Raw genomic sequence first — 57,671 nt, 5'->3', positions numbered from 1 at the left:
CCAGTACGTCCGGGAGGCGCCAGTGCTTGAGCGACTCTTCGTAATCGAGCATCAGCCTGGCCTGGCGTCTGTCGGCCAGCGGCAGCAGCCTCGCCATGTAGGATTTGTACGTGTCGTTTTCCAGAAAAGCGTTCGTGAGGTGGAACATGCTGTCGAATGCGCGGAACACCACGTTATCCGGGGCGTTGAGCGTGCAAAGCACAAGAGGCCCCTTGCTGAATTTGCCAGCGGGGGCAATCAACATGACGTCCGGGATCTTGACCCCGCTAATGTGCAGCAATCGCACCTCGATATTGACCTCGTCCACCCCCGGACGCCGCTGCGAATCGGGGCCCTCCAGTACCGCTTTGATCCAGCGCAGCCGGTTCTCGGGAAATCCGTTGAGCTGACTCTCCCTATACGCCATGCCCAGTCGCGCCAGCAGCAACTCGCGGTGCTGGCGCTTCAACTGGCCAGCGTACTCGGAGTGATCAAGGTGTTCGGTTAGGTAGTCGTCCAGCCGCTTTGGAATCTGGATTCGCGCTAGCAGCTCTCTCACGAAAGCGCCAGAAAGCCCCGGTATCTCTGCACCGTGTTCGTCTGCAGCCCGTAACTCGATGGCGTTCTGGATGTTCGTCCGTAGGGCGTCTTCGTGGGCCAATGCGTGCAGCGAGTGGGTCTGGAACCGGGTTGTCGTTTCTGTCGGGGTAAGGGGGTAAAACAGGGACGCGTCGAGATGCTGGAACGTCGCAATGACCTGAATATTTCGAGGCGCCAGCTGGATATTTTTCTCTGCCAGTGCGGCGGTGACCGTTGCATCGACGTAGGCCGTAATGACGTGGGCGCCGTTAGCTTGCGGCGTGTTGAAGTAGTCCAGACTGATGCGCCGGATGGTCCGGATAGACTGAGCGTAAGCCGTCGCATCGCGGGTCCATTCGGCCCGCTGTTCTTCGCTCATTTTGTCCCACCAGTCCGGCATCTGCTCGCGGACCACATCACAATCCAGCTGCCGCTCGATGCGGTGGTTGTCGAACAGTTGATCCGAGGCCATCAGCTCGAGAATGAGTCGCTGCAACGACGGCTGATTGAGGTTCAGGGATTGAGCGATGTTCACCGCGTGGTCGAAGTCTGCCTTCTGCTTGATGATCTGCGATGTCAGCAGCAGGCTCATGAAATTATTGCCCAGCTTCTGCAGGCCCCAACGTACAGGGGGCTGCTCAACGTCAGTGTTGGGCAGCGCCATTGTGATGACATCGTTGAGCCTGAGATGGCCCAGCAACTGGCGGCGTTGCGTCTCGTCGGCAAGGCGACGGGTGAGGGTGCCGGTGAGCTGATTCACTGAATCGAATCGTTCCAGACTGCCGGCAGGGGTGTAGAGAACGACCTCTCCTACTGACTCGTCGTCAGGTGCCGGAACCTGATCGCTGCGTTGCTCGGTGATGACAAACGCCCCTGTCAGGGGAAACAGTGCGGTGGAGCTTGTCCCCAACCACAGGTTAAAGACGTCGTGCTTCTGCAGTGGGTCCGCCGAGGTGTCCATGCCGTAATCCAGTGTGGCGTCGAGCATGCTGTACAGATACGGACGAAACTCACCTTTTTCGACTCGCATCTGGCCCTCCAGCCTGAGCAATTTGACCCGATCCGCGAGGAAGTCGTCTCCCCGCTTTTTACCGGAGGGTTGAAGCTCTGCCCAATGATCCGACAGTGTTTGTTTGTAGCGGGCGGGCAGGGCCTGCGCGACGGCTGCATACAGAGCGATCAGTGCGTCGCGGTCCAGCCCGCCGATGGAGGGCGTGTCTGACAACGGAAACTCGGTGGTGTAGAGCCCGGCAGACTCGACGTTCTGCCACTGAAAAAGCCCGGTGAAGTGGGCTGTCAGGCTGGCAATCAGCGGGTAACTGCTGGTGACTTCGGTTGCGCCGGGTTCGATGCTTCGCTCCTGGCAGACCAGCCGGGCACGGGCGTAATCGAACGCCAGCCCGCGATGGCTCAGGCGAAGGCAGTCAGTGAGCGTCTGTTCAAGGGCCTGGGTGAAATCGGGGAGTGTGTAAATCGTCAAGGCAGAGCTGTCGACGTCGAGCATGGATGGAGCGGTAACGTTCGTGGAATTCATGGCGCCTGTTCGTATGCATGAGGGATGACTCGCAGAACCGACGGGTTCGGCGACTCGTTTCATGGAGTCAGGGCGTGAGGCGCGCGTCTGTAGGCGGAGCCAAGTCTGGAGGTAAAGGAAAAGCGACCAGACGGGTAGGAGTTTTCGCGGAGGAGGTGGGACATTCGACGATCAGAAAAACAGGTGCGAAGCCTGAAACCCGAAATGAGGAGGAATTCATCACTAAACCACCCAAAAGAGGTTCCAGGCTCCGCGAGACGCAATCTAAGCTGTTGTCGCCGTTTTGGCAAAGCGCGAACGCACTATTCGATCGAGCATCCATACCGCCAGCATCGAAACCCCTACCAGCGGAAACGCCACGCCCAGCGCGACCATCACCACCGTTGCGGCTTTCCAGCGCGGCAGGTCATGACGCAACGGCGGAACGCCGAAACCGTTCTGCGGGCGACGCTTCCACCAGATCACGATTCCGCTCACCGAACTCAGCAGCACCATCAGGCAGATGAACAGAATCAGCAGCTGGTTTACCCAGCCGTACATCTTGCCTTCGTGCAGCATCACGCCCAGTTCAGTGGCCTTGGACACGGTGCTGTAATCGCTGTAACGCACGTCCGCCAGCACCTTGCCGCTGTACTGATCGACATGCAGCGTGGCGTCATTGCGCGGGTCGTCGGCGAACACGGAGACGGTGAACACGCCATCGGCGGTTTTCGGTTGGGTGATGCTGTAGCCCGGTTCGATAGTGCGCGCCTTGGCGATGTCCACTACCTGCTGCAGGGAGATGCCTGGCGCTGCGGGAGCGCTGGACATGTGCGCGTGATTCATGTGCTCGGCGTGATCCCCGGACGACACCGGCATCGGCGTGTTTTCCATGGCCCACGGCACGGTCTGCACACTGGCGCTGTTCAAGGCGCCCGCCTGCTTGTCCGACTTGGGCACGTCATTCCACATCGCCGCCGGAAACGTGTTCCAGACATCGGCATACACCTTCCCCCACATGCCGGTCCAGGTCATGCCGCTCAGCAACATGAACAGCAGCGCCACCGCCCCCCAGAATCCGGTCACCGCGTGCAGGTCGCGCCAGAGAATGCGGCCTCGGGCGGAGAGACGAGGCCAGAGCACGCCGGCGGGTGATCGACCGCGTGGCCACCACAGATACACGCCCGAAACCACCAGCACGATGCCCCAGCCGGCGGCCAGTTCCACCAGCCGGTCGCCGACGGTGCCGATCATCAGTTCGCCGTGCAGTTCGCGCGCGATGGCTTGCAGGTTTTGCTTTGCGTCCTGGGTGCCAAGCACCGTGCCGCTGTAGGGATCGATGAACACGTTCATGTCGCGGCCGGCGTTTTTGACCACGAACTGCGCGCCGCCCTCGGCATTCAGCGGCGGCAGGTATTTGCTCACCTGAGCCTGTGGAAAGGCCGTCAGCACACGCTTTTGCAGGTCATCGGCACTGAGTGAGTGGTGCGCGGGTTTAACCGTCAGCAGGTCGCTGTACATCAGCGCGTCGAGCTGGGGTTTGAACAGGTAGATGATGCCGGTGACCGCCAGCAGAATCATGAACGGCGCGACGAACAGGCCGGCATAGAAATGCCATCGCCACGCCAGGTTGTAGAAAGACACATTCGGTTTGGACATGGTGCAACGCTCCCGTCAGGGAAAACACGGCGCAACCCGCTGGCAGCCAGAGAAGCCGTCAGCGGGTGCGAGTCAATTTGTGGCGTTCAAACGACTGACGAGAGGGGCGGCGCGCGACTGCGGGCGTTGGGGAATACGTTGCGTTGAGCGTGGCCGAGTTGCGTGGCTTCGTTGTAGAAGTCGGCGGGTCTGGGCGGGACGGGGGCGAGGACGGCGACGGTTTTGGTGAGCGCCGGGCAACTGAACAGCAGTGTGCAATAGCCGCATTTGGCCCAGATGACGTGATCGACGCCGGCGTCCAGTTCGGCCTTGGCGTGGCCGCTGTGTTCGCCCGCGCCCATCTCCATGGCCATGTCCATCGAGGCCGACATGTCCATTTCGCCATGCATCGACATCGAAGTCGGCGCGGGCATTGCCATACCGCTGTGATGCTCCATGGGCATCGACTGGGAGATCAGCGGGCCGATGAAGATCATCAGCATGGCGAACAGGCTCAGCCACGCACCCTGCGAGTGACGAGGGGCGTGGGCTGATCGGGCGCGGTTCGCGGGCGGACGGTTCAAGGGGGCGGCGTCGGGATTCGGCGGGTCAGTGGGCGTGGGCCGGGGCGGCAGCATCGGGTGGCTGTTTCAATACCATGACGTCAACGGTCAGGTCGCCCGCTTTCTCAAAGTGCAGTGTGAGGGGGAAGCTCTGCCCGTCGATCAGTCGGGCGCGGTCTTTCAGATCCAGCAGCATGACGTGATAGGCCATGGGGGCGAATGTCGCGGTGCCGCCGCCGGGGATATCCACCGTCTCGACGTGCTGCATTTTCATCAGGCCGTCCTGGCTGACGTGCTCATGCAGCTGAGCGGCACCGGCGATGGGGCTGTCGACCGCTTTCAGCTTATCGTTCTCCGCGCCTCCGTTGGTGATCACAAAATAGGCAGCGACGGTGGGCGCGTTGGGCGGCAACGCCATGGACCATGGCTGCGCGACGACCAATTGGCCCTTGGTGTAATCCTGGGCTTCAACGAAAGCCGCTGGCAGCGCAAGGGCGATCAGCAGGAGGATTTTGTTCAGCATCAACGCAGGTCTCCGGTTCATTCAGGTGCGCCAGGGCAAGGTCGACTCATCAGACCCGGGGCGATGCGTGCGGATTGCGTGCAGGCCAGCGCTGAAGGGGCGGCGCACGCAGCACCAGTACCGCAACAGGGAAACGCACCGGTTCGACCAGGGCGAACAATCCAAAACCGATGAGGGTCGGCACTGCAACCAGTGGCGTGGCGTTTGTGCAGCAGGCGCAGTGCTGCACGAACGCGATGTCGGGGTGATAGGACGATTGTTTATCGATGACTTCAACGGGCGTCATGGCCAGGCGTGATGCGGCGTCTGTGCAGCCGCTTCCCCAGACCAGCCGCTCACCCTCGGGGCGCGGCATGGTCGGCGTCATCGGCATCGCCAGCACGCCGAACAACAGTGCGAAACAGGCCACCCAGGCGAACGCCCGGCGCCGCTTCTGCGTGATGATTTGATCTTGTTGTTTTCTCATGCCGGCCATTTAGCCTGATCAGCCGCCAGATGTAAAAAGCCCGCCCGCGACGTTATGTCGCGGGGCGGATTTGGTTCAGGAAGGGTTCAGCAGGGGGCCAGACGGATGCCACACAGCTAGCTGGCATCTTCAGCATTCTGCAACGCAGCCAACACCTCGCCCACACTCCAAAAGGCCCGATCCACCTCCGGCAGCATCGGCCGTTTCAACACCAGCACCGGCACCCCGCGCTCCCGCGCCACCTCCAGCTTCGGCTCGGTGGCCGTGCTGCCGCTGTTCTTGCTGATAAGGACGTCGATGTTGCGAGTCTCGAACAACTCGCGCTCATCCTCCAGCCGGAAAGGGCCGCGCGCGCCGATCACTTCACAGCGTTCATTGCCGGGGTAAATGTCCAGGGCCCGTAGCGTCCAGAACTGATGGGCGGGAATCTCGTGCAGGTGCTGCAAAGGCTCGCGGCCCAAGGTGAACAGGGGGCGTTGAAAGGGGGTGAGGGCGGCGATCAGTTCTGCCCAGTCCGCAACTTCGCGCCAGTCATCGTCCGGCCCCGCCTGCCACGCGGGTCGACGCAATGCCCAGCAGGGAACACCGGTCAGCTTTGCCGCCGTGACAGCGTTCTGGCTCATCTGCGCAGCGTAAGGGTGCGTCGCGTCCAGGATCAGATCGATGCCTGTCTGCTGTATGAAGTTTGCCAGCCCTTCGGCGCCGCCGAACCCGCCCACACGGACTTCGCAGCGCAGGTCGGTGGGCACGCGGCCCACGCCTGCCAGGCTGTAAACGTGCTGAGGCCCCAGCGTACGGGCGATCGCCAGTGCGTCGGTGACGCCGCCGAGCAACAGCACGCGTTTCAGGCTGTGTGAGTTCAATCAAAACCTCCCGCGTGGCCGACGATCCCGCCCTGCCGGTCGATGGCGAAGACCTCGACCTCAACCTGCGCCGGCACCACGCTGCGGGCGAAATCCAGCGCGTGCTGACAGACCGCATCACCCAGCGCGATGCCGACGGCGGAGGCCATGGCCAGCGCTTGCTGACTGGTGTTGGCCTGGCGAATGTTCTGTTGCAGCTCGGCGTCCGCGCCCACATCGGCAGCCCAGCGCGCGAGCTGAACCAGATCGATACTGGAGTGGCGACTGTGCAGGTCCATATGGCCCGCCGCCAGCTTGCTGATCTTGCCGAAACCGCCGCATACACTGAGCCGCTCTACCGGGGTTTTGCGCAGGTGCTTGAGCACAGCGCCGACAAAATCCCCCATCTCGATCAGTGCGATGTCCGGGATCTGATACACCCGACGCATCGTGTCTTCGCTGGCATTGCCGGTGCAGGCGGCGATGTGCTGGTAACCGTTGGTGCGCGCGACATCGATGCCTTGGTGGATCGACGCGATGTACGCCGCGCAGGAGAAGGGACGGACGATCCCGCTGGTGCCCAGAATCGACAGGCCGCCGAGAATCCCCAACCGCGGGTTCATGGTTTTCAAAGCCAGCGTGCCGCCGTTTTCGACGCAGACCGTCACTTCAAACCCGCCGCCATAGCTCACCTCTTGGGCCAGATGCGTGAGGTGTTCGGCCATCATCCTGCGCGGCACCGGATTGATCGCCGGCTCGCCGACACCCAGCACCAGACCCGGGCGGGTGACGGTACCCACGCCTTCGCCCGCGACAAATCGCACGCCGGGCTCAGGGACCAGCCTGACTTGGGCAGACACCAGCGCGCCGTGGGTAACGTCCGGATCGTCACCGGCATCCTTGAGCGTGCCGGCCTCGGCGCCGCCCGCAATCAGACGGCAGAATTCCAGGCGCATCTGCACGCACTTGCCTTTGGGCAGCGTGATTTCGATGGCATCGTTGGTCTCAGCGGCCAGCAACAGGCGCGCGGCGGCGAGGGACGTTGCCGTGGCGCAGCTGCCAGTGGTCAAGCCGCTGCGTAACGGCGCGGGCTGTTCGGCGGTTTCGTCGCGCATCAGGGTTTGATCGCTTCGAGCAAGGTGATCGGCAGCGCCTGACGCCAAGTGTCGAACTCGCCCAGTGGTTTGGCGTGGGCCAGGTGAATGCGGGTCAGTTCGCCGCCGTATTGCTCGCGCCAGTTAACCAGCATCGCTTCGCTTTGCAGCGTGACGGCATTGGCGACCAGTCGACCGCCGGAACGCAGGCTCTGCCAGCATGCAGGCAGCACACCCTCGCGCGTTACGCCGCCGCCGATGAAGATCGCGTCCGGTTGTTCAAGGCCTTCCAGCGCATCGGGCGCACGTCCGCGAATCAGTTGCAGGCCTGGCACACCCAGCGCATCGCGGTTGAGTTCGATCAGTTGTTGCCGTCCCTCATCCGCCTCGATGGCGATGGCGTGGCAGGTCGGGTGCGCGCGCATCCACTCGATGCCGATGGAGCCGCAGCCTGCGCCCACGTCCCACAGCAGTTCACCGGGAACGGGGGCGAGCCTTGCCAGGGTGATGGCCCGCACGTCGCGCTTGGTGAGCTGACCGTCATGCCGAAACGCCTCGTCCGGCAGACCGCCCAGCGGCGAAAGACGCAATGCATCAGGCTGGGCGCGGCATTCGATGGCGACCAGGTTCAGCGCCGCGATGTCAGTGGCGTTCCACTCACCGGCGGTGCCTTCGATCTGTCGCTCGGCGCTGCCGCCTAAGTGTTCGAGCACGATCATGGGGCTCGGGCCAAACCCGCGTTCGCGGAGCTGCGCCGCGATGGCCGCCGGGCTGGAGCCGTCGTTGCTCAGCACCAGCAGGCGCAGGCCGTGTTGCAGGTGAGCATTCAAGGCCGCGACCGGGCGGGCGACGACCGACAGCGTCACCACGTCCTGCAACGCCCAACCCAGACGGGCCGCCGCCAGCGAATAAGAAGATGGCGCTGGAATCACCCGCATCTCAGCGAAGGGGACGTGTTTCGACAGGCTCGCGCCGACGCCGAACAACATGGGGTCGCCGCTGGCCAGCACGCAGACCGGGACGCCGCGTTGCTCCAGCACCGGGCTCAGGGAAAACGGGCTCGGCCACTGGCGCTGCTCGGCCTGAATGCACGGCGGCAGCAAGGCCAACTGCCGCGGGCCGCCGAACACCTGCCGCGCCTGCAGCAGCGCGTGCCGAGCGTTTCGGCCCAGACCTTTATAGCCGTCCTCACCGATTCCCACGACTGTCAGCCACGGTGACATGAATTGCCCTCAACCCGATTGCGTGCAACAGGCCCGCCTGCTCGGCCTGTGAAAGTGGCCGGCATGATACCGCGCCGACGGGGCCGGTTCGTATGGCTTTGTGAATCCGACAGAGCGTCTTTTCATGGCAGCGGCCAAAGCAGGCATAATACGGCCCCTGTAACTTTTCGTTTCTCTTTGCGTCCGCCCATTCGCACCAGGTGATCCATTGACCGAGCCGTTGTCCGCTCGCCCCTCCGCTACGCCCATTCGCCCCTCGGCTTGCCCGGGGTTGCTGCGTATCGTCCCGGCGCTGGATGGCGGCATCTGCCGGATCAAGCTGCCGGGCGGGGTGCTTTCAGCGGATCAGGCGCTGGCCGTGGCGGATGCTGCCGAGGGGTTCGCCGGCGGTGTGATCGAGGCGACCAATCGCGGCAATCTGCAGATTCGCGGTATAGGCGCCAACCATGACGGGCTGATCGCCTGCCTGCTCGATGCCGGTCTGGGGCCAAGCAATCCGGCCAGTGACGACGTACGCAATCTGATGCTCAGCCCGACCGCAGGCATCGATCCGCAGCAACTGCTGGACGTGCGTCCGCTGGCCGGGCAGATCCTGCATACCCTTGAGCACCACCCGCGTTTCCATGAGCTGTCGCCCAAATTTGCCTTGTCGCTGGACGGCGGCGAGGGGTTGGCTATGCTCGAGCATCCCCATGATCTCTGGCTGTCAGCGTTGCAGGTCGATGGCCTGACCCTGCTGGGTTTCGGGCTGGCGGGCTGTCCGGCGACCGACTCACCGGTGGCTGCAGTGGCGCCGGAAGCAGCGCACGCATGGGTGGTCGCGGTGCTGGAAACCTTTCTGGATCTCGCTCGGCCCGATCAGGCACGCATGCGCGATCTGCTGAAAGAAACGCCCGTGCACCGCTTCCTCGAACACGTCGCCGCGCGTTTGCCGCAGCCATTCGTGGTTGATCAAAAAGTAACCAGCTGGCGGCGCGAACCGATCCGGTCTTTTGCGCACATCGGCACGTACGCCCAGGCAACAGCCGGCGTTGTGGCCGTGGGCGCAGGCGTGCCGTTGGGGCGTCTGCGGCCGTCCATGTTGCGTGAAGCCGCCCGATTGGCGACTGCGTTTGGCGACGGCCAGTTGTGCATGACGCCGTGGCAAAGCCTGACGCTGCGCAATGTCCCGGCGGAAAAGTCAGCGCTCGCAGTGGATGGCTTGGGTCGGGCGGGCCTGCTCGTCGATGCCGCTCAAGCACTGTCGAAAATCGTCGCCTGCACCGGCTCCGCTGCCTGCGCTAAAGGGCTGGCTGACACCAAGGCCGACGGGCTGCGTCTGGCCGCATTGCTGCAAGAAAACGCCATCAGCCGCGCGGTGCACCTATCCGGCTGCGCGCGTTCGTGTGCTGCTGCCCATGTGGCACCGGTGACCCTGCTGGCAGCGTCGCCCGGTCGTTACGACCTTTATTTTCGTCATGCAGAAAAGGCCGGGTTCGGCGATCTGCATGCACGTGATCTCACTATTGAAGCAGTCGGCGCGTTGTTGACCGCCGACTCACGGAGCAACACCGATGATTGATTACATCCGCGACGGCCAGGAGATCTACCGTAACTCCTTCGCGATCATTCGTGCCGAAGCCCGGCTCGATTCCATCCCGGCCGACCTGGAAAAACTCGCCGTACGGGTGATTCATGCCTGCGGCATGGTCGATGCGGTCGAAGGCCTGCGCTTCTCGCCGGGCGCGGGCACGGCAGGTCGCCGCGCGCTGGCCGCCGGTGCGCCGATTCTGTGTGACGCACACATGGTCGCCGAAGGCGTCACGCGCACTCGCCTGCCCGCCAACAACCCAGTGATCTGCACCCTGAAGAACGAACGCGTGCCCGAGATGGCGCGGGAGCTGGGCAACACTCGCTCGGCCGCTGCGCTGGAGCTGTGGCGCCCGCATCTGGAAGGCGCGGTTGTGGTGATCGGCAACGCGCCGACCGCGCTGTTCTATCTGCTGGAAATGCTCGACGCCGGCGCGCCGAAACCCGCGTTGATCCTGGGTTTCCCGGTGGGCTTCGTCGGCGCCGCTGAATCCAAGGACATGCTGGCTGCCGACAGTCGCGGCGTGCCTTACGTGATCATGCAGGGCCGTCGCGGCGGCAGTGCCATGGCGGCGGCGGCGGTCAACTCACTCGCCACGGAGATCGAATGATGGCACCCCGCGGTCGTCTGATTGGCTTGGGCGTGGGGCCGGGTGATCCGGAACTCATTACCGTCAAGGCGCTGCGCCTGCTGCGCGAGTCGCCGGTGGTCGCGTACTTTGTCGCCAAGGGCAAGAAAGGCAACGCGTTCGGCATCATCGAAGGCCATCTGCAGCAGGCTCAGACGCTGATGCCGCTGGTGTACCCGGTGACCACCGAGGCTTTGCCCGTTCACCTGTCTTACGAGCAAGTGATCAGCGAGTTCTACGACCGCAGCAGCGCCGATGTGGCGGCGCATCTGGACGCCGGACGCGACGTGGCGGTGATCTGCGAAGGCGACCCGATGTTCTACGGGTCTTACATGTACCTCCACGATCGTCTGTCCGATCGCTACGAAGCCGAAGTGATTCCCGGTGTCTGCTCGATGCTCGGCGGCGCGTCGGTGCTGGGTGCGCCGCTGGTGTACCGCAATCAAAGCCTGTCTGTGCTGTCTGGCGTGTTGTCCGCCGAGGAACTCAAACGCAAGCTTCAGGATGCCGACGCTGCGGTGATCATGAAGCTGGGGCGCAACCTGCCGAAAGTGCGCCAGGTGCTGATGGAAACCGGCTTGGCGGAGCGCGCGCTGTACGTCGAGCGCGCGACCATGGCCAATCAGAAGATCGTGCCGCTGGCCGAGGTTGACCCGATGTCGTCGCCGTATTTCTCGCTGATCATTGTCCCCGGCGAACGGTGGCAAGGCTGATGGTCACGACCAGCATCAAGGCTCCGGCGATTGTCATCCTGGGCAAAGGCGCGCTGGCGACGGCGCGACGTATCCAGCAGCTGTACCCCCAATCGCTGATTTACGGGCTGGCCGGGCGCGTCGAAGAGGCCGACCGCAGCTACTCGGAGTTTGGCGCGACACTGCGTCAGCTGTATCAGCAAGACACGCCGATCATCGCGCTGTGCGCAGCGGGCATCGTCATTCGCACGTTGGCGCCGGTGTTGCTGGAGAAGGGCGTCGAGCCGCCGGTGCTCGCCGTTGCCGAGGATGGCAGCGCAGTAGTGCCGCTGCTGGGCGGACTGGGTGGCGTCAACGTCATGGCCCGGGAAGTGGCCGCCGCGCTGAACACCGCAGCGGCTATCACCACCAGTGGCGAGTTGCGCTTCGGCACATGCCTGCTTAACCCTCCAGCCGGTTACGCGCTCGGCGACCTGGAGCTGGGCAAGCGCTTCGTCAGCGACTTGCTGTCGGGCGAAAGCGTGCGTGTCGAGGGCGCGGCGCCCTGGTTGGCCCAGGCGCAGTTGCCTGAGGATGATCAGGCGCAGCTGGCGATCCACGTGGGTTACGCCGAGCGCGAGCCCAGCGATCACGAGCTGCTGATCTATCCGCGCAATGTGCTGGTGGCGCTGAGCGGTGATCTGGTCGATCCCGCCGAGGCGGTAAAAAACGCGCTCCACGATTCGCGCATTGCCGTGCAGGCGCTGGGTTGTTTACTGGCCAGCAAAGCCGAGATGGCCAGTCCGGCGCTGCACGCGGCTGCCGAATCACTGGGCGTACCGTTGCGTTTCACCGCCGCCGGTACCCCTGCGGAAATGACCCAGCAGGCATTGCCACAACTGTTGCCACCGCTCACCCCGGCGGCGGGCATTGCCATTGCTGTCGCGCCGCAGCCGCTGGAGGTTCAGCAGATTGGCTGTGCACGGGGGCGGCTGGCGGTGATCGGCCTCGGCCCGGGCGCTACCGACTTCATGATTCCCGCCGTTAAAGCCGAGCTGGCGCGCGCCAACGATGTGCTGGGCTACGAGACTTACGTGCGCATGGCCGGGCCGTTCCGCGCCGACCAAGTGCTGCACTGCACCGACAACCGCGAAGAAATGCTGCGCGCCCGGCACGCATTCGAGCTGGCCGCTGAAGGGCGCTCGGTGGTAGTGGTTTCTTCGGGTGATCCCGGCGTCTTCGCCATGGCGGCGGCGGTGCTGGAAGCGCTGCATGATTCGGACAATCCCGACTGGCACCGGGTGGATCTGCACATCCTGCCGGGCGTGTCGGCTTCGCTGGCAACCGCCGCGCTGGCGGGTGCCCCGTTGGGCCACGACTTCTGCGTCATGTCCCTGTCGGACAACCTCAAGCCGTGGGAGATCATCGAGAAGCGGCTGGACCTTGCCTGCCAGGCCGATCTGGCGCTGGCGTTCTACAACCCGATCTCGCGCTCCCGGCCCTGGCAGTTGGGGCGCGCCCTGGAAATCGTCCGCCAGCATCGGGGCCCTGACACCCCGGTGACCCTGGGACGCGACATCGGCCGGCCCGCCCAGACGTTACGGGTCATCACCCTCGGTGAGCTGACGCCGGAGCAAGTCGACATGCGCACAATGGTGCTGGTGGGGTCGTCGCTGACCTGCGTATTCCCTCGCGCCAATGGCCAGCCGTGGGTCTACACGCCGCGCTGGTATGGTGCCAAGCCGGCGTGAGTGACCGTTCGGTTCGTGCTGTGGGATTTGTCTCATAGCTGACGCAGGCCTATCAGCCGGTCGATGGGGAAACCGATCCAGCCGCGTGTAGAAACGCCAGCCGGTGGACGACTGGGCGCGTCGTCCACTGCCGTTGCCGTGCGCTAAGCGCCCGCCAACCGCTTGCTTTGCTTGATGTTTAGCTCTCCCCATGGCCAGCAGCGGTGCCGTCGCTTTGTAGGAATAGTTGCCTGAATGTGCCGAACCCGGCTACCAACCCTTGGGTGGCGCGGCGGGCAATGTTCGTTAATCTCGGAGGTGTCCACGACGGACTTACCTGCCAGTTAAAGGATTAACGAATGAAACATGAAACAAGCATGACCGACGCCGAACGCAGTGCTTTCATCGACCAGTGCCAGATGGCCAACTGCACCCACTCGTTGATCGAGCACTTCTCCGCAATGGATAACGCTGTTCCGGATCTCCCGGACGACCCAAGCCAAGGTGCCGTTGCGGCGGGCAACCTGCTGGCCTTCGCCGAAGGCGTTTCGCGGCAGAACAAAGACGACGTCATTGACTCCCTTCTGTTCGCCACGCTGGTCGCCAACAAAGCGTTCAACCCGGAGAAGCAGAGCGAGCAGTGGTACCAGCAATACAACAAGGTGTTGACGACGCTGGGCTGGTTTTCCACCAACTGGAGGTACAGCCGCTATTACTCGACGCACCGTCGATTCAGCATGGAGCAAGCAGGGCTGGAGATCATCTCTTCCGCTATCGCCGCCGCCGCACTGCCCGGGCCTGCGTCCGTCGCCATGCTGAAGGTCGCCGGTGATGCCGTCGCCGCGCTGAAAGCCCAGGAAAAACCGCTGCGAATTTTCGAGCGTCAGACCAAGACCCACCGTGGCGCGAATTTCCGTATCGGCGCTTGTACTGAATCCAGCGACGGCACTGTCAACCTGGCGATGGGTGCGGTGAATTTCTCCACCGATTCGGCTGTCACCAACGTCCTCTTTTGGGAATGGAACAGTGCTGAAGTGCAAGCTTTCCGGGGTGAGAACCATCTGGTGTTGAACACACGCGTCTATGCGGCACTGCGTACACAGATCCAGCAGCGTTTGAACAAGAGCGCCTCAGCCGCCATCGAGGAATTCCAGATCTAATCAGATAGGGGGAGGCGCCCGTCGCCTCCTTCTCAAGGAGATGTGCCCATGCATCAGGGAATGATCGAAACGCAGGTCAGCGCAGGGTGCCTGCTGTTCACGCACAGTGCCTGTACTGACTTACAGAAAAGTGACGCCGCCGATTGCGTGCTGTACACGCAGCTTGCGGCGACCAAGAAACACGCTCGCTTTACCTCCACCTCTGCCTGGAACGACACATGGCTCGCTGCTTTCATCCGTTTCGGCTGGGCGCTGAACACCCATGAGACGTTGAGTTGCCCGGCGCTGGAACTCGGGCCCGGCTCGGTGTGGGGATGGTTGAAGAGCAAGTGGCCGATTTTCATGCCCAACGACATGCTGTCTGACAGTGAGTCGGCCCTCTGGCGTTCTGTTTCCAGCCGACCCAATCAGCCAGCAGTCGACCTGCTGGCCCGCCAGGCGCTCGGGCCCTTAGTGCCGAGGGATACAAGCGACGTGCAAAAAGGCCAGAAGGTGGTGCTGCAGTTCGGCTTTCTGAACCTGAACGCAGGGCTGTCCGTTGCGCTCGTGAGCTTCACGCACCGAACTGCGCTGAAAGACGACTTTGTGTTCGAGACGCTGCAGCCCCACGATATCGTCGGCAATATCGATCTGCGCTTCTATTCCCTGCGACTCATGGACCTGGTCTACACGCCCCTGCGCAAAAACGTCAGCCAGGCGCTGGAGGGTCGTCGCCCCAGCCTGGTGTGCGCGTTGGCGGGAGCTGACGCATGAGCGCGACAGGCGCGGTAGTCGGCAATGGTCTGGTGTCACTGTCCGCCGGTATCAAGAGGCAGGACCGCGAGGACCTGTTCGACTGCCTGCTGCGAGCCGAGCGAGTGGCGGGTAAGGTCAGTCGGGATGAACATTTCACCTACTGGGCATACCGGTATGGCACGGCACTGGAGCAACGAAGTTTCAGGAAACTGAGCCCGATCATTCATGAACCAATGGTGATCGGGAGCGCGTCGGAACTGGAGGAAATCAGCTTCAGTGTTATCGAATCACGCGGCTCCGCTCGGTTGGCGCGACAGGCGAAGGCGTCGCTTCAGTCCATGCGCATCCATCGTTATGCGACGCATTTTTTTGAGAGCATCAACGCCAGCAGCGTCATCGCCGGCTTTCAGGTCATTCCGTGCGCGACGGACTCTGCGGGTAATGTGATGGTGCTGCTGTGCGGCATCCAGATGACCGGCAACGTCGAGACTAGAGATTTCGACTTCTGGTCTGAATCACGCAGTGAGCTGACATTGCGCATCACCGGAGGGGTCTACCGTTTTGACCGCACCGACTACGCCAGACACCGAGATGCCGTTGCCAGGGAGCTGGACGGCCATGGCGCACGGGCGATTCAGACCTTTGCGATCTGAGCGCCCATCAGGTCAGCAGGTAGCCCTTGATGCCCGTGAAAATGATCTGGGCGGCGAGCGCGCAGACAAACAACCCCATAAGGCGGCTGACAATCTGCAGGCCTTGATCGCCGAGAATCCGCTCGATGCTGTTGGACAGATAGAGGATGACGCCGACGGTCAGGCTGGCCAGCGCGATGCTGACGATGGCCGTGAGTTTGTCATCCCAGTGCGGCTGGCTGATGCCCATTACAAGCAGTGCGCCGATGGTGCCGGGGCCGACGGTGATGGGGATGGTCAGCGGCACAATCGCAACGTCCTGCTGGACGTTGTCGGTCTGCACGCCGGATTTGCCCTGCGCCATGGCCAGCGCGGAGATGAACAGCACGCTGCCGGCACCAATACGGAAGGCGTCGGCGGTAATGCCGAACACACCGAAAATCACCCGCCCGAACAAGTACAGCAAGACGCTGGACACCAGCGTCGCGAAGGCGATCTTCCACGCCAGGCGTCGGCGTTCCTTGCGCGAATAACCGCGGCTCAGGGAAATGAAACAGGACAGGACGAAGAACGGGCTATAGAGCACCAGCATCTTCAGGTAAACGCTGAACAGCACGTGAAGCATGGTTTGAGCTCATGGCAGCAGACTGGGACGGCGCCAAGTCTATCAGCCTGTAACGGCCACCTGGCGGTCAGTTTTGCTCGTAACGGTCTTCGCCGCGGGTGGCGCGGGTCGCGTCATCCCGGGCACGTTGCTCCACCCAGTATTCGACCAGATCGCGTAACTGCGACATCTCTACCGGCTTGGACATGTGCCCGTCCATGCCGGACTGTCGCGCGCGATCCTTGTGCTCCGCCAGAATGTGCGCGGTCAATGCCACCACAGGGGTGCGAATGCGCTGGTTTCCGGTTTCCCAGGCGCGGAACTGCTGCGTCGCCGAGAACCCGTCGAGGATCGGCATTTCGCAGTCCATCAGCACCAGGTCATAGCGCCGGGTCTTCATCGCCAGCAGCGCCTCTTCGCCATTGCTGGCAGTGTCCGGCTGCAGGTTGAGCTTGCCGAGCATGCCACGAATGACCTTGGTGGAAATGCTGTTGTCTTCGGCAACCAGAATGCGGAAGTCGCTGGGCACGTCGATATCGCCGATCGCCCCGGGAACTGCAGAAAAGGGCGCATTGCCTATGTTGCGCTGATTGAGCTCGTCCGCCAGCGTGGTCTTCAGCGTGTACCCGGCGACCGGTTTGGCGAGGATGCGTTTAACCCCGGCATTGCGCGCGATGATCTTGCTCGGCGCGTTGCTGATGCCGGTGAGCATGATCAACAGAATGTCGTGGTTCAGGCTCGGGTCTTCCTTGATCTTGGCGGCCAGTTGCATGCCGGTCATGCCGGGCATGTTCTGGTCGAGCAGGACGATATCGAAATAGTCGCGCAGGTGAGCCTTGGTGCGCAGCAGCGCCAGCGCCTCTTTGCCCGATGGCACGGCGCTGACGTTGAGCCCCCACGCGCTGCACTGCTGGACCAGCACCTTGCGGCAGGTGTCGTTGTCGTCGACCACCAGAACCCGCGCGCCTTTGAGCGGGCTGTCCAGATCGGCGGGGGGCTGCTCCAGTCGTTGTGCATCAAGGGGCAGACTCAGCCACAGCGTGCTGCCCTGATTGGTGCCGCTCTGAATGCCGAACTCGCCGCTCATCAACAGAATGAGCTGCCGGGCGATGACCAGCCCCAGGTGACCGCCCACCTTGCTGGCCGCCAGGAAATTCTTGCAATGCAGTTCAGCGTGCAGCAGCGCGTCGCGCTCGTTGGGCGTCAGCGGCGTGCCGCTGTCCTGAACGGCGATGCGCAGTCGTGGCTTGCCGCCGCGGGAGTCGAGGGCGACGACCAACAGGATCTCGCCCTCGTCGGTCTTCTTTAAGGCGTTCTCCAGCAAGCTGAGCAGCGTCTGCCGCAGGCGTGTCGGGTCACCGCTGATGACGCGCGGCACCTGGGGCTGAATGAAGCTGATCAGCTCGACACTTTGCTGTTCGGCCTTGGCGCGGAAGATGCTCAGGCAGTCCTCGATCATCGCATTGAGATCGAACTGCACGTCGTCCAGCTCGATCTGACCGGACTCCAGCTTGGTGATATCGAGGATCTCGTTGATCAGGGTCAGCAGTTCGTTGCCGGCACTGTGGATGGTCTGCACGTAATCGCGCTGCTTGACCGACAGCGGCGTGCCCAGCAGCAGCTCGGTCATCCCCAGAACGCCGTTCATGGGGGTGCGGATCTCGTGGCTGATCTTCGCCAGAAACTCGGCCTTGGCGTTGATCTCCGCTGTGCTGGCGGCGAGTTCGCGGCTGATGCTGAAGTTGTCTTCAGTGATGCTGCGATGACGCTCGCTGAGGGCGATGCTCATCAGCAGGCCGCACAGGCAAAACACCGCCAACACCCCGATGATCAGCGTCTGCGCGGGAATACTCGTCAGCCAGAGCATGGCCGGCAGTACCACGAGGTTGCCGAGATTGAACGCGATCATGGCGATCACGAACGGCCGGGCAGGGGAGTAGCCCTTCTGCAGGTGGTAGATCGACACGAGGGTGATGCTGACCGTGGTCAATGCCACCAGCAGGAACGTCATGATGTTCAGCGGCAGGGTGTCAACGAACAGCACCAGGAGCGCACCAAAGCCCACCACCAGCAGCACGCCCATCAGCAGCCGATTGAGCATCTCGACGCCGCGCTGAACGAAGAAACAGTAGGTGTACATCAGCCCGGTCGCGGCGGCGAGGAGCAGGGCGAGGTGAGCGCTCGGCGTCTGCGCCAGATGCCAGCGCGGCAGCCACGGCGCCTGAAGGTTGAGCAGCAACAGCGCACTCAGCCCCAGAAACGCCTCGCACGCTGCCAGCCACAAGCTGCTGATCGAGCGAGACTGGGCGAAGCGCGTGAGGTTCTGCACGATCAGCATGGCCAGCGAGCCGAAGAACAGGCCGAGCAGCAGGGGGCGGCGCTCGTCGGCGGCGCTGGTGACGGCGGACTGCAGCGTGATGTTAGGGCGCAGCTCCTGCTCGGACTTGAGGCGCAAATACAGGTCGAGCGGCTTGTCGCTGTGGGGCACCGGCAGCAGGAAGTCCAGTGACGGCAGGGGTTGGGCTTCGCGCGGCACCCGGTTACCGGAGCGCGAATGATCGATCAGGCTGTCGCCGTCGAGCACGTACATGTCGACCGTCGCCAGGTCAGGCGCGAAGATCCGCACCAGTTGTTCATGGGTGGCCGGGGGCAGGCGGTAGTGCAGCCACAGCGCGGCGTCGCGATTGGTCGCGCGCACCTTGTCGAGTTCGACCGGGCTGAATTGGGATTCGTAATGGGGGGAGCGAATGTCGCTGAGGTTAAGGTTTGACTGATCGTCGACAAGGGTTGACCAGCCTGCACCGACCTCGGCGGCCGCCGAAGTTATACAGAGCAGGGTCAGCAATGTGACGGTCAAACGAGTGGCAATCCTGAGCCAGCGCACGGCGAAATCCCTTCGTGAATGAAGCCTGTTTAACTCTGGGGCACCGGATGCCCGATCAGCGACTCAACGAGGAATCGCCGATCGGGCCGAGGCTCACGCCAGATCTTCGCCGCGTTCCCGGGCAATGGCGCGATAGCCGATGTCCGTGCGGTAGAAACAACCTTTCCAGTCAATCTTTGCAGCCAGCTCGTACGCTTGTTTCTGCGCATCGCCAACGCTGTCGCCCAGCGCTGTCGCGCACAGCACGCGACCGCCGGAGGTCACGATACGGCCATCCTGCAGCGCAGTGCCAGCGTGGAACACTTTGCCCGGCAACGCGGCCGCAGCGTCCAGCCCGTGAATCTCGTCGCCCTTGGCGTAGTCGGCCGGATAGCCGCCGGCTGCCAGCACGATTCCCAGACTCGGACGCGGGTCCCACTGAGCATCCACCGTATCCAGCGTTTGCGCCAGAGCGGCTTCAACCAGGGTCACCAGGCTCGACTGCAGGCGCAGCATGACAGGCTGGGTTTCCGGATCGCCAAAACGGCAGTTGAATTCGATGACTTTCGGATTGCCAGCCTTGTCGATCATCAGACCAGCATAGAGGAAACCGGTGTAAATGTTCCCCTCGGCGGCCATGCCCCGGACGGTCGGCCATATGACTTGATCCATCACGCGCTGGTGAACCTCGGCGGTGACCACCGGGGCCGGGGAATACGCACCCATGCCGCCGGTGTTCGGGCCGCTGTCGCCATCGCCGACGCGCTTGTGGTCCTGACTGGTGGCCATGGGCAGTACGTTCTTGCCGTCGACCATGACGATGAAGCTGGCTTCTTCGCCGTCGAGGAATTCCTCGATCACCACGCGCGAACCGGCGTCGCCGAAAGCATTGCCGGCCAGCATGTCACGCACGGCGTCTTCGGCTTCCGCGAGGGTCATCGCGACGATCACGCCTTTGCCCGCCGCCAGGCCGTCGGCCTTGATGACGATCGGTGCACCTTTCTCTTGCAGGTACGCCAGCGCCGGTTCGATTTCAGTGAAGTTCTGGTAGTCGGCAGAGGGAATGTTGTGGCGCGCCAGGAAGTCCTTGGTGAATGCCTTGGAGCCTTCCAGCTGTGCGGCGTCCTTGGTCGGGCCGAAGCACTTCAGGCCACGGGCGCGGAACAGGTCGACGACACCGGCGACCAACGGCACTTCCGGGCCGACGATGGTCAGCGCGACGTTCTTCTCGGCGAAGTCAGCCAGTTGCTCCAGCGCCAGCACGTCGATGGCGACGTTTTCACACTTGGCTTCAGTGGCAGTGCCGGCATTGCCGGGAGCGACGAAGACTTTCTCGACACGAGCGTCCTGCGCGACTTTCCAGGCCAGAGCGTGTTCACGGCCACCGCTGCCAATGATTAAAATATTCAAAGAAAGACTCCTTCGGAGAAGCTGCAAGCTACAAGCGGCAAGTAAAAGCGAATAGCACAACTCTTAATCACGGCTCATTGCTCTGAATTAATAAGACTGCAAGGGCGAGTAAAGCGACGCGACTCTGCTTTTACTTACCGCTTGCAGCTTGATGCTTGCCGCTGCACTCAGTGCCTGAAATGGCGCATGCCAGTGAATACCATCGCGATACCCGCTTCGTCCGCTGCTGCAATCACTTCGGCGTCACGCATTGAGCCGCCTGGCTGGATCACCGCAGTGATGCCGGCCTTGGCCGCGTTGTCGATGCCGTCCCTGAACGGGAAGAACGCATCGGAGGCCATGACAGCGCCCTGCACCTGCAAACCGGCGTGTTCGGCCTTGATCGCCGCGATGCGGGCAGAGTTCACCCGGCTCATCTGGCCTGCGCCGACGCCGATGGTCTGCCGGTTCTTGGCGTAAACGATGGCGTTGGACTTCACGTACTTGGCGACCTTCCAGGCGAAGATCAGGTCGTGAACTTCCTGCTCGGTCGGCGCGCGTTGGGTGACCACTTTCAGGTCGTCTGCGCCGATCATGCCGATGTCGCGGCTCTGCACCAGCAAGCCACCGTTGACTCGCTTGTAATCCCAGGCCGGCGCGCGCTCTGCGTCCCACTGGCCGCTGGTCAACAAGCGCACGTTGGCTTTGCTGGCAATGATGGCCTGGGCTTCAGCGCTGACGCTCGGGGCGATGATCACTTCGACGAACTGGCGCTCGACGATAGCCTTGGCCGTCTCGGCATCCAGCTCACGGTTGAAGGCGATGATGCCGCCGAACGCCGATTCGCTATCGGTGGCATAGGCCAGTTCGTAGGCCTGACGAATGCCGCCTTCTGTATCCAGGCTTACTGCAACGCCGCACGGGTTGGCGTGCTTGACGATCACGCAGGCAGGCTTGACGAAGCTCTTCACGCACTCAAGCGCCGCGTCGGTATCGGCGACGTTGTTGTAGGAAAGCTCTTTGCCTTGCAGTTGGGTCGCGGTCGCAATGCCGACTTCGGCAGGCTTGGCTTCAACGTAGAACGCCGCGCTCTGGTGTGGGTTCTCGCCGTAGCGCATTTCCTGCGCCTTGATGAACTGGCTGTTGAAGGTGCGCGGGAAGGCGCTGCGGCCTTCGGTGCTCAGGGTGTCAGCGGACTGGTCAACGCTGCCCAGGTAGTTGGCGATCATGCCGTCGTAGGCCGCAGTGTGCTCGAAAGCCTTGAGCATCAGGTCGAAGCGCTGCGCGTAAGTCAGGCCGCCGGCCTTGAGGCTTTCCAGCACGTTCGTGTAATCGCTGGCGTTGACGACGATGGCGACGTCTTTATGGTTTTTAGCAGCGGAGCGAACCATGGTCGGGCCGCCGATATCGATGTTCTCGATGGCGGTCGGCAGGTCGCAGCCCGGCTTGGAAACGGTGGCTTCGAACGGATAGAGATTCACGGCGACCAGGTCGATCGGCTTGATGCCATGTTCGCTCATGATGGCGTCGTCGATGCCGCGACGACCCAGGATGCCGCCGTGGATTTTCGGGTGCAGTGTCTTGACCCGGCCATCCATCATTTCAGCGAAGCCGGTGTAGTCGGCGACTTCTACCGCTGCAACGCCGTTGTCCTTGAGCAGCTTGAACGTACCACCGGTGGAGAGGATCTCGACACCGAGGGCTCGGAGTTCACGCGCAAATTCAAGGATACCGGTCTTGTCGGATACGCTGATCAGGGCGCGGCGGATCGGCAGGCGGGTCGTCTGGTCGGTCATCTCAACTTCCATCAAAAGCAAAAGAATTTTGCAAAAAAAACGACCGCATTGAGGTGAGGTCGCTTGTTTTTCGGATGCTTACAGCAGGTCGTACTGCTTGAGTTTCTTGCGCAGGGTGCCGCGATTCAGCCCCAGCATCTCGGAGGCCTTGGTCTGGTTGCCCTTGACGTAGTTCATCACGCACTCGAGCAACGGCGCCTCGACTTCCGAGAGCACCAGGTTGTAGACATCAGTGACGGCCGCACCTTCCAGATGAGCGAAGTAGTTGTGCAACGCCTTCTCGACGCTTCCGCGCAGGGTCTGACCCTCTTCGCTCGGCGTATTGAGGTGTTGTTTCAAATTGACGTTGTCGCTCACGGGTGTTGTTCCACTCACTAAAGTCTCAGTCATCATCGTCATGCGGCCACCTCTTCTTCGTTCCCTGCTGGGAGGGATTTATCGCGCTGGGAAAAGAACTCCCGAACGTTGGCGCACTGTGCTTCTGTATCTTCCAAACGGTTGAAAAGGGCGCGAAACTCCTTGGCGCCCGGCAACGTTGCGAGGTACCAGCCGACGTGTTTGCGGGCGATTCGCACGCCCATCACGTCGCCATAGAAGGTGTGAAGCGCAGCCAGATGCTCTAGCAGAATGCGTTCCACTTCACTGACGGGCAGGCCTGGAAGTTTTTTCCCGGTCTGCAGGTAGTGTTCTATCTCGCGAAAAATCCATGGGCGCCCCTGGGCGGCCCGGCCAATCAACAGCCCGTCGGCGCCGGTTGCGTCGAGGACGTAGCGGGCCTTCTCCGGTGAATCGATGTCGCCGTTGGCAAACACCGGGATGGACACCGCCTGCTTGATGGCGGCGATGGTGTCGTACTCGGCTTCACCGGTGTAGAGATCGGCACGGGTTCGCCCGTGCACCGCCAGCGCCTGAATGCCGGCTTGTTCGGCAATTCTGGCGACGGTCAGACCATTCTTGTTCGCCCGGTCCCAGCCGGTGCGAATCTTCAGCGTGACCGGTACCTCGACTGCCGCGACCACCGCGTGCAGGATTTCGGTCACTAACTGTTCATCTTTCAACAACGCTGAGCCAGCGGCCTTGTTGCAGACCTTTTTTGCCGGGCAACCCATGTTGATGTCGATGATCTGCGCGCCGAGTTCGACGTTGGCGCGTGCTGCGTCCGCAAGCATCTGCGGGTCCCCGCCAGCGATCTGTACCGAGCGTGGCTCGGGATCGCCTTCGTGAATCATGCGCAACCGCGACTTGCGGCTGTTCCAGAGGCTCATGTCGCTGGTGACCATTTCCGAGACCACCAGGCCTGCGCCGAGCTGGCGACAGAGTTGTCGGAATGGCTGGTCAGTGACACCCGCCATCGGGGCGAGAATCAAGCCGTTTTGCAATGTGTAAGGGCCGATGCGTACCGCCGACATAGGGTGACCTGTTGTGGGGCCGAATCACGAGGTCTGGTCCGAAAAGTGCTTCAGCGCCAATTCAGACGGGACCCAGAGTATGAAAAAGGGTGGGCATGATACCCGCTCTCGATGACTGGATAAAGGCTGAATTGGATAAAATCTGAACAGTTCCGTTCTTAACGCGAACGGTTAGGTTTAGGCCGGTATTGTCATAAAAGTGTCGTCGGATTTCGGGCATCCCGTCCCTTGCAAGGTGCTGCATTTCGGTGCGGACAAACCCGCTGCGCCTGGGTTTTCACTCCGGCGAACGGAAGCTCAGGCTGTAATTGGCCGCCTTGGGGCCCGGGTCGAGGACGTCCAGGGCGATGTGAATCGGCGTCTGGGGTGGCATTTCGTCCTTGCCCGCCAGCTCGCCGCTCAGGTACTCGCCCGGTTTGAATCGACGGCTGGCGATCAGTTGACCCGTCGCATCGGCAAAGCGTAGTTCGAGCAGCGGGAACGGCTGGGAGAATGACGCACGGTTATAGATGATCGCGTCGACGACCAGCGCGCCCTGAAACTCGGGGTGGCTGCGCACGACAAGGTTGCTGCTCTTGAGCAGTTTGATATCAACCTTGGACGGGACCTTGCAGCCGAGGGACGGGCACAGCTCCATAAAAATGGGGCGGTATTGATCCTGTCGCGCCAGCTCTTCGAAGTGGTACGCAATGTATTGGCCGGCCAGTGCGCCCAGCCCAACCAGGATCAATAGCATCCACAGCAGACGCCGTCCCCAGCGTGGTTTGGGTTTCTGCCAGGACAACTGCAGCGGGTCATCCGTCAGGTCGACCAGCGCCCTGTCCCGCAGGCCCGGTTCGTTGCGGCCGCCACGCTTGTCGGCAGCGGCGTGCGGAGGCTCATCGTCCCCATCATCATCGTCACGGGCGCTGAGGCGATCCTGATGCTCGTGGGTGTCCAGAGCGGAGAAGCGTTCCGAGGACGGCTCATCGTCGGGGTCGGCGTGAGGCTTGAGCGAGTGGGGGTGATCGGGTTCGTCGCCCAGATCGTCCGGGCTCAGCGAGAATGAAGGCTCGGTGCGATGGCGTTCCTGCTGATTGATGGGCTCGTCCAGCGGGCCTTCGTCTATCGAGTGGTCGGTATGCGCTTCGCGTTCCTCGACGACTTCGGCGCGCAGTTCGGGCAATCGGTCGACATCGTCGTGACTCATGCCGTGGGCCCACGACTCCTGCGCGACGTCAGGCTCATCGCGTCGGGCACTGAAGGACTCGACTTCGTCGTGATCGCGCGCCTTGCTGACACGCCCGAAGGACTCGGGCAGCTGAATCTCGCGCTGTTCGAGACGGGCCAGCTCGACATCGAGATCGTCCAGATCAAGGCTGTCCAGGTCCACCTCACGCTCTTCACGCTTGACCGGCAACGGCGCTGGCTGGGTCACGACGAGGGATTGTGGCGCGAGGATTTCCGGCGTCTTCTCCACGCTTTCGATGTTCGGCGCGGAAGGCGACGGCGTTTCCGGCGTTGCATCGGCGCGTTGTTCCAGCAGTTGCTTCGCGGCGTTGAACACCTGCAGGCATGAGCCACAGCGCACCATGCCTCGGGCCACGCTCAACTGGGCGTGACTGACGCGGAAACTGGTCTGGCAATGCGGGCACTGAGTGACGAAGCTGTCGGTCATGCGGGTATCCGGGGTTAAAGAGCGCCTGATGGTTGGATCTTAGGGCAACTGGCTGTCAGCGGCGACGACCAGTGATCCGTACCCAGCCCTCGCGGTTGGCGATCGGGTCCAGCTCGAAGGTGTCAGCGTACGCGGCAGCGACTTCATCGCCTTGCTCGGCAAGGATACCGGACAGCGCCAGACGGCCACCGGGTTTGACCAGGCTCGCCAGCTGCGGCGCCAGAGCAACCAGCGGGCCCGCGAGGATGTTGGCCACCAGCACATCGGCCGGCACCTGGGGCAGGTCTTCAGGCAAATACAGCGGGAATTTCTCGGCCGGGACATTGTTGCGGCCGGCATTGTCGCGCGACGCTTCCAGGGCCTGGACGTCGATGTCGGTGCCGACGGCTTGTTCAGCGCCCAGCAGCAGTGCGGCGATGGCGAGAATGCCGGAGCCGCAGCCGAAGTCCAGCACGTTGCAGCCGGCGAGGTCCTGGCCGTCGAGCCACTCGAGGCACAGCGCGGTGGTCGGATGAGTACCCGTGCCGAATGCGAGGCCCGGGTCGAGCAACAGATTGACGGCGTCCGGCTCCGGCGCGGCATGCCAGCTCGGCACGATCCACAACCGCTGGCCGAAGCGCATCGGGTTGAAGTTGTCCATCCAGCTGCGTTCCCAGTCCTGATCTTCGATCACTTCATGGGTGTGTTCCGGCAGCTCGGCGTCGGTGAGCAATCTCAGGTGAGCGAGGACGTGATCGGCATCGGTGTCGGCTTCGAACAGCGCCAGCAGGTGCGTGTGCGACCACAGCGGCGTGGTGTTCAGCTCTGGCTCGAAGATCGGCTGGTCTTCAGCGTCCATGAACGTCACCGATACGGCGCCGACTTCGAGCAGGGCGTCTTCGTAGGTTTCGGCTTGTTCGGGGCTAATGGCGAGACGGACTTGCAGCCAAGGCATGGCGGGTGACCTTCGAGTTGAAAAATTGAAAGGCGGCCGACGGCCACGAAAGACCGGCAAGTTTACGGGGTTCGTGGGGAAACAACAAAGTGGGTGTCGCGATCTGTGGCGTGCGTGTGATTCTGGCGGGGCGGTTAATCGGTAGGACCGGCTTTAGCCGGGAAGGCGTCAAGCGTAACGCCGCCAGCCTGATGCGCTCCCACCGGCGTCTTCCCGGCTAAAGCCGGTCCCATAGGATGGGCACGCCCCAAAATCCAGAGGCCCATCCCAAAAACAACAAAGCCGCTCGAGAGCGGCTTTGTTGGTCTGTAGCACTTACTGGCAGATCAATGCTTGTCAGCGGCCAGTTTGTGTTCCAGGTAGTGGATGTTGACGCCGCCTTCGCAGAAGCCTTCATCGCGGGTCAGATCACGGTGCAGCGGGATGTTGGTCTTGATCCCGTCAACCACGATTTCATCCAGGGCGTTACGCATGCGCGCCATGGCTTCTTCGCGGGTCGCGCCCCAGGTGATCAGCTTGCCGATCAACGAGTCGTAGTTGGACGGAACCTTGTAGCCGCTGTACAGGTGCGAATCCACACGCACGCCATTACCGCCTGGCGCGTGGAAATGCTTGACCAGGCCCGGACTCGGGACAAAAGTCTTCGGATCCTCTGCGTTGATCCGGCACTCCAGCGAATGCCCGGTAATGACCACGTCATCCTGGGTGTACGACAGTTTGTTGCCGGCGGCGATGCTGAGCATCTCCTTGACGATGTCGATACCGGTGACCATTTCCGAAACCGGGTGCTCCACCTGAACACGGGTGTTCATTTCGATGAAGTAGAAACGGCCGTTCTCGTACAGGAACTCGAACGTGCCAGCACCACGGTAGCCGATGTCGATGCACGCTTTGACACAGGCCGCGAACACGTCCTTGCGGGCTTGCTCGTCGATGAACGGTGCAGGCGCTTCTTCCAGAACCTTCTGGTGACGACGCTGCAGCGAACAGTCGCGGTCGCCCAGATGGATCGCCTGGCCCTGACCGTCGGAAATGACCTGGACTTCCACGTGACGTGGGTTGGTCAGGTACTTCTCGAGATAGACCATCGGGTTGCTGAACCAGGCAGCCGCTTCAGCACGGGTCTGCTTGGCGGCTTCGATCAGGTCTTCTTCCTTGTGCACCACGCGCATGCCGCGACCACCACCGCCGCCAGCGGCCTTGATGATCACTGGGTAGCCGACTTCACGGCCAATGCGCAGCGCGATCTCTTCGTCTTCCGGCAGCGGGCCGTCTGAACCGGGAACGGTTGGCACGTTGGCAAGCTTCATGGCGTCTTTGGCGGAAACCTTGTCGCCCATCAGGCGAATGGTTTCGGCTTTAGGGCCGATGAACGCGAAGCCGGATTTCTCGACCTGTTCGGCAAAGTCTGCGTTTTCCGCGAGGAAACCGTAGCCCGGGTGAATCGCCGTGGCGCCGGTCAGCTCTGCAGCCGAAATAATGGCCGGAATGTTCAGGTACGACAGGTTGGCTGGCGCCGGGCCGATACAGACAGTTTCGTCTGCCAGGCCAAGGTGCATCAGCTCACGGTCTGCCGTGGAATGGACCGCGACGGTCTTGATGCCCAGTTCTTTACAGGCACGCAAGATGCGCAAGGCGATTTCGCCGCGGTTGGCGATCAGGACTTTTTCCAACATCGCAGGCTCTCCCCGGTTCAAACGATGGTGAACAGCGGCTGGTCATACTCAACCGGCTGACCGTTTTCTACCAGGATGGATTCGATCGTGCCGCTGACTTCAGCTTCGATGTGGTTCATCATTTTCATCGCTTCAACGATGCAGATGGTGTCGCCTTTCTTGACGGTCTTGCCGACTTCAACGAACGCTGGCGAGCCAGGCGCCGGAGTGCGGTAGAAGGTGCCGACCATTGGCGATTTGACGACAGTGCCGTTGAGCTTCGGAGCAGAGGGTGCTTCGGCGGCTGCGGCCACTGGGGCTGCAGCCGGGGCAGGTGCCGGAGCGGCAACCGGGGCAGGCGCGTAGTACTGCTGTGCTGGAGTCTTGCTGTGACGGCTGATCCGTACGGATTCTTCGCCTTCACGGATCTCCAGTTCGTCGATGCCGGACTCTTCCAGCAGTTCGATCAGTTTCTTGACTTTACGGATATCCATTAATCATCAACTCCCAAGGGACGGTCAGGGGGATTTGGTAGCCGGTTCCGGCGGTCTGGCTCAGTACGGGACTGTGCCGTTCACGCCTCCGAACGCTTGGCCAATTGTTCCAGGGCGGCCTCCAGGGCCAGTCGGTAACCGCTGGCGCCAAGGCCGCAGATCACGCCTACAGCAACATCTGAAAAGTAGGAGTGATGGCGGAAAGGTTCGCGCTTGTGCACGTTTGACAGGTGCACTTCGATGAATGGGATGCTCACTCCCAGCAGCGCGTCACGTATCGCGACGCTTGTGTGCGTAAAAGCAGCCGGATTGATCAGAATGAAGTCCACGCCTTCATCGCGTGCAGCGTGGATGCGATCGATCAACTCGTATTCAGCGTTGCTCTGCAGGTACATCAGGTGGTGACCGGCTTCGCGCGCACGCTGTTCCAGATCCTGGTTGATATCGGCCAACGTGATCGAGCCATAGATCCCCGGTTCACGGGTCCCCAGCAGGTTCAGGTTAGGTCCGTGAAGAACCAGAAAGGTCGCCATCGAGTGTTCCTTGTTGTTCGCGTTTTCGACGCTCACGTACAGAGTGAGCCGCTGATGGGCAGCGACTATGCCGGAAAGTACGATGGACTGTCCAGTTACCCACAATATTCAGCACGATGCCCGATGTTCGCGCGAAGTTTGTGACCATGGCGCTAGATTTGGTCATTTGCTCTAGAAAGCCGCTCTGAGAACGCTTCGACGTCGATTTCGCCGACGACGCGTGCGTTTTCCAGCTCGTTGCCGTTTTTTCCGAAAAACAGCAGCGCGGGAGGGCCAAACAGTTTGTAGCGATCGAGCAATGCGCGTTGCTCGGCATTACTGTCCGTCATGTCGAAGCGGATCAGCTTGAAGGCCCCCAGTTGGCTGACGACTTTTGGATCTGGCAGAACCTCATGCTCGATAACCTTGCAGCTGATGCACCAGTCGGCGTACCAGTCGACCAGCACGGGTTGGCCGGCGCTTTTGGACGCTTCAAGGATCCGGTTCAGATCGCTGGCCTGGGTCACGGTCTGCCAGCGGCTTTCCGAGGCCGGTTGGGCAGGGCCCGAATCGAGCCGGGATTGACCCAGCGGACGCAGCGGATCGGTCTGCCCGCTGAAAGCGCCGTACCAGCAGGCAAGGGCGTAAACCAGCAAGAACAAGCCAAGCAATTGAGCGAGGCGGCCCCGCGTGGTCTTTTCGCCGAACTCCAATGCACCGAGGAACAACGCAACGCCGGCCCACAGCAGGCCGATTAACAGTAGCGTGAGTTGCCCCGGAATCACCCGGCTCAGCAAGCCGATGGCCAGGGTCAGCAACAGCACGCCGATGGCATTTTTGACCGCCACCAGCCACGGCCCGCTTTTAGGCAGCCACGCCGCACCGCCCGTCGCCACCAGCACCAGCGGCGCGCCCATGCCCAGGCCCAGAGCCAACAGCTTCAAGGCCCCGCCCAGGGCATCGCCGCTGGCGCTTATATAAAGCAGCGCGCCGGCCAGTGGTGCCGAGACACAGGGCGAGACCAGCAGGCTTGAAACCACGCCCAGAACCGCCGCGCCCCACAAAGACCCGCCCTGGGTATTGCCGGCGATGCGGTCCAGTCGGTCATTGAGCGCGCGGGGCAGGCGCAGCTCGAACGCACCGAACATGGCCACGGCGAACAGCGCGAAAAAACCGGCGAACGGCACGAGCACCCACGCCGATTGCAATCGCGCCTGCAGATTGAGGCTGGCGCCGAACATGCCCATCACTGCCCCAAGGATCGCGAAGCAGAGCGCCATCGGCAGCACGTAGGCCAAGGCCAAAGAGAACCCGCGCAACCCGCCGATCTGTCCGCGCAGGACCACGCCGGAGAGGATCGGCAGCATCGGCAATACGCACGGCGTGAACGTCAGGCCGACGCCGGCGAGGAAAAACAGCGCCAGTTGTTTCCAGCTGAACTCGGCGTGGGTGACATTCCCGGCAAGGGGGGTATCGGACTTTGCAGGGCTCGCGCCGTCGATGCTCAGTCGCTCGGTTTCCGGCGGGTAGCAAAGGCCCTTGTCCGCGCAGCCCTGATAGGTGACGACAAGGGTAAAGGGCCGCATGTCTCCGGTTTTGCGCGGCAGGGTGACGTCGAGGATGCCGTGATAGACCTCAACGTCGCCAAAGTACTCATCGTGCTTCTTTTCGCCGTCTGGCAGTTGCGCGGCGCCGAGGCCGATGTCGGCGGGCTCGGTGCGGAACTGAAAGCGATGGCGATACAGGTAATAGCCTTCAGTGGCGACGAACTGCAGCTTGACGGACTCTGGGCTGGTGTCGCTCAGGTTCAACTGAAACGCCTGACGCACCGGCAGAAAATCCTTGCTGTTGTCGACAGCTGCGCCGCCCAGTGTGGTGCTCGATCTGTTCTCCAGAAAGCTCGCGCCGACGGCGGGCAGGGCACAGATCAGCAGTAACAGACAAAGCAGGCGGCGCATGGCGGTCTCGCATCACAGAAGTCCGCGCATGATAGCGGAGTGGCTGCGGGCGTGCAGGGAGGGCTAGAGTTCTTCGGTCTGAACTTCGGTCTGAAAATGATGCAGGACGCAACCTGTCAAACGATGTCCGGCTGGGTGTGTTTGCTGTGGCGCGACACTGCTGCATGTACTTCTAGCCCGTGCACTTGGTTGCGGCCTGCCTTTTTTGCGCGGTACAGCGCTTCGTCTGCTTGCGAGGCCATCATCAGCGCGTCGTCGTCCTCGGTGATCTCTACCACCCCGGCGCTGAATGTGCAGAACAGGTCCACAGGCTCTGCGGGGTAATGGATTTCGGCGAAGCGCTGGCGAATTTCGTCGAGCACGCCATGGGCCGCTGCGAGATCAGTGTCCGGCATGACCACGGCGAATTCCTCACCGCCGTAGCGACCGATGTAGTCGGTCTTGCGCAGTCTTTGCTTGAGGAACAGCGCCAGGCTTTTGATCACGCGGTCGCCCATGGGGTGGCCGTGGCTGTCGTTGACCTTCTTGAAATGGTCGATGTCCAGCATCGCGAAGCTCAGCGGCTTGTTCTCTCGCCGCGAGCGGAAGCTGCAATCTTCGAGCAATTGCAGGATGTGCGTGTGGTTATACAGGCCGGTCAAGCTGTCGCGGATCATGCGCGCCTTGAGGTTGCGCGCCCGTGCCGCGCGATTGCGCACGGTGGTGATCAGGTGGCGAGGCTTGATGGGTTTGGTGAGAAAGTCATCGCCGCCTTCGCTCATCGCGTCCAGCTGTTTATCCAGATCGTCTTCAGCCGAGAGGTAGATGATCGGGACGCTGACGTAGCGATCATTGTGGCGGATCACTTTGGCCAGCTCGGTGCCGGTGCAGCCGGGCATGTACATGTCGAGGATGATCAGGTCAGGCTGAAATTCGGCCAGCTCAGCCATGGTCTTGATGGGGTCGAGCAGGGTACGGGTGACGATTCCGGCCCCGTTCAGCAAGCGTTCGGTGTGCTTCGCCTGTGCGCGCGAATCGTCGATGATCAGCACCTTGTAGGGTTCGTACTGTGCAACTCGTGTCAGGATTTCGATCTTCTCCAGCAAGCTTGACGCTTCGAGCGTGCCGGTCAGGAATTCCTCTCCACCGGCGCGCACGGCGGCGAGGCGCGTGGGCGTGTCCGTCTCGTGATGGCTGAAAAACAGCAGCGGGAGTTTTTGCTCGAGTCCTTCCTGCATCTGGGTGGCGAGCTTCAGGCCCTGGCCTGCGCCACCGAAGTCGACGTCCATGACGACAGCGGCAGGCAAGCGTTCGGCCATCGTCATGTGGAAGGTGTCGACGCTTGCGAGGGACTGCGCGCTCAGACCGAAGAACTCCAGTTGCTTGGCCAGACGCTCGCCGCGTTCATGGTCCTCCAGCACAATGTAAATCGGTTTGCGCAGGGGCGGCAGAGCGGTTTGCTCAAGACGGTCGCCGTGCCTGAGGCCGGTGTGGGACAAGCGTTGCATCAGACGGTTGAGGTCAGTAATCAGGGCGCTGCTCAATCGACCGCGATTGGCCTCGACGTCGAGCAATGCCAGGTTAATCGCGGTGGCGAGTTGCACGTGTTCGGCCTGCTCGAAGCGTTCGGCAAACCGCAGCAGCCGCTCGTTGGCCTCGGTGAGTTCAGCCATGTCCGTTGCCGACCATTCACTTTGCTGCAGTCGCTGCCACACCTCAAGGATCTGACGGGCCTGATGGATAACGCGCTGGGCAAAGTGGTGTCTGAGCCGGTCGCGGCTCGGATCTTCTGCTTCGGTCATGTCCTGACTTCTTTATAGGGGAAACCCCGATTTAAGTGGTGGCGCTATGCTAGCACTACTTTCTGCGGCTAAGGATGCCGCAAGTCATTTTCTCGTGATTTTTGACGATTTTATCCGTCAAATTTCCAGCTTTTAACCCGTTTGAGTGTACGGACCAGTTGGTTAGATTCGGGACATGCAGATCACCCGTGGTTGCGGACGGTAAGAGAATGGATGAGGTGCCATAAAGCTTCACCCTGATGGCCTCAGCATCCGCCTCCTCCCGGCTAAAGCCGGCCGGGAAGGCGCTCGACTCAGTTGCTCAACAATTGCACCTGCCATCACATTCCTGCCAAACGCACCTTGCTGTAAGGTTGCGGTCAGAAGCACTGAATTCCGTGATTGAAAGGACAAGGCCATGCTGGATTGGAAGAAGCGCTCGGGCAGCGCGGGAACTGAACGCGTTGACGAGAAACCGATGGGCAAGGCGCCTCGCGGTTATTGGGGCGGCCTGTTGTTCAGTCGCGCCGTCGGGGCCGTGGTGGGTATCTACCTGGTGGTCACTGTGGTGCTTGGCATCTGGTGGAGCAGCGAACCGCCCCTGTTTCCGGTCCAGCAGCAAGCCCAGGCCGCCGCGCAAAGCGAAGGCAAGCAGATGGTGTTGGGCTACACCACCGTCGAAACCCTCAAAACCGTCGCCTCCACTCTGCTGGACAAGCCGGGCGGTTACATTTCCAACGATCGCTCGCCGCCCGGCCTGTGGATGGACAACATGCCGAGCTGGGAATATGGCGTACTGGTGCAAGTGCGCGACCTGAGCCGTGCCCTGCGTAAAGACTTCGCCCGCTCGCAGTCACAGTCCGCCGAAGATGGCGACCTGGCACGTGCCGAGCCGTTGTTCAACTTCGACAACAAAAGCTGGGTGCTGCCTTCGAGCGAGTCTCAATACCGTGACGGTATCGCTGCGCTGAGCCGCTATCAGGCGCGCCTGTCTGACCCGAATCAAAAGGGCGCTCTGTTCTACACTCGCGCCGACAATTTGAATAACTGGCTGGGCGACGTCGGCACGCGACTGGGTTCTCTGTCCCAGCGCCTTTCCGCCAGCGTGGGTCGGGTCAAACTGAACAGCACCCTGAAAACCGAGGCGCAATCTACCGTCACGGTCAAGCCGGGCGAAGTGCCGCAGGTTGACGAAGAAATCGTTGAAACCCCATGGATGCAGATCGATAACGTCTTCTACGAAGCACGTGGTCAGGCCTGGGCGCTGTCGCACCTGCTGCGCGCGATCGAGGTCGATTTCGCCGATGTTCTGGCGAAGAAGAACGCGACCGTCAGCGTGCGTCAGATCATTCGTGAGCTGGAAGCTTCGCAAGAGCCGATCTGGAGCCCGATGATCCTCAACGGCAGCCCGTTCGGCATTTTCGCCAACCACTCGCTGGTCATGGCCAACTACCTGTCGCGTGCCAACGCGGCGGTGATTGACCTGCGTCAGCTGCTGTCCCAAGGCTGATCGATGAGTGTTTCCGATCAAGAGGCCGCCCACCGTGCGGCCTCTGATGCCGAGTTGATTGCCTGGGTTGATCGTCATGACCAACCCCTCGGTTCTTTACCCAGGGCAGATCTGCGTGAGCGCGGGCTCATCGGGCGCGGCACCTATATCCTTCTGTTCAATTCGGCTGGCGAGCTGTGTGTGCACCGACGCACGCTGAGCAAGGCCATTTATCCCGGCTACTGGGATGTGGCGGCGGGCGGTATGGTGCAGGCCGATGAAAGCTACGAGCTCTCGGCGGCGCGCGAACTGGAGGAAGAGTTGGGCGTTTCCGGCGTGGCGCTTGCGGCTCACGAGCGGTTCTTCTTCGATCAGCCGGATAACCGCCTGTGGTGCGCCGTGTTCTCGGCGATCTGGGACGGGCCATTGAAGCTGCAGCCGGAAGAAGTGCTGGAAGCGCGCTTTCTCAGCATTGATCAAGTACTGCGCGAAACCACTGAAAAGCCCTACTGCCCGGACTCGTTGGCCGCGCTGAAGCGCTATTTGGAAGGCGTCGCAAATGTCCCGTAAATTGGCGCATATTTGCACTTAGCATCGGCGCCTTTTGCCGTTACACTGCGCGACTTTTCACGCCGGACCGCCCTTGCGATCCGGTAGCGCTGCCCCTGCCTGAGTGGGGCTTCGCGGTCGGCTCCCGTCGGCCAGACTTCGCTCCTCAAGAAGAGGATTGCCGGTGGCCAAAAAAGCCGCATCCTTCGCCGCCCTCGGTGGCCTGGTATTTTCAACCGATGCCGGTCGGCATTGTCCCGACTGCCGTCAGCCTGTCGACGCCTGCACCTGCAAAAGCACGCTCATTCCGGAAGGTGATGGCATCGCCCGTGTGCGCCGTGAAAGTAAAGGCCGTGGCGGCAAGACCGTCACGACCGTCACCGGCGTTCCGCTGGCCGAAGACGCGCTCAAGGACTTGGCAAAGACCCTCAAGCAACGGTGTGGAACCGGCGGCGCGCTGAAGGATGGCGTGATCGAGATCCAGGGTGACCACGTCGACACGCTGTTGGCCGAGCTGGTCAAACAGGGTTTCAAGGCGAAGAAGTCGGGCGGTTGAGCCGTCTGTTTCGAGCCCGTTGATTTTGTCGTCGGTCTGGCCGCAGTCATCCATGCAAACTCTGCTGCGCAATGCGGGTCTATTGCCCCACAGGCGAGCAGGCGCCAAACCGTCATTTCCACGCTCTACACTGCGCCCAGCCGGTCAGGCCGGGGCTTTATGACTTTTCTATAGGGGACTTTGATGTCCGTACGACGCACACGCAAAGACGATGGCAGCCAATGGACCGTGGCAGACAGCCGCAGTGTCTACGGGATCCGTCATTGGGGGGCCGGTTATTTCGCAATCAATGAAGCCGGCCGCGTTGAAGTTCGCCCCAACGGGCCGACCAGCTCGCCCATCGATCTTTACGAGCAGGTCGATCAGCTGCGCAAAAGCGGCTTGTCCCTGCCACTGCTGGTGCGTTTCCCTGACATCCTGCAGGACCGCGTGCGTCAGTTGACCGGTGCGTTCGACGAGAACATCGCCCGCCTGGAATACCAGAGCAAATACACCGCGCTGTACCCGATCAAGGTCAACCAGCAGGAAGCGGTGGTGGAAAACATCATCGCCACGCAAAACGTTTCCATAGGCCTCGAAGCCGGCTCCAAGCCTGAGCTGATGGCCGTGCTGGCTTTGGCGCCGAAGGGCGGCACCATCGTCTGCAACGGCTACAAGGACCGCGAGTTCATTCGTCTGGCTTTGATGGGGCAGAAGCTGGGCCACAATGTCTTCATCGTCATCGAGAAAGAGTCCGAAGTCGAACTGGTCATCGAAGAAGCCGCCGAGCTGAAGGTCGCGCCGCAAGTGGGGCTGCGCGTGCGCCTGTCGTCCCTGGCCTCCAGCAAATGGGCCGACACCGGTGGCGAGAAGTCCAAGTTCGGGCTGTCCGCCGCGCAGTTGCTGTCGGTCGTCGAGCGCTTCACCAAGGCAGGGCTCGATCAGGGCATTCGTTTGCTGCACTTCCATATGGGCTCGCAGATCGCCAACCTGGCCGACTATCAGCACGGTTTCAAGGAAGCGATTCGTTATTACGGCGAGCTCCGCAACCTCGGCCTGCCGGTGGATCACATTGATGTCGGCGGCGGTCTGGGTGTGGACTACGACGGCACGCATTCGCGCAACGCCAGTTCGATCAACTACGACATGGACGATTACGCCGGTGTCGTGGTCGGGATGCTCAAGGAGTTCTGCGACGCGCAGGGCCTGCCGCATCCGCACATCTTCTCGGAGAGCGGCCGTTCGCTGACTGCGCACCACGCCATGCTGGTGATTCAGGTGACCGACGTCGAGCGTCACAACGACGAAGTGCCGGAGATCACCGACAAGGAAAGCCTGCCGGAAACCCTGCAGTGGCTGATCGATTTGCTCGGCCCGACCGACATCGAAATGGTCACCGAGACCTACTGGCGCGCCACGCACTACATGAGCGACATCGCGTCCCAGTACTCCGACGGCAAGATCACCCTGGCGCAGAAGGCCTTGGGCGAGCAGTGCTATTTCGCAGTGTGCCGCCGTTTGCACAACTCGCTGAAAGCCCGTCAGCGTTCCCATCGTCAGGTGCTCGACGAACTCAACGACAAGCTGGCCGACAAGTACATCTGCAACTTCTCGGTGTTCCAGAGCCTGCCGGATACCTGGGCGATCGATCAGGTGCTGCCGATCATTCCGCTGCATCGCCTGGACGAAGAGCCGCTGCGTCGCGCCGTACTGCAAGACCTGACCTGCGACTCCGACGGCAAGATCAATCAGTACGTCGACGAGCAGAGCATCGAGACCAGCCTGCCGGTTCACTCGTTGAACGAGGGTGAGGATTACTTGCTGGGCGTGTTCCTGGTCGGTGCGTATCAGGAAATTCTGGGCGACATGCACAACCTGTTCGGTGACACCGATTCGGTGAACATCTATCAAAACCAGGATGGCAGTGCCTATTCAGCCGGGATCGAAACCCACGACACCATCGAAGACATGCTGCGTTACGTGCACTTGTCGCCGGAAGAACTGATGACCCATTACCGGGACAAAGTGGCCAGCGCCAAGATCACCCCGCGCGAGCGTACCCAGTTTCTGGATGCCTTGCGACTGGGCCTGACGCGGTCGTCCTACCTGTCGTCGTAATGAGTTAGGTAGTCCCAAAAACGGGCCCTTGTGGCCCGTTTTCGTTGTCTGCACAGTCAGGTGTCCTTCACTGTTTCGGGAGCATGAACGATGATCAAATTGGCGCTCAAAGCAGTGCTCGCCGCCTGGCTGATGACCTTGCTGATGGCCTGCTCGCCGTTGAAGGTGCTCAACGCGTTTACCCCGAGCAGCACGTTCAGCAGAACGTCCGATCTGGCGTACGGCCCGGACCCGCGCAATAAACTCGACGTCTACACGCCCAAAGATGCAGCGCCGGACGCGCCGGTCGTCGTGTTCTTCTATGGCGGCAGCTGGACCAGCGGATCGCGGGGTGATTACGCCTTCGTCGGTGAGGCGCTGGCGTCCCGGGGCATCGTTGCGGTACTTGCCGATTATCGGTTGTACCCGCAAGTGCATTACCAGGAGCTGCTGCAGGACAGCGCCCAGGCAGTGGTCTGGACCCGCGATCACATTCGTCAGTTCGGCGGGGATCCGGCAAAGTTGTATGTGATGGGCCACAGTGCCGGGGCTTACAACGCGGCGATGCTGGCCCTGGATCCGCAATGGCTGGCGGCGGCGGGCACCACGCCTTCCATCATCAAGGGCTGGATCGGTCTGGCCGGGCCCTACGATTTTCTGCCCATCGAAGACGCGGAGGTGAAGCCGGTTTTTTACTTCCCGAATTCGCCACCGGACTCCCAGCCGATCAACCATGTCAGCGCAGCGTCACCGCCGGCGTTGCTGATCGCTTCCGTGGACGACACGGAAGTAAACCCGCAACGCAACACGGGGGGCATGGCCAGTCGGTTGCGCGCTCAGGGCGTGTCAGTGCGCGAGTTGTACTTCTCTCGCACCAGTCATCGCACGCTGGTGGGTGCACTTGCCCGCCCGTTACGCAGCCTGGCGCCGGTGCTGGAGGAGGTTGCAGCGTTTATCCACGCCCAGGATCAGGCGCAGGTCTCCAGCGTCTCGGTCAGCCGTTGAACCAGGCGCCGCTGCGGTTGAGCTTCAACGCCAGATACCCCAGCGTCAGCGCCCTCAATGCCATGAACAGCAAAAACGCCAGCCACAGCCCATGGTTACCAAACCCGCTTGCCAGCCAGGCAAACGGCGCGGTGATCAACGCCGTGACGACCATCGCGTTGCGCATCTCGCGAGCGCGGGTGGCGCCGATGAACAGGCCGTCGAGCAAATAGCTCCAGACCGCGACAAAGGGCAGCACGGCGAGATAGGGCAGATAAACGAAGGCGATGTCACGCACTGCGGTGATGTCGGTCTGCATCTCGACGAACAGGTGCCCGCCCAGCAGAAACAGCCCCACAAAAGCGACGCTGCAGATCAGCGACCAACCCCCGGAGACGTTCAACGAGCGCCGCAGCGCCTCGCGATCCCGCGCGCCGATGGCGTGTCCGCAGAGGGCTTCAACGGCGTGGGCCAGTCCGTCCAGCGCGTGGGCCATCAGCAACAGCCCATTGAGCAGCAGCGCGTTGGCTGCCACGGTGGCGTCGCCCAGTCGAGCGCCCTGCACGGTGATCAGGAAAAACACCGATTGCAGGATCAGGCTGCGAATGAAGATATCGCGATTGACCGTGAGCAGCGGTCGCCAGCTCTGCCAGCGCTTGAGCGCGGACACCGCCAGCTGTCCGGGATACGCGCGCAGACCTCTGTGGGTGAGGGCGAGACCGAGGAGGGCGCCAGTCCATTCGGCGATAACCGACGCACGTGCGCTGCCGACCACGCCCCAGTCCAGGCCCATGACGAACCACAGATTCAGCGCGATGTTGACCAGGTTGGTGGTCAGCAGAATCGCCAGCGGCGCTCGAGCGTTTTGCAGCCCGAGGAACCAGCCCACCAGCGCATAACTGGCCAGCGCGGCCGGTAAGCCGAACAAGCGGGTATGGAAGAAGTCGCGGGTCAGCTCGTTGAGATCGTCCGAGGGCTGCATCATCTCCAGCGCCAGGTGCTGGAAGGGCAGGCCGATCAGCCCCAGCAGCACAGAAAACCCAATCGCCAGCAGCAAACCCTGCAACAGCACCTGGCGCAGCGCCGCGCCGTCGTTGCGCCCGGCGGCCTGGGCGGCGAAGCCGGTCGTGCCCATGCGCAGAAACCCCATGGCCCAGGCGAGAAAGCTGTACAGCGTGCCGCCGACCGCCACCGCGCCGAGCTGGTGGGCGTGGGGCAGATGGCCGATCACCGTGCTGTCCACCAGCGAAACCAGCGGCACGGAGATATTCGACAGGATCATCGGCGCGGCCAGCGCCCACACCTGCTGATGCGTGGCGCGCTGACGCCAGTCGTTGAAGAAGTTAGACATGAAGGCTCCCGGGCTAGCGCGCGAGTGTAGCGAGAACAAAAGCACAAACCCACGGTCTATCTGCGCGCCGCGCTTTACGATTGCCAAAGCGGTGCTATAACTTCTGCTCCCTCATCGCTGCCGTCCAAATGAGTGCCTCATGCTAAACAAAGGATTGTTCCTGGCCTGCGCGCTGGTACTGCTCAGTGCCTGCGATTCCTCTTCATCCGACAAACCCGCCCCTGTCCCCGCTTCGCCGGCTGCAGCAGCTGCGCAACCCGGCCCCACCGATGCCAAGCCCAAGCCTGCGGTGGACATTCCCGCGCTGAGCAAGCGTTACGCCGGGCGCGAGTTGACGGTGGTGGACGTCTCCGAAGTTCAGCTTGATGGCGCCAGCACGCTGTCGTTGAGCTTCTCGGTGCCCTTGAACCCCGATCAGAAATTCGCTGAAAAAGTGCACCTGGTCGACAGCAAGGACGGCAAGGTCGATGGCGCCTGGGAGCTGTCGGACAACCTCATGGAGCTGCGCCTTCGTCACCTCGAGCCCCAGCGCAAACTGGTGCTGACCATCGATCCGGGCCTGGTGGCGGTGAACAACAACACCCTGGCGGCCGAGTATTCCGCGCGCTTGGAAACGGCTGATCTGCAAGCGACCGTGGGCTTCGCCAGTCGCGGTAGTCTGCTGCCCACCCGGCTCGCTGAAGGCCTGCCGGTGATCGCCTTGAACGTCGATAAAGTCGACGTCGAGTTCTTCCGCATCAAGCCTGAGTCACTGCCTGCGTTTCTTGGCTCGTGGGAAGGCTCGTCCAGTCTTGAGAGTTATCAATCCACAGAACTGCTGCCCCTGGCCGATCTGGTCTACAGCGGCCGTTTCGACCTGAACCCTGCGCGCAACACCCGCGAGACCGTGCTGCTGCCGATCTCGGGCCTCAAACCGCTGCAACAGCCGGGCGTTTATCTTGCCGTGATGCGTGCCTCCGGGACCTACAACTACACGCAGCCAGCCACGCTGTTCACTCTCAGCGACATTGGTCTGTCGGCGCACCGTTACGCCAACCGCCTGGACGTGTTCACCCAGGCGCTGGAAGGCGGCAAAGCCCAGAGCGGCGTTGACGTCGAGCTGTATGACGAGAAGGGCCGTGTGATCGGCCAGGGCAAAACCGACAACGCTGGCCACGCGGAACTGCCTTTGCCGGCCAAAGCCCAAGTGCTGCTGGCCCATCAGGGCGAGCAGACCAGCATGCTGCGCCTGAACAGCGCCGCGCTGGATCTGGCGGAATTCGACATCACCGGCCCCAAGGCCCACCCGCTGCAATTCTTTATCTTCGGCCCGCGCGACCTCTATCGTCCGGGAGAAGTGGTGCTACTCAATGGCTTGCTGCGTGACAGCGACGGCAAGAGTGTGAAACCGCAGCCGATCACCGTGGAAGTGCGCCGTCCGGATGAGCAGGTCAGTCGCAAGTTCGTGTGGGACGCTGACGCCACCGGGCTCTATCAATATCAATTGCAGCTGTCGGACGAAGCACCCACAGGTCGCTGGCAACTGGTGTTTGATCTGGGTGACGGCAAGCCGCAGCTGTATGAATTCCAGGTCGAAGATTTCCTGCCAGAGCGCATGGCGCTGGAACTCAAGGGCAGCGACATCCCGCTGGCGCCCGATGCGCCGTTCGACGTAGCCATCACCGGTCGATACCTGTACGGCGCGCCAGCGTCGGGCAATCGCCTGAACGGTCAGTTGTATGTGCGTCCTCTGCGTGAAGCGGTTCCCGCTCTGCCGGGTTATCAGTTTGGCTCGGTGACCGAGGAGGATCTCAAGCAGGACCTTGAAATCGAAGACAGCACACTGGATGCCAACGGCAAGCTCGACCTGAGTATCGACAGTCAGTGGGCCAAGGCCCGGTCACCGCTGGAGCTGGTGCTACAGGCCAGTTTGCAGGAGTCGGGTGGGCGCCCGATCACGCGGCGACTGACCCAGCCGGTCTGGCCCGCTGACGCAATGCCGGGCCTGCGCGGTTTGTTCGACGGCGAAGCCACTGATGGCGACGGCCCGGTCGAGTTCGAAGTGCTGATGGCCGACGCCCAGGGCCACAAACTGGCTGCTGACAACCTCAAGGTGCGGCTGGTGCGCGAGCGCCGCGATTACTACTGGAACTACTCCGAGAGCGATGGCTGGAGCTATCACTTCAACGAGAAGTTTCTCAACCTGTCCGAAGAAACCCTCAGCGTGAAGAAGGATTCGACGGCGAAAATCAGCTTCCCGGTTGAGTGGGGCCCGTACCGCGTCGAAGTCGAGGATCCGGCCACCGGCCTGATCAGCAGCGTGCGTTTCTGGGCCGGTTACCGCTGGCAGGACAACGCCGAAGGCGGCGCCGTGCGTCCCGATCAGGTCAAGCTGGCGCTGGACAAACCGGGCTACGCCGACGGCGACACTGCGAAAGTGACGGTCACGCCGCCGTCTGCGGGCAAGGGCTATCTGTTGGTGGAATCGAGCGAAGGGCCGCTGTGGTGGCAAGAGATCGATGTTCCCGCCGAGGGCAAAACCTACGACATCCCGATGGACAAGAAGTGGGCGCGACATGACCTCTACGTCAGCGCGCTGGTGATTCGTCCGGGTGAGCGCAAAGCCAACGTCACGCCGAAACGCGCCGTGGGCGTCCTGCACCTGCCGCTGGATCGCTCGCAACGCAAGTTGGCGCTGAGCGTCACGGCACCCGAGAAGATGCGGCCCAAGCAGCCGCTCAAACTGAAGGTCAACGCGAAGAACGCCGACGGCACGATTCCGAAAAGTGTGCATGTGCTGGTAGCGGCGGTGGACGTGGGCATTCTCAACATCACTGAATACGCCACGCCGGATCCGTTCGCGGCAATGTTCGGGCGCAAGGAGTACGGCGCCGATCAGCTGGACATCTATGGGCAGTTGATCGAGGCCGGGCGTAATCGTCTCGCCAGCCTGGCCTTCGGCGGTGACGCGGCGCTGGCCAAAGGCGGCAAGCGGCCGGAAACCAGTGTCACCATCGTCGCCCTGCAAAGCGCGCCGGTGACCCTGAACGAGCAGGGAGACGCGGAAGTCAGCGTCGACATCCCGGATTTCAACGGTGAGCTGCGGATCATGGCCCAGGCCTGGACCGATGAGCGCTACGGCATGGCCGAGGCCAAAACCGTGGTAGCGGCGCCGCTGATTGCCGAGTTGTCGGCACCGCGATTCCTGGCGGGTGGCGACCAGACCAAGGTGGCGCTGGACCTGTCGAACCTGTCCGGCAAAGCGCAGAAGCTCAATGTGCAAGTGGTTGCTGAAGGGCAGTTGAGCCTCGCAGACGGCGACGGCGCGAAAGCCGTCAGCCTGGATCAGGGGCAACGCACCACGGTGCAGATTCCGGTCAAGGCGCTGGGCGGCTTCGGTCAGGGCGTGATTCGTGTCACGGTCAATGGCCTGGACCTGCCGGGCGAGAGCCTGCCGGCGTTCAGCCGCGAATGGACCATCGGCGTGCGGCCTGCGTACCCGGCGATGCTCAAGCAATACCGCGCGGTGCTGAAGGATCAAGCATGGAGCCTGCCAGACGGTGCCCTTGAGGCGTTCGAGCCCGCTGGTCGTGAGGCGTTGCTGTCGGTGTCGAGCCGTCCGCCGCTGAACCTCGGCGAACAGATTCGCGCGCTCAAAGCCTACCCCTACGGTTGCCTGGAGCAGACCACCAGCGGCTTGTACCCGTCGCTCTACGCCGACGCCGCAACGCTCAAGCGTCTGGGCCTCCAAGGTGAATCCGATGCCGACCGCAAGCGCAAGATCGAGCTGGGCATCGAGCGACTGATCGGTATGCAGCGCTACAACGGCAGCTTCGGCCTGTGGGCGGCGGACGGCGAGGAGGAATACTGGCTGACGGCGTACGTGACCGACTTCCTGCTGCGCGCTCGCGATCAAGGCTTTGCCGTGCCACCGGACGCGCTGAAGAAAGCCAATGAGCGGCTATTGCGTTACTTGCAGGAGCGCAATCAGATCGAGGTCAATTACAGCGAAAACGCCGACCACACCCGCTTCGCCGTGCAGGCCTACGCCGGTCTGGTGTTGTCACGCAGTCAGCAGGCCCCGCTGGGTGCGCTGCGCAGTCTGTTTGATCGCCGCAGCGACGCGCGATCCGGCCTGCCGCTGGTGCAGCTGTCCATCGCGCTGGAGAAAATGGGCGACAAACCCCGTGCCGATCAGGCCTTGCTCGCAGGACTGGCGGCCGGTCGCAAGGCCAACGACTGGCTCGCCGATTACGGCAGCCCGTTGCGTGATCAGGCGTTGATTCTGTCACTGCTGGAGGAGAACAAACTGGCGACAGACAAGGTCGAGGAACGGCTGTTTGCGCTGTCCGATCAGGTCGCGGCGAACCGCTATCTGTCGACCCAGGAGCGCAACTCGCTGTTCCTCGCCGGACGCGATCTGCTCGGCAAGCCTGAAGCCAAATGGGCTGCGACCTTGAACAGCGGCAGCAACAATCGTGAACTGAGCAACGACCAGCCGGGTGTCAAGCTCGACAGCTCAGTACTGGCCGCGCCGTTGACGGTGCAGAACACCGGCGGCGATACGCTGTATCAGCAGATGACGATTTCCGGGTATCCATCCCAGCCGCCTGCGTCCGGGGGCGAGAACCTGTCGATCAGCCGTGATTACCTGGGCATGGACGGCGCGGCGCTGAACCTCAATGGCTTGAAGAGCGGCGAACTGGTCTTGGTGCATCTTAAGATCAAGGCCAGGGAGCGCGTGCCGGATGCATTGGTGGTGGATTTACTGCCGGCCGGTCTTGAGATCGAAAACCAGAATCTGGCGCAGAGTTCAGCCAGTCTTGAAGACGCCAGCGAGTCGTTGAAGCAGTGGCGCGAATCGATGGAAAACGCTGGCGTGAAGCATCAGGAATTCCGTGGCGATCGTTATGTGGCTGCGGTGGATCTGAAGGAATTCAACACGGTGCACCTGCTGTATCTGGCGCGGGCTGTGACGCCGGGCGTGTACCGCGTGCCGCCGCCGCAAGTGGAGTCGATGTATCGGCCGAACTGGCAGGCACTGGGCGAAGCGCCGGCGCAGTTGGTGGTGAAGGGCAAGAAGTAGGGATTACGCTGATGATCGCTTCCACGCTCTGCGTGGTAGCAGCCTTTACTGACGCTTTGCGTCAGGTGACGCTAGGGGACTGATTTATTTACAACGCTCCACCGTAAATTAATCTGTCCCCGGTTCCTGACGTATCAATGAATAATCCAGCTCAACAGCCACAACCCTAGAAACAGCCAGATGATCCCCATGATGATCGAGGCGCGCATGAAGGCGCGGATCGCTGAATACAGCAGCATCAACCCGATGACCAGGGCGACGATGCTGACGATTGAAGTGTCCATGCCCAGCGTGCGCGACAGGCCGTCAACGAAATTGCCGCCCGCGTGAGTGAACATGTTGAACAACCAGCTTAAGCCGTCGACGACGAAGCGGATCACGGCGCCAATCACTTGGCCGAGCCATTCGAAAACGCTTTCTACCTGCATATCTGCTTCCTGATGAGGGGCGTGGACCAAAAACGGCATTGCTCGCTTTGGCCGTCGATTGTCCGGGCGAGTTCCCTGTCGGGTAAAGGCTTTCTGTGAAGATCACCCGATTATTGCTACGACAGGCTCGCTCGGGATCGTGCGAGCGAGCGTGCTCGCGAATGGGGCGACGCTTTGCCCGCGCTTTCGCCTGGCTCATCGGCAGCCTGCTCATGGTGTGCCTGCTGCTCTGGCTGGCCGATCGGATCTGGCCGCTGCCCTTGCCCAAGGACGATCTGGCGCGCGTGGTGCTCGCCGAAGACGGCACGCCGTTGTGGCGGTTCGCCGATGCCAATGGCGTCTGGCGCTATCCGGTGACGGTCGACCAGGTGTCGCCCTATTACCTCGAAGCGCTGCTGACCTACGAAGATCGCTGGTTCTATCAGCACCCTGGCGTAAATCCCATGGCACTGGCGCGCGCCGCTTGGCAGAACCTCGCTGGCGGCCACGTGGTGTCCGGTGGCAGCACGCTGTCGATGCAGGTCGCCCGTTTGCTCGACCCGCATTCGCGCACGCTGGCGGGAAAACTCCGACAACTGTGGCGCACAGCGCAGCTGGAATGGCACCTGTCCAAACAGGACATTCTGGTGCTGTACCTGAACCGCGCTCCGTTTGGCGGCACCTTGCAGGGCGTCGCCGCCGCCAGTTGGGCGTACCTGGGCAAGTCCCCGCAGCAGCTGACCCGTGCCGACGCGGCGCTGCTGGCGGTCTTGCCCCAGGCGCCGAGTCGCTTGCGTCCGGATCGCCACGCGCAACGCGCCCAGGCCGCGCGGGACAAGGTGTTACGGCGTCTGGCCGAGTTCGGCACCTGGCCCCAGGGGGCCGTTGACGAAGCGCTGGAAGAACCGCTGCTGCTCGCACCTCGCCAGGAACCCAGCCTGGCGCCTTTGCTCGCCCGGCGCCTGAACCGCCCGAACAGCCCGCCGCTGATCCGCACCACCCTGGACGCCGGTCTGCAGCGACGTCTCGAAGACCTGCTGCTGGGCTGGCGCGCGCGTCTCCCCGAGCGCACGTCCGCTGCGATTCTGGTCGTAGAAGCGCAGAACATGGCCGTGCGCGCGTACGTCGGCTCGGTGGACATCGGTGATGCCAAACGCTTTGGTCATGTGGACATGGTCAGCGCGCTGCGGTCACCCGGGTCAACGCTAAAACCCTTTCTCTACGGCAAGGCCATCGACGCCGGGCTGATCCATTCCGAGTCATTGCTGCAGGACGTGCCAAGGCGCTATGGCGACTATCGTCCCGGCAATTTTTCGTCGGGCTTCAACGGTGCGGTGGCGGCAAGCTCGGCGCTGTCGATGTCGCTCAATCTGCCAGCGGTGCAGTTGCTGGAAGCCTACGGCCCCAAGCGCTTTGCGGCGGAATTGCGCAATGGCGGCGTGCCGTTGACTCTACCGCCTCTGGCCGAACCCAATCTGGCGTTGATCCTTGGCGGTGCAGGCAGTCGGCTGGAAGATCTGGTCGGTGGCTACAGCGCGTTTGCGCGGGGCGGACGCAGTGCGGACATTCGTTTGCAGCCCGATGACCGTCTGCGTGACCGACCGATGATGTCGCCCGGCGCGGCGTGGATCATTCGGCGGATTCTCAGCGGCCAATCCCGGCCTGACCTCGATCCCCACGCCGAGCTTGTGCAGCGCCCGCAACTGGCCTGGAAAACCGGCACCAGTTACGGCTTTCGAGATGCGTGGTCGATTGGCGTAGGGCCGATGTTTCTGATCGGCGTGTGGATCGGCCGCCCGGACGGAACCCCGGTGCCGGGGCAGTTTGGGCTGGCGTCGGCAGCGCCACTGATGCTGCAGGTTCACGACCTGCTGGTGAACCGCGACGCCCAGCGCAACATCCTGCCGCCCGTGTTGCCGGTGCCGCTCAACGTCGGCGTTGCCGCCATCTGCTGGCCGCTGGGGCAGCCGATGAGCAAAAGCGACCCGAACTGCCGTCGCCAGCGTTTCGCCTGGACCCTCGACGGCACGACGCCGCCGACCATGCAGGCGACCGATCAGCCGTTGGGGTTGGGGCTCACGGAGAAAGTCTGGCTGAACGACAAGGGCTTGCGCGTCGCGGCAAGTTGTCCACAGGCTCAGGCCAAAGAGATTGCCCTCTGGCCGGCGCCGCTCGAACCCTGGCTGCCCAAGAGCGAGCGGCGCGAGGCACGCTTGCCGGACATCGACCCGTCATGCCCGCCCCAAGGGTTGAGCCTGGCGCCGCCGTTGTCGGTAGTGGGGGTGCGAGAGGGCGATCAGTTGCGCTTGCCTGCCGGCAGTCAGCAGCTATTGCGCCTCAAGCTGTCGGCGCTGGGCGGAAGTGGCCGGCGCTGGTGGTTCATCGACGGCACGCCGGTGGGCGACACCGCCAGTCAGGACAGCTACACCCACACCTTCACACGCATGGGGCGATATCAACTGAGCGTGCTGGATGAAAGCGGACAGACTGCCAGAGTGGAATTCAGTGTGGTGGATTGAGGCCTGGAGTTCGCCCCACTCTTGTGGGCGCGAGCGGGGTGGCGGTCCACCTTGCTCGCGAATGGGTGCTACAACCGCTGAATCTTCGGCGGTTGCAATGCCGTCTTCGTGAGCAAGCTCACTCCCACATGGACCATGCCTCACCGGCTGAGAACTGGGATCCACCCTCAATGGGGCGGGTATTGCTGCAGGATTTTCTGCACCGTCTGGCGCAAAGCCTGCTCGCGCGCAGCAGGGTTGGCGTTGCCGTCACTGACCATCTGTTCGGTGCTGCCACGCCACACCAGCTTGCCGTCCTTGCCGTCGAGCATGTCGATCTGCAGCGTCGAGACTTTGTAATCGATGTTGCGCGTCTCGGTGCCGATCGGGCCGCCCCAGTAGCCGCCCCATGGATTGCCCCAATACCCGCCACCGCCGCCGTAGTTGGTGGTGACCGTCTGCTGACGGTTCTCAACGATCAGCCACGTCTGCAATTGAACGTCCGCTTTCACGCCGGGCGCCGCCATGCGCAGGCCGCGCTGCTCAAGCTGCTCGCCGACTGCCTGGCGAATGCGCTGCTCGGTGAGGTCACTTTTGATCCGCGGATCGTCGGGCTGATATTGCAAACCGGGCTCCTTCCACGCCCAGGACCGGTAGGCGCCGAAATCGCGCTGGGCGTCGAAGTCGCGGTTGACCCGATCAGTCTGGCAGGCGCCGAGCAGCAGGGCGACACAAAGGACAGCAATGCGGCGGTACATGGGATTTCTCCAGCGTGTAAACAAAACGCCATGGGGCGCGAAATCAGGACGGCGGGTAGGCCGTCAGGGCTTGTTGTACGGCCTGGCGCAGGGCTTTGGCGCGCGTCGACTGATCGCCGCCGCTGGCAGTTTCGGCGCTCGCGCTCCAGACCGGCTGACCGCTGCGGGCATCGAACAGACTGATGCGCACCACAACTACCTGCTCTTGATAGGTGCGCACGATCGGCACGCTGGCATAACCGCCGTAACCATTGCGGTACCCATTGCTACCGTAATAACCCACACCTGAACCGCCGTAGTACGGATCGTAATAGTCGTCACGCACCTGCCGAATCCGGGTCTCTGCATGGGCATCGGCGGCCACGCGCAGGTCTGCCGCCTGCGGGTTCTGCGAAGGCCGCAGACCGCGTTGATCCAGCCCGTTGCTGACGGCTTCGGCCAGTTGAGCAGAGTCAGCCCAGAGGGTGCCCGGCGGCAACTGTCCGTTGAGCCAGGCCCAGTTGCGATAGCGGCCATAGTCGCGCGGCGCCGCAGGGTAAGCGCTCATGTCGATCGCATTGGCGGCCTGAGGCGGCGCCGGTGGAATGGCCGCAGACACGGCGCGATAAGGGTTGGGGCTCTGGCAGGCGGCGAGGCCCATGCAGAGGGAAAGCAAAGCGAGACGGCGTTTCATGAGGGTCTCCGCAGCGAGTGTTAAGCAGCGTGTATCAACCAGCGTGGGTCAGACAGCCCGGCACATCCAGTGCAGATAGCGTCCCAGTCCGGCGAAGGCCGGGTGGCGACGGTGTGCGAGCTCCATTTCCAAGAGGTCCGCGAGATCAGCTTTGGCCTGAAACTCGACCGGCATGTAATCGTGAAAAACCCGAACGCCACTCTGGGTTCTGACTCGCCACAGGGAGCCAAGTTGCGCCGCCAGTTCGCGGGGATCAACAGGCTCCTGGGGCGTCAGGCTCTGTTTTTCACCGGCCAGGGTGTTCTTGCGCATCTTGCGGAAGTGGCCCTTGAGCAGGTTGCGGTAAATCAGTGCGTCGCGGTTGTAAAAAGCCAGTGACAGCCAGCCGTCGGGCTCGGTCAACTGATGCAGCACCGGCAGAATCGTGAACGGCTCGTCCAGCCACTCCAGCACTGCATGGCAGATCACCAGGTCGTAACGCTCGGTCAGAATATCGGGCAGGGCTTGCCAAGGTGCTTGAATGAACGTGGCGCGCTGACCGGCATCGGCGAAGCGCTGGCGGGCGCCCTCCAGCATGGGGGCGGCGGGCTCAGCCAAAGTGACGTCATGGCCGCGTCCGGCGAGCCACAACGACATGTGGCCAAGCCCCGCGCCAATGTCCAGCACGCGCAACGGACGATCCGGCAGGCTCTCGGTGAGGTCAGCTTGCAGCACCGCTAGACGGATCGCGCCCTTGGCGCCGCCGTAGATTTTTTCAGCGAAGCGCGTCGCCAGTTGATCGAAATGACGGTCGCTCATTGGCTGAACCGCCGTTCGCCGTCCGCCAGTTTCGCGCGCACGACTTCATCCATGTCCAGGCCCAACTCGCTGCACAACAAAAGCAGGTAAAGCACGATGTCCCCGACTTCCTGCCCGGCGTGGGCCAGTTCATCAGCCGGCAGTTGGCGGGACTGATCTTCGGTTTTCCACTGGAAGATTTCCACCAGTTCAGCCATTTCCACGCTGGCGGCCATGGCCAGGTTTTTCGGGCTGTGAAATTGCCGCCAGTCGTTGTTATCGCGGATGCGATGCAGGCGTTCGGTGAGTTCGTCGAGGTTCATGGGGGTCTCCTGAAGGTGCGTAGCTTCAGGGGGATAAGGGATTGATGCAAGGGGTCGCAGTGTTCAGAGATGCAGGTTCAAGACCCACCACGACGGTGCGCCGATTCCCTTTGTAGGACCGGCTTTAGCCGGGAAAGCGGCAGATGCCACACCGCAAAAGTGATGGCCCAAGCACAGCCATCACTCCGAAGCCGGCCGCCAGCTCCCCAGCACATGCACGATCCCTTCCGCCCCCTCAACCTTGAACTGCCCATGGGACCCCGCCGCGCTGGCAGACAGCGTCACCCCGCTGGGCAGCCGCACTGGTTTTTGAAATGCCACCGATATCTCCACATTCGAGGCCGGCAGGTGATCTTCAAGGGCCGCCAACGAGCGGCTTTTTATCCACAGCCCATGGGCAATCGCCTTGGGAAAACCGAACAGTTTGGCGCTGCTGTCACTCAGGTGAATCGGGTTGTAATCACCACTGACCTTCGCGTATTGGCGACCGATGTCCGACGGCGCCGACCACGTCGCCAGTTCCGTCATCGGCAGTGGCGCGGGCTCGTCATCGCCTTCGATCTCTCCATCCACGTGAACGCCTCGGCACAGCATCGTGCTCTCTTCCTCCCACAGCAGGCCCAGCGCATCCTCGATCTGGGTGATCAGACTGAACGTCGCGCCTTTGGCGTGGGGCTTGAGATGGCCGGCGCGTACGCTGACCTGCACCTTGATCACGCTGCCGAGCGGGCGACGAATGCTGATCCGGTTATGCAAGTGGACCAGCCCGAGGAGCGGGAAGGGGAAGTCTTTGTCGGTAAGCAGCTTCATCTGCAGCGGGAAGGCCAGCACGTGGGGGTAAGTGGGCGGCAACAGGCTGCCGGGCACGAACCCGCAGACCTGAGCAAACGCTTTCACTTTATCCGGGTCTACCGACATCCAGCACCGCAGGCCCTGATCCGGCAATTGGGTGCCGCTGACCTTGCGCCGCAGCGCCGCTTGCATGAACAAACCGGGCAAGGCCGGGGGCGTGTCCAGATACCGCCAGTGCGCACTCATCGAGCTTCTCCTGTGGTGATGCTGCAGATCAGGCACGCCTCGGACCGACGGGGCGAGCTCAAACGGTGATCGTGTCGGTGCTCACTCAGGCGCCAAGCACGCTTTGGCCGCACACGCGCAGCACCTGGCCGCTCATTGCGCCGGAGCCCGGCTGACCCAGCCAGGCCACTGCTTCCGCCACGTCTTGCGGCTGACCGCCCTGACCCAAAGAGCTCATGCGTCGACCGGCCTCTCGCAGGGCAAAAGGCATGTGCGCCGTCATGCTGGTTTCGATAAAACCCGGCGCCACGGCGTTGATGCTGATGCCCCGCGCTTTAAGCGTCGGCGCCATTGCCCGTGCGTAGCCGATCAGGCCGGCCTTGCTGGTGGTGTAGTTGGTCTGGCCGCGGTTGCCTGCCAGTCCGCTGATCGACGCCAGCAGAATCACACTGCCGTTGTCGCGCAGTGCGCCGCTGTCGATCAGCGCCTGGGTCAGCACCTGAGGAGCATTGAGGTTGACGTCGAGCACCGAGTCCCAGAAGTCCGCGGGCATATTGGCCAGCGTCTTGTCCCGGGTGATGCCGGCGTTGTGCACGACGATATCCAGGCCGCCGGGGAGGTGTTCAATCAACTGAGCGGCAGCGTCCGGTGCGCAGATGTCCAGCACCAGCGCCTGCCCGCCAAGACGCGCCGCCAACGCATCGAGATCGGATTTGGCTTGGGGCACATCCAGCAACACGACTTCGGCCCCGTCACGGGCGAGGGTTTCCGCGATGGCCGCGCCGATGCCTCGGGCTGCGCCGGTTACCAGCGCTTTACGTCCGGCCAGTGGGCGGGTCCAGTCCTGAACCTGCTGATGGCAGGCACTCAGGCGAATGACCTGACCGGAGATGAACGCGCTCTTCGGCGACAGGAAAAACCGCAGCGCGCCTTCCAGTTGATCTTCGGCGCCGTCCTCTACTTGCAGCAGCTGAACCGTGCCGCCGTTGCGCATTTCCTTGGCCAGCGAGCGGCTGAAACCTTCGATGGCCTGCTGCGTGCTGGCCGCCAGCGGATCGGTTTGGGCATCGGGCGAGCGCGCGAGAATGACGACGTGGGCGCTGTTATCCAGATGACGCAAGATCGGCTGAAAGAATTCGCGCAACTGATTCAGCTGAAAGGTGTGCAGTAGCGTGCTGGCGTCGAAGACCACAGCCTTGATCTTCTCGCTCTGCTCGGCGGTCCAGGGTTGGGCGCCGGTATTTTCGCCAGTCACTGCACCGCCAGCACTGAACAACACGTCGGTCAGGCGTGGCGCAAAGGCGCTGACCCGCTCGGCCAATGGCCCCGTGCTCAGCAACATCGCGCCCTCAACCGGACGCAACCGACCCGCCTGCCAGCGCTCCAGACGTGCGGGCGCAGGCAAACCGACGGCCCCGACCAGCTTGCGGCCGAGGTCGGAGTTGACGAAGTCAATGTAGCGATCGGATGCCATGGAACACTCTCCTTGAGTCTGGGTTCAAATCAGTGGACCGCGTGGTCGGGTAATAGGTCCTACGCTGTCAGGCAGCGCTTCTCAAACAATAGACGCATTCAGGGCAGGGAGATTTAGATGATTCAGACACGACGCGTGGCCATTGTCGGCGGTAATCGCATTCCGTTCGCTCGCTCCAACGGCGCGTATGCCACCGCCAGCAATCAGGACATGCTGACTGCCGCGCTGGAGGGTCTGATCGAGCGTTTCAATCTGCATGGCCTGCGCATGGGGGAAGTCGTCGCCGGCGCGGTCCTCAAGCACTCCCGTGATTTCAACCTCACCCGTGAATGCGTGCTCGGCTCAAGGCTGTCGCCGCAAACGCCGGCCTACGACATTCAACAAGCCTGCGGCACCGGGCTTGAAGCGGCGCTGCTGGTGGCGAACAAGATCGCCCTCGGTCAGATTGAGTGCGGCATTGCCGGCGGCGTCGATACCACCTCCGACGCGCCCATCGGCGTCAACGAGGACCTGCGGCAGATTCTGTTGCAGGTCAATCGCAGCAAGACGACGGCTGACAAGCTCAAGGCGCTGACACAATTGCGCCTGCATAACCTCAAGCCGGAACTGCCGCGCAATGGCGAACCCCGCACCGGTTTGTCGATGGGCCAGCACTGCGAGCTGATGGCGCAGACCTGGGGCATCCCCCGCGAGGCGCAGGACCAACTGACGCTGGAGAGCCATCAGAAAATGGCCGCTGCGTATGCGGAAGGCTGGCAGGACGACCTGCTCACGCCGTTTCTCGGCCTGACCCGCGACAACAACCTGCGAGCCGACGCCAGCCTGGAAAAACTCGCCTCGCTCAAGCCTGCTTATGAGCGCAGCGCCAAAGGCACGCTGACAGCGGGCAACTCGACGCCACTGACTGATGGCGCGTCCTTGGTGCTGCTTGCCAGCGAAGCGTGGGCGCGTGAGCGGGGCTTGCCTATTCTGGCCTACTGGCGGGATGGCGAGGCCGCCGCCGTGGATTTCGTGCGCGGTCACGAAGGCCTGCTGATGGCTCCGGTCTACGCCGTCCCTCGTCTGCTGGCACGCAACGGGTTGACGCTGCAGGACTTCGATTATTACGAGATTCACGAGGCCTTCGCAGCGCAGGTGCTGTGTACGTTGAAGGCGTGGGAAGACCCGGAATACTGCAAAACCCGTTTGGGCCTGGATGCGCCGTTGGGATCGATTGATCGCAGCAAGCTCAATGTGAAAGGCAGCTCGCTGGCGGCGGGACATCCGTTCGCTGCGACCGGTGGGCGCATTGTCGCCAATCTGGCGAAGTTGCTGAGCAAGAAAGGAGGAGGGGGTGGATTGATCTCCATCTGCGCGGCCGGTGGTCAGGGCGTTACGGCTATCATCGAGAGCTGATTTTTTAAAGTGTGTTTAAGGGACTTTTTTAAAGGGGACTGATTTATTTACAGTGCTTTAAAGGGGACTGATTTATTTACAGCGCTTCACCGTAAATTGCTTTAAAGGGGACTGATTTATTTACAGCGCTTCACCGTAAAGTAATCTGTCCCCGTTTGAAGGGAACCAAAATCAAATAAATTAGACCCCTTTAGTCATTATCCCTTTTAGTCCAGTGCGGCAGCCCGATTCTGCATCAGCTGTCATCCCCCAAACAGGCTCCAGCGATGGCAACTGACGAACACTCCTCACGCAGCCTCGATACTCAGCGTCAAATCCCGGCGATCAAGGCCCTACCGCGCGCGCTCTACGCCCGAGCCGAAAGTTTGAGCCAAGGCTCATGGACCCCCACTCACAGCCACGACTGGGTGCAGTTTTCCTACGCCATCAGTGGCGTACTTGGCGTTCACACCCCCCATGGCAGCTTCTTTGCTCCGCCGCAGTGGGGCGTTTGGATTCCGGCTGGTCTCGACCATGAAGTGGTCACGTCAACCCGCGCCGAGATGCGCAGTCTTTATGTGCGCAGGGAGGATTGCGAGTGGGCGCCGGACCGCTGTCGCGTGCTGGAAGTCACGCCGCTGGCCAGGGAGCTGATCAAAGCGTTCTGCCAACTGCCGGCGGAATATCCACAGGTCGACAGCCGCGAGATGCGCCTGGTGCAGGTGCTGATCGATCAGTTGGCAAGTCTGCCTGAAGTGGGGTTTTCCCTGCCGCTGCCAAGGCATGCGCGCCTGCTCGGTCTGTGCAATGAACTCATCGAACAACCTGAGCAGCTCATCACCCTGACCGAGTGGGCAGCGCGACTGAGCATGTCCGAGAAAACCCTCATGCGCCTGTTCCAGCGGGAGACCGGCCTGAGCTTTCGAGGCTGGCGACAACGCGCCCGATTGCTGTCCTCACTTAAAGCGCTGGAGGAGGGCACAAGCGTGACCAGCGCAGCGCTGGCCTCGGGTTACGACTCGACATCCGCATTTATCGCCGCATTCAAAAGCCTGTTCGGGCTTACCCCCGGCGAGCTCTTTCGCAGCCAATAACAGTAGGTAGGCGTGGAAAGGGGACTGATTTATTTACTGGAAAGGGGACTACTGGAAAGGGGACTGATTTATTTACAACGTTTCACCGTAAATTAATCTGTCCCCGAGTGCCGCGCGTGCCATGTCCCCGCGTGCCAAATCCGATCTGATCCATCCCTGATCAAGTACGCAATACACCCTTACTGGAAAGGGGACTGATTTATTTACAACGTTTCACCGTAAATTAATCTGTCCCCGAGTGCCGCGCGTGCCCTGTCCCCGCGTGCCAAATCCGATCTGATCCATCCCTGATCAAGTACCCAATACACCCTGAGGCCGACCCCGGCCCCGGTATTGAACCCGTCGCCCCAACACCTGTTCAACCTCATCAGCAAACTGCCGTCCCCCCGTCAATTGCCCCCTCTGCAGTGCATTCCGAATCAGTCTCAACTCGCCGTCAGCCGCTGGCGCCTCAAAAAACGCCCGATACGCCTGTTGCCGACCAAGCTGTGTCAGACCCAACGCCTCGTAACAGGAATGAACATCCAGCCAGTGGTGCTGCACATTCGTGGTGAACCGCAACCCAAAGCTTGACCATCGATACTCCTCCACGCGCTCAACCATTCCGGCCCGCACAGGATTGAGTTCGATATACCGACTGCACGCCAGCAAATATCCATCGGACTGCACAACGCTAGACTTGTAACGACTCTCCCATAGCGTTCCAGACCGCCCCTCCAGCTTATTGCGATACCGCGTCATGCGCGCAGCAAGCGCCTTCATCAACTTCCCCAATCCTTCGGTGCATGACGGGGCTAGCAATAAGTGCACATGGTTGGTCATCAGGCAGAACGCAAACACCTTCACGTCAAACACATCTTTGAGTTCCTGAAGATCATCCAGATAACGCGCGAAATCGTCCTCATGGGCAAACACCGTTTGCCGGTTATGGCCGCGCTGAACAATATGATGAGGGTGACCGGGCAACACGATACGAGCAATGCGGGGCATGACTGATCCTCCGTCTTTGGGAAGGATCAGCGTAGCCGCGATGGTTCAGGGCGACCTGCGTCAAAGGGGGCAAATTGATTGCAACGTTTGTAGCGTAAGCGAACCAAAAGCGCTGACTCGAGGCAAGGGGACGGCAAGGGTCTGATTTATTTAGAGATGCAAGGGAACTGATTTATTTACACGCTTCACCGTAATTAATCTGTCCCCGGTTTAAATAAATCAGACCCCTTTATCAGTACTTTATCAAGAAACGGTCTAAGCAACGTAAAGATGTCTGGAAGAAGCGCTCGATAGCAAGCTGATTTATCTACAGTGATTTACTGCAAATTAATCAGACTCCTTTACCCTTTAATGTATTTCAATCGCTTTACTGTAAGAGATCCTCCGTATTGTATGTCAGATGTAAATTCTAGCCTTTTTATTTTTGTAGCGATTATAGGTAGCTCATAGCCCGATAAGCCGACAACTTCTTGGAGAGTTTTGCTATAAACAATGCCGCCACCCTCGTCATATGCTCTGACTTGCGAGAAAATTACGCCACTTCCCAGTACGTACATTTCTACGTATGCGGTTACCGATGAGTATGTGGATTTTAATGTTGCAACTAATGTGAGTGATCCGGGTGTGTATCTGTAAGATGAGACTATAGCGCCAAAATCTTCGACGACTCGGCAGCCTTGACCATCTCCATATCTCCCATTCGCAGTTAGTATTAACGTTTCGCACTCAACACTTCCGTGCTCCGGTACCTGCTGCGATTCTACGCCGTGGAAAGTCTCCTCCATCTGCACTTTGCTGATTGTATATTCTTGAGTTGGAAATGGTAGCGCAGATAACTCGCCATCTTGGCCGGACAACCCAACCTTACATGTCGTCGTTAATGTATCTCCGTCCTGGAGCTTATCCAGCTCCAAGCGCGCAATAGGGCGCCCGATACCATCTTTCACATCCTCCTTGACCAATGAATAACCATCAAATAATGTGACTTCCGGCACCCCATTGGACCCCTTTACCCTCAGCCAAACTGTCTGACCCTCAGCAATAAAAGGCCAAGGCGCTACCGTAACATTTGCATCACCGGCAAAAGTGTTCAAATCTAAAACGTCCCCCAGAGCCTCGGTGATTTGCGGCGTTGGCAGTGACGCAGGGGGGATCGCCTCAACTGTCAATTTGAGAATGTCTGAGAAATACGTCCGGCTATCACGGTAAACTCGGTAGCGCACGTCAATCGTCTTGCCTATAACCGCTCCAATCATCGTCGCCGGAACAGGGGACTCAACCGTCTCCGGCGGAGAGCCACCGGGTTCACCAGGCTTCGACGGAATGGTATCGGAGATATCGTTCCAGACCGGCACGATAGTATCGGTGGCTCGCATGCCAGGGTAACTCGCACGAAACGTGGCGCCGCCCACGACGGTGATCGGATTCAATGTCCCCGCCAGCGCTTCCACGATGACCGGCGCCGGAATTACCGCCGGTGCGCTCCTAATGGTGTACGCCTGTTCCGAAAACGGAAAACGCGTTGCACCGCCATCAAAAGACGCTTCCAGCTTCAGCGTAAAGGTCGAGCCGTCGGTCAGCGTTTTGAGGAGGTCCTTGGAGATGCCCCTGCTCTGGGCGCCCAATGTCGTGACGTTCA

General features: G+C 61.8%; 46 protein-coding genes and 1 pseudogene (1 of these 47 running past the window's edge). 16 read left to right on the top strand and 31 right to left on the bottom strand.

The window, feature by feature from the left end:
- The 8 genes from BBI10_RS07490 to BBI10_RS07455 form a co-directional block, all read right to left on the bottom strand.
- Window positions 1-1,783 carry the 5' portion of a dermonecrotic toxin domain-containing protein gene (locus tag BBI10_RS07490; RefSeq protein WP_141695140.1) on the bottom strand. The gene continues 1,373 nt to the left of window position 1, outside the view, so the window shows 1,783 of its 3,156 coding nt (coding positions 1-1,783); it begins with the start codon at window positions 1,781-1,783; its stop codon lies beyond the left edge, outside the window.
- Window positions 1,784-2,356: 573 nt separating this feature from the next.
- Window positions 2,357-3,730, bottom strand: a complete 1,374-nt coding sequence (locus tag BBI10_RS07485) for a PepSY-associated TM helix domain-containing protein (protein WP_065987745.1) — start codon at window positions 3,728-3,730, stop codon at window positions 2,357-2,359.
- An 86-nt stretch (window positions 3,731-3,816) separates the two neighbouring features.
- Entirely contained in the window at window positions 3,817-4,293 is a 477-nt protein-coding gene (locus BBI10_RS07480) for a DUF2946 domain-containing protein (protein ID WP_065987878.1), read from the bottom strand.
- Between the two features lie 25 nt (window positions 4,294-4,318).
- Window positions 4,319-4,795, bottom strand: a complete 477-nt coding sequence (locus BBI10_RS07475; protein WP_065987744.1) for a copper chaperone PCu(A)C — start codon at window positions 4,793-4,795, stop codon at window positions 4,319-4,321.
- Window positions 4,796-4,844: 49 nt separating this feature from the next.
- On the bottom strand, window positions 4,845-5,261 hold the full coding sequence (locus tag BBI10_RS07470; RefSeq protein ID WP_065987877.1) for a DUF2946 domain-containing protein: 417 nt from the start codon (window positions 5,259-5,261) through the stop codon (window positions 4,845-4,847).
- A gap of 116 nt (window positions 5,262-5,377) precedes the next feature.
- Window positions 5,378-6,109, bottom strand: a complete 732-nt coding sequence (locus tag BBI10_RS07465; protein WP_065987876.1) for a cobalt-precorrin-6A reductase — start codon at window positions 6,107-6,109, stop codon at window positions 5,378-5,380.
- An 11-nt stretch (window positions 6,110-6,120) separates the two neighbouring features.
- Window positions 6,121-7,218, bottom strand: a complete 1,098-nt coding sequence (locus BBI10_RS07460; RefSeq protein ID WP_065987743.1) for a cobalt-precorrin-5B (C(1))-methyltransferase — start codon at window positions 7,216-7,218, stop codon at window positions 6,121-6,123.
- Window positions 7,218-8,420: a bifunctional cobalt-precorrin-7 (C(5))-methyltransferase/cobalt-precorrin-6B (C(15))-methyltransferase gene (locus tag BBI10_RS07455; RefSeq protein ID WP_065987742.1), complete on the bottom strand. Its 1,203-nt coding sequence runs from the start codon at window positions 8,418-8,420 to the stop codon at window positions 7,218-7,220. The genes BBI10_RS07460 and BBI10_RS07455 overlap by 1 nt, the downstream gene beginning before the upstream one ends.
- A 208-nt stretch (window positions 8,421-8,628) precedes the next feature.
- Between BBI10_RS07455 and cobG the strand changes: the two genes are divergently transcribed.
- The 7 genes from cobG to BBI10_RS07420 all read left to right on the top strand — a co-directional run bounded on the left by cobG (window position 8,629) and on the right by BBI10_RS07420 (window position 15,567).
- On the top strand, window positions 8,629-9,981 hold the full coding sequence (gene cobG, locus BBI10_RS07450; protein ID WP_083233052.1) for a precorrin-3B synthase: 1,353 nt from the start codon (window positions 8,629-8,631) through the stop codon (window positions 9,979-9,981).
- Window positions 9,974-10,600 (top strand): precorrin-8X methylmutase, encoded by a 627-nt coding sequence (locus BBI10_RS07445; protein WP_065987740.1) that lies wholly within the window; start codon window positions 9,974-9,976, stop codon window positions 10,598-10,600. Before cobG ends, BBI10_RS07445 begins: the two co-directional genes overlap by 8 nt.
- On the top strand, window positions 10,600-11,331 hold the full coding sequence (locus BBI10_RS07440; RefSeq protein ID WP_065987875.1) for a precorrin-2 C(20)-methyltransferase: 732 nt from the start codon (window positions 10,600-10,602) through the stop codon (window positions 11,329-11,331). The genes BBI10_RS07445 and BBI10_RS07440 overlap by 1 nt, the downstream gene beginning before the upstream one ends.
- On the top strand, window positions 11,331-13,040 hold the full coding sequence (gene cobJ / locus BBI10_RS07435; protein WP_065987739.1) for a precorrin-3B C(17)-methyltransferase: 1,710 nt from the start codon (window positions 11,331-11,333) through the stop codon (window positions 13,038-13,040). Before BBI10_RS07440 ends, cobJ begins: the two co-directional genes overlap by 1 nt.
- A 338-nt stretch (window positions 13,041-13,378) precedes the next feature.
- Window positions 13,379-14,179, top strand: coding sequence for a hypothetical protein (locus tag BBI10_RS07430; protein WP_065987738.1), 801 nt, complete (start codon window positions 13,379-13,381; stop codon window positions 14,177-14,179).
- Window positions 14,180-14,227: 48 nt separating this feature from the next.
- Complete coding sequence (locus tag BBI10_RS07425; RefSeq protein WP_065987737.1) at window positions 14,228-14,932, top strand: hypothetical protein; 705 nt, start codon at window positions 14,228-14,230, stop codon at window positions 14,930-14,932.
- Window positions 14,929-15,567, top strand: coding sequence for a hypothetical protein (locus BBI10_RS07420; protein WP_065987736.1), 639 nt, complete (start codon window positions 14,929-14,931; stop codon window positions 15,565-15,567). Before BBI10_RS07425 ends, BBI10_RS07420 begins: the two co-directional genes overlap by 4 nt.
- A 7-nt stretch (window positions 15,568-15,574) precedes the next feature.
- On the opposite strand, the gene BBI10_RS07415 is transcribed toward BBI10_RS07420, so the two are convergent.
- The 13 genes from BBI10_RS07415 to BBI10_RS07355 all read right to left on the bottom strand — a co-directional run bounded on the left by BBI10_RS07415 (window position 15,575) and on the right by BBI10_RS07355 (window position 32,598).
- Complete coding sequence (locus BBI10_RS07415) at window positions 15,575-16,171, bottom strand: MarC family protein (protein WP_065987735.1); 597 nt, start codon at window positions 16,169-16,171, stop codon at window positions 15,575-15,577.
- 67 nt (window positions 16,172-16,238) lie between these two features.
- A complete protein-coding gene (locus tag BBI10_RS07410) occupies window positions 16,239-19,034 on the bottom strand; it encodes a hybrid sensor histidine kinase/response regulator (RefSeq protein ID WP_065987734.1) in 2,796 nt (931 codons plus the stop codon).
- Between the two features lie 93 nt (window positions 19,035-19,127).
- The gene (gene purD / locus BBI10_RS07405) at window positions 19,128-20,423 is read right to left on the bottom strand and encodes a phosphoribosylamine--glycine ligase (RefSeq protein WP_065987733.1); all 1,296 of its coding nucleotides are present in this window, start codon (window positions 20,421-20,423) and stop codon (window positions 19,128-19,130) included.
- 167 nt (window positions 20,424-20,590) lie between these two features.
- Complete coding sequence (purH, locus tag BBI10_RS07400) at window positions 20,591-22,198, bottom strand: bifunctional phosphoribosylaminoimidazolecarboxamide formyltransferase/IMP cyclohydrolase (RefSeq protein WP_065987732.1); 1,608 nt, start codon at window positions 22,196-22,198, stop codon at window positions 20,591-20,593.
- Window positions 22,199-22,276: 78 nt separating this feature from the next.
- Complete coding sequence (gene fis / locus BBI10_RS07395) at window positions 22,277-22,597, bottom strand: DNA-binding transcriptional regulator Fis (protein ID WP_015093301.1); 321 nt, start codon at window positions 22,595-22,597, stop codon at window positions 22,277-22,279.
- Window positions 22,594-23,607: a tRNA dihydrouridine synthase DusB gene (gene dusB / locus BBI10_RS07390; RefSeq protein WP_065987731.1), complete on the bottom strand. Its 1,014-nt coding sequence runs from the start codon at window positions 23,605-23,607 to the stop codon at window positions 22,594-22,596. The genes fis and dusB overlap by 4 nt, the downstream gene beginning before the upstream one ends.
- 277 nt (window positions 23,608-23,884) lie before the next feature.
- Window positions 23,885-25,264 carry a DUF3426 domain-containing protein gene (locus BBI10_RS07385; RefSeq protein WP_065987730.1) on the bottom strand — a complete coding sequence of 460 codons (1,380 nt, stop codon included), beginning with the start codon at window positions 25,262-25,264 and terminating at the stop codon, window positions 23,885-23,887.
- A 55-nt stretch (window positions 25,265-25,319) separates the two neighbouring features.
- On the bottom strand, window positions 25,320-26,198 hold the full coding sequence (gene prmA, locus BBI10_RS07380) for a 50S ribosomal protein L11 methyltransferase (protein ID WP_065987729.1): 879 nt from the start codon (window positions 26,196-26,198) through the stop codon (window positions 25,320-25,322).
- A gap of 326 nt (window positions 26,199-26,524) precedes the next feature.
- Entirely contained in the window at window positions 26,525-27,874 is a 1,350-nt protein-coding gene (gene accC / locus BBI10_RS07375) for an acetyl-CoA carboxylase biotin carboxylase subunit (protein WP_065987728.1), read from the bottom strand.
- 17 nt (window positions 27,875-27,891) lie between these two features.
- Window positions 27,892-28,347, bottom strand: coding sequence for an acetyl-CoA carboxylase biotin carboxyl carrier protein (gene accB / locus BBI10_RS07370; protein ID WP_065987727.1), 456 nt, complete (start codon window positions 28,345-28,347; stop codon window positions 27,892-27,894).
- Between the two features lie 80 nt (window positions 28,348-28,427).
- Window positions 28,428-28,880: a type II 3-dehydroquinate dehydratase gene (gene aroQ / locus BBI10_RS07365; RefSeq protein WP_065987726.1), complete on the bottom strand. Its 453-nt coding sequence runs from the start codon at window positions 28,878-28,880 to the stop codon at window positions 28,428-28,430.
- Between the two features lie 152 nt (window positions 28,881-29,032).
- On the bottom strand, window positions 29,033-30,817 hold the full coding sequence (locus BBI10_RS07360; protein WP_065987725.1) for a protein-disulfide reductase DsbD: 1,785 nt from the start codon (window positions 30,815-30,817) through the stop codon (window positions 29,033-29,035).
- 116 nt (window positions 30,818-30,933) lie between these two features.
- Window positions 30,934-32,598, bottom strand: coding sequence for a response regulator (locus BBI10_RS07355; RefSeq protein WP_083233051.1), 1,665 nt, complete (start codon window positions 32,596-32,598; stop codon window positions 30,934-30,936).
- Window positions 32,599-32,995: 397 nt separating this feature from the next.
- Here BBI10_RS07355 and BBI10_RS07350 point away from each other — a divergent pair, with 397 nt between their 5' ends.
- From BBI10_RS07350 to BBI10_RS07330, 5 genes are all read left to right on the top strand, one after another.
- Window positions 32,996-34,087 carry a DUF2333 family protein gene (locus BBI10_RS07350; protein ID WP_065987724.1) on the top strand — a complete coding sequence of 364 codons (1,092 nt, stop codon included), beginning with the start codon at window positions 32,996-32,998 and terminating at the stop codon, window positions 34,085-34,087.
- Between the two features lie 3 nt (window positions 34,088-34,090).
- Window positions 34,091-34,636: an NUDIX hydrolase gene (locus tag BBI10_RS07345; protein WP_065987723.1), complete on the top strand. Its 546-nt coding sequence runs from the start codon at window positions 34,091-34,093 to the stop codon at window positions 34,634-34,636.
- A gap of 163 nt (window positions 34,637-34,799) precedes the next feature.
- Window positions 34,800-35,171: a translation initiation factor Sui1 gene (locus BBI10_RS07340; protein WP_065987874.1), complete on the top strand. Its 372-nt coding sequence runs from the start codon at window positions 34,800-34,802 to the stop codon at window positions 35,169-35,171.
- A 183-nt stretch (window positions 35,172-35,354) separates the two neighbouring features.
- Entirely contained in the window at window positions 35,355-37,268 is a 1,914-nt protein-coding gene (gene speA, locus BBI10_RS07335) for an arginine decarboxylase (protein ID WP_065987722.1), read from the top strand.
- A gap of 90 nt (window positions 37,269-37,358) precedes the next feature.
- Window positions 37,359-38,252: an alpha/beta hydrolase gene (locus BBI10_RS07330; RefSeq protein ID WP_065987721.1), complete on the top strand. Its 894-nt coding sequence runs from the start codon at window positions 37,359-37,361 to the stop codon at window positions 38,250-38,252.
- On the opposite strand, the gene BBI10_RS07325 is transcribed toward BBI10_RS07330, so the two are convergent.
- Window positions 38,242-39,582, bottom strand: a complete 1,341-nt coding sequence (locus BBI10_RS07325; protein ID WP_065987720.1) for an MATE family efflux transporter — start codon at window positions 39,580-39,582, stop codon at window positions 38,242-38,244. The genes BBI10_RS07330 and BBI10_RS07325 overlap by 11 nt on opposite strands.
- 139 nt (window positions 39,583-39,721) lie before the next feature.
- On the opposite strand from BBI10_RS07325, the gene BBI10_RS07320 reads away from it, so the two are divergent.
- Window positions 39,722-44,647 (top strand): alpha-2-macroglobulin family protein, encoded by a 4,926-nt coding sequence (locus tag BBI10_RS07320; RefSeq protein ID WP_065987719.1) that lies wholly within the window; start codon window positions 39,722-39,724, stop codon window positions 44,645-44,647.
- Between the two features lie 134 nt (window positions 44,648-44,781).
- On the opposite strand, the gene BBI10_RS07315 is transcribed toward BBI10_RS07320, so the two are convergent.
- A complete protein-coding gene (locus BBI10_RS07315) occupies window positions 44,782-45,075 on the bottom strand; it encodes a hypothetical protein (protein ID WP_065987718.1) in 294 nt (97 codons plus the stop codon).
- A 161-nt stretch (window positions 45,076-45,236) separates the two neighbouring features.
- Between BBI10_RS07315 and pbpC the strand changes: the two genes are divergently transcribed.
- Window positions 45,237-47,573 carry a peptidoglycan glycosyltransferase PbpC gene (pbpC, locus tag BBI10_RS07310; protein ID WP_065987717.1) on the top strand — a complete coding sequence of 779 codons (2,337 nt, stop codon included), beginning with the start codon at window positions 45,237-45,239 and terminating at the stop codon, window positions 47,571-47,573.
- A 167-nt stretch (window positions 47,574-47,740) separates the two neighbouring features.
- On the opposite strand, the gene BBI10_RS07305 is transcribed toward pbpC, so the two are convergent.
- The 6 genes from BBI10_RS07305 to BBI10_RS07280 form a co-directional block, all read right to left on the bottom strand.
- Window positions 47,741-48,310: a DUF4136 domain-containing protein gene (locus BBI10_RS07305; RefSeq protein ID WP_065987716.1), complete on the bottom strand. Its 570-nt coding sequence runs from the start codon at window positions 48,308-48,310 to the stop codon at window positions 47,741-47,743.
- Between the two features lie 43 nt (window positions 48,311-48,353).
- Window positions 48,354-48,983: a DUF4136 domain-containing protein gene (locus tag BBI10_RS07300; protein ID WP_065987715.1), complete on the bottom strand. Its 630-nt coding sequence runs from the start codon at window positions 48,981-48,983 to the stop codon at window positions 48,354-48,356.
- A gap of 48 nt (window positions 48,984-49,031) precedes the next feature.
- Window positions 49,032-49,781, bottom strand: a complete 750-nt coding sequence (locus BBI10_RS07295; RefSeq protein ID WP_065987714.1) for a methyltransferase domain-containing protein — start codon at window positions 49,779-49,781, stop codon at window positions 49,032-49,034.
- Window positions 49,778-50,083, bottom strand: coding sequence for a MazG-like family protein (locus BBI10_RS07290; protein ID WP_065987713.1), 306 nt, complete (start codon window positions 50,081-50,083; stop codon window positions 49,778-49,780). Before BBI10_RS07290 ends, BBI10_RS07295 begins: the two co-directional genes overlap by 4 nt.
- Before the next feature lie 180 nt (window positions 50,084-50,263).
- Window positions 50,264-51,121 (bottom strand): MaoC/PaaZ C-terminal domain-containing protein, encoded by an 858-nt coding sequence (locus tag BBI10_RS07285; RefSeq protein WP_065987712.1) that lies wholly within the window; start codon window positions 51,119-51,121, stop codon window positions 50,264-50,266.
- 85 nt (window positions 51,122-51,206) lie between these two features.
- Window positions 51,207-52,574 carry a 3-oxoacyl-ACP reductase gene (locus BBI10_RS07280; RefSeq protein ID WP_065987711.1) on the bottom strand — a complete coding sequence of 456 codons (1,368 nt, stop codon included), beginning with the start codon at window positions 52,572-52,574 and terminating at the stop codon, window positions 51,207-51,209.
- A gap of 117 nt (window positions 52,575-52,691) precedes the next feature.
- Between BBI10_RS07280 and BBI10_RS07275 the strand changes: the two genes are divergently transcribed.
- Together BBI10_RS07275 and BBI10_RS07270 are read left to right on the top strand one after the other, a co-directional pair.
- Window positions 52,692-53,969 (top strand): acetyl-CoA C-acetyltransferase, encoded by a 1,278-nt coding sequence (locus BBI10_RS07275; protein WP_065987710.1) that lies wholly within the window; start codon window positions 52,692-52,694, stop codon window positions 53,967-53,969.
- A 266-nt stretch (window positions 53,970-54,235) separates the two neighbouring features.
- Window positions 54,236-55,042 carry an AraC family transcriptional regulator gene (locus BBI10_RS07270; protein WP_065987709.1) on the top strand — a complete coding sequence of 269 codons (807 nt, stop codon included), beginning with the start codon at window positions 54,236-54,238 and terminating at the stop codon, window positions 55,040-55,042.
- A gap of 291 nt (window positions 55,043-55,333) precedes the next feature.
- Here the strand turns inward: BBI10_RS07270 and BBI10_RS07265 are convergent, their stop codons facing one another.
- Window positions 55,334-56,032, bottom strand: coding sequence for a transposase (locus BBI10_RS07265; protein ID WP_065987708.1), 699 nt, complete (start codon window positions 56,030-56,032; stop codon window positions 55,334-55,336).
- A 341-nt stretch (window positions 56,033-56,373) separates the two neighbouring features.
- Window positions 56,374-57,671 (bottom strand): annotated as a pseudogene (locus BBI10_RS27545) (hypothetical protein); the annotation flags it as partial.

This window comes from Pseudomonas graminis (assembly GCF_001705435.1).
Classification (GTDB): domain Bacteria; phylum Pseudomonadota; class Gammaproteobacteria; order Pseudomonadales; family Pseudomonadaceae; genus Aquipseudomonas; species Aquipseudomonas graminis_B.
This window is presented reverse-complemented; position numbering and strand designations above follow the sequence as displayed.

What these genes read in the sequence shown, in the direction of transcription:
- BBI10_RS07305 (WP_065987716.1), bottom strand. Translation starts at nt 48,310, where the DNA reads ATGTACCGCCGCATTGCTGTCCTTTGTGTCGCCCTGCTGCTCGGCGCC.
- BBI10_RS07285 (WP_065987712.1), bottom strand. Translation starts at nt 51,121, where the DNA reads ATGAGTGCGCACTGGCGGTATCTGGACACGCCCCCGGCCTTGCCCGGT.
- purH (WP_065987732.1), bottom strand. Translation starts at nt 22,198, where the DNA reads ATGACCGACCAGACGACCCGCCTGCCGATCCGCCGCGCCCTGATCAGC.
- speA (WP_065987722.1), top strand. Translation starts at nt 35,355, where the DNA reads ATGTCCGTACGACGCACACGCAAAGACGATGGCAGCCAATGGACCGTG.
- BBI10_RS07415 (WP_065987735.1), bottom strand. Translation starts at nt 16,171, where the DNA reads ATGCTTCACGTGCTGTTCAGCGTTTACCTGAAGATGCTGGTGCTCTAT.
- BBI10_RS07475 (WP_065987744.1), bottom strand. Translation starts at nt 4,795, where the DNA reads ATGCTGAACAAAATCCTCCTGCTGATCGCCCTTGCGCTGCCAGCGGCT.
- BBI10_RS07445 (WP_065987740.1), top strand. Translation starts at nt 9,974, where the DNA reads ATGATTGATTACATCCGCGACGGCCAGGAGATCTACCGTAACTCCTTC.
- fis (WP_015093301.1), bottom strand. Translation starts at nt 22,597, where the DNA reads ATGACGATGATGACTGAGACTTTAGTGAGTGGAACAACACCCGTGAGC.
- BBI10_RS07265 (WP_065987708.1), bottom strand. Translation starts at nt 56,032, where the DNA reads ATGCCCCGCATTGCTCGTATCGTGTTGCCCGGTCACCCTCATCATATT.
- BBI10_RS07470 (WP_065987877.1), bottom strand. Translation starts at nt 5,261, where the DNA reads ATGAGAAAACAACAAGATCAAATCATCACGCAGAAGCGGCGCCGGGCG.
- BBI10_RS07300 (WP_065987715.1), bottom strand. Translation starts at nt 48,983, where the DNA reads ATGAAACGCCGTCTCGCTTTGCTTTCCCTCTGCATGGGCCTCGCCGCC.
- BBI10_RS07385 (WP_065987730.1), bottom strand. Translation starts at nt 25,264, where the DNA reads ATGACCGACAGCTTCGTCACTCAGTGCCCGCATTGCCAGACCAGTTTC.
- BBI10_RS07275 (WP_065987710.1), top strand. Translation starts at nt 52,692, where the DNA reads ATGATTCAGACACGACGCGTGGCCATTGTCGGCGGTAATCGCATTCCG.
- BBI10_RS07270 (WP_065987709.1), top strand. Translation starts at nt 54,236, where the DNA reads ATGGCAACTGACGAACACTCCTCACGCAGCCTCGATACTCAGCGTCAA.
- BBI10_RS07290 (WP_065987713.1), bottom strand. Translation starts at nt 50,083, where the DNA reads ATGAACCTCGACGAACTCACCGAACGCCTGCATCGCATCCGCGATAAC.
- BBI10_RS07425 (WP_065987737.1), top strand. Translation starts at nt 14,228, where the DNA reads ATGCATCAGGGAATGATCGAAACGCAGGTCAGCGCAGGGTGCCTGCTG.
- accC (WP_065987728.1), bottom strand. Translation starts at nt 27,874, where the DNA reads ATGTTGGAAAAAGTCCTGATCGCCAACCGCGGCGAAATCGCCTTGCGC.
- BBI10_RS07330 (WP_065987721.1), top strand. Translation starts at nt 37,359, where the DNA reads ATGATCAAATTGGCGCTCAAAGCAGTGCTCGCCGCCTGGCTGATGACC.
- BBI10_RS07430 (WP_065987738.1), top strand. Translation starts at nt 13,379, where the DNA reads ATGAAACATGAAACAAGCATGACCGACGCCGAACGCAGTGCTTTCATC.
- dusB (WP_065987731.1), bottom strand. Translation starts at nt 23,607, where the DNA reads ATGTCGGCGGTACGCATCGGCCCTTACACATTGCAAAACGGCTTGATT.
- aroQ (WP_065987726.1), bottom strand. Translation starts at nt 28,880, where the DNA reads ATGGCGACCTTTCTGGTTCTTCACGGACCTAACCTGAACCTGCTGGGG.
- BBI10_RS07440 (WP_065987875.1), top strand. Translation starts at nt 10,600, where the DNA reads ATGGCACCCCGCGGTCGTCTGATTGGCTTGGGCGTGGGGCCGGGTGAT.
- prmA (WP_065987729.1), bottom strand. Translation starts at nt 26,198, where the DNA reads ATGCCTTGGCTGCAAGTCCGTCTCGCCATTAGCCCCGAACAAGCCGAA.
- accB (WP_065987727.1), bottom strand. Translation starts at nt 28,347, where the DNA reads ATGGATATCCGTAAAGTCAAGAAACTGATCGAACTGCTGGAAGAGTCC.
- BBI10_RS07485 (WP_065987745.1), bottom strand. Translation starts at nt 3,730, where the DNA reads ATGTCCAAACCGAATGTGTCTTTCTACAACCTGGCGTGGCGATGGCAT.
- BBI10_RS07360 (WP_065987725.1), bottom strand. Translation starts at nt 30,817, where the DNA reads ATGCGCCGCCTGCTTTGTCTGTTACTGCTGATCTGTGCCCTGCCCGCC.
- BBI10_RS07280 (WP_065987711.1), bottom strand. Translation starts at nt 52,574, where the DNA reads ATGGCATCCGATCGCTACATTGACTTCGTCAACTCCGACCTCGGCCGC.
- BBI10_RS07355 (WP_083233051.1), bottom strand. Translation starts at nt 32,598, where the DNA reads ATGACCGAAGCAGAAGATCCGAGCCGCGACCGGCTCAGACACCACTTT.
- BBI10_RS07350 (WP_065987724.1), top strand. Translation starts at nt 32,996, where the DNA reads ATGCTGGATTGGAAGAAGCGCTCGGGCAGCGCGGGAACTGAACGCGTT.
- BBI10_RS07315 (WP_065987718.1), bottom strand. Translation starts at nt 45,075, where the DNA reads ATGCAGGTAGAAAGCGTTTTCGAATGGCTCGGCCAAGTGATTGGCGCC.
- BBI10_RS07295 (WP_065987714.1), bottom strand. Translation starts at nt 49,781, where the DNA reads ATGAGCGACCGTCATTTCGATCAACTGGCGACGCGCTTCGCTGAAAAA.
- BBI10_RS07455 (WP_065987742.1), bottom strand. Translation starts at nt 8,420, where the DNA reads ATGTCACCGTGGCTGACAGTCGTGGGAATCGGTGAGGACGGCTATAAA.
- BBI10_RS07320 (WP_065987719.1), top strand. Translation starts at nt 39,722, where the DNA reads ATGCTAAACAAAGGATTGTTCCTGGCCTGCGCGCTGGTACTGCTCAGT.
- BBI10_RS07345 (WP_065987723.1), top strand. Translation starts at nt 34,091, where the DNA reads ATGAGTGTTTCCGATCAAGAGGCCGCCCACCGTGCGGCCTCTGATGCC.
- pbpC (WP_065987717.1), top strand. Translation starts at nt 45,237, where the DNA reads ATGGGGCGACGCTTTGCCCGCGCTTTCGCCTGGCTCATCGGCAGCCTG.
- BBI10_RS07420 (WP_065987736.1), top strand. Translation starts at nt 14,929, where the DNA reads ATGAGCGCGACAGGCGCGGTAGTCGGCAATGGTCTGGTGTCACTGTCC.
- BBI10_RS07460 (WP_065987743.1), bottom strand. Translation starts at nt 7,218, where the DNA reads ATGCGCGACGAAACCGCCGAACAGCCCGCGCCGTTACGCAGCGGCTTG.
- BBI10_RS07325 (WP_065987720.1), bottom strand. Translation starts at nt 39,582, where the DNA reads ATGTCTAACTTCTTCAACGACTGGCGTCAGCGCGCCACGCATCAGCAG.
- cobJ (WP_065987739.1), top strand. Translation starts at nt 11,331, where the DNA reads ATGGTCACGACCAGCATCAAGGCTCCGGCGATTGTCATCCTGGGCAAA.